General features: G+C 70.8%; 51 protein-coding genes and 1 tRNA gene (2 of these 52 cut by a window edge). 19 read left to right on the forward strand and 33 right to left on the reverse strand.

The window, feature by feature from the left end; translation table 11 throughout:
* Both FCN22_RS02560 and FCN22_RS02565 read left to right on the forward strand, forming a co-directional pair.
* On the forward strand, positions 1-307 hold the 3' portion of the coding sequence (locus FCN22_RS02560; RefSeq protein WP_137119954.1) for a PucR family transcriptional regulator. Its footprint begins 1169 nt before the window's first position; only the last 307 of its 1476 coding nucleotides appear in the window; its start codon lies off the left edge, out of view; its stop codon occupies positions 305-307.
* Between the two features lie 139 nt (positions 308-446).
* Positions 447-1028: a DUF4126 domain-containing protein gene (locus FCN22_RS02565; protein WP_137119955.1), complete on the forward strand. Its 582-nt coding sequence runs from the start codon at positions 447-449 to the stop codon at positions 1026-1028.
* Between the two features lie 39 nt (positions 1029-1067).
* Here FCN22_RS02565 and rsmI read toward each other — a convergent pair whose 3' ends face one another.
* Entirely contained in the window at positions 1068-1922 is an 855-nt protein-coding gene (gene rsmI / locus FCN22_RS02570; RefSeq protein ID WP_137119956.1) for a 16S rRNA (cytidine(1402)-2'-O)-methyltransferase, read from the reverse strand.
* A 167-nt stretch (positions 1923-2089) separates the two neighbouring features.
* Between rsmI and FCN22_RS02575 the strand changes: the two genes are divergently transcribed.
* The 3 genes from FCN22_RS02575 to FCN22_RS02585 all read left to right on the forward strand — a co-directional run bounded on the left by FCN22_RS02575 (position 2090) and on the right by FCN22_RS02585 (position 5685).
* Positions 2090-2773 (forward strand): vitamin K epoxide reductase family protein, encoded by a 684-nt coding sequence (locus FCN22_RS02575; RefSeq protein ID WP_238384463.1) that lies wholly within the window; start codon positions 2090-2092, stop codon positions 2771-2773.
* Between the two features lie 49 nt (positions 2774-2822).
* On the forward strand, positions 2823-3980 hold the full coding sequence (locus tag FCN22_RS02580; RefSeq protein WP_137119957.1) for a DUF2332 family protein: 1158 nt from the start codon (positions 2823-2825) through the stop codon (positions 3978-3980).
* Between the two features lie 94 nt (positions 3981-4074).
* Positions 4075-5685 carry a dolichyl-phosphate-mannose--protein mannosyltransferase gene (locus FCN22_RS02585; RefSeq protein ID WP_137119958.1) on the forward strand — a complete coding sequence of 537 codons (1611 nt, stop codon included), beginning with the start codon at positions 4075-4077 and terminating at the stop codon, positions 5683-5685.
* Positions 5686-5769: 84 nt separating this feature from the next.
* Here FCN22_RS02585 and FCN22_RS02590 read toward each other — a convergent pair whose 3' ends face one another.
* Both FCN22_RS02590 and FCN22_RS02595 read right to left on the reverse strand, forming a co-directional pair.
* Complete coding sequence (locus tag FCN22_RS02590; RefSeq protein ID WP_137119959.1) at positions 5770-7419, reverse strand: PH domain-containing protein; 1650 nt, start codon at positions 7417-7419, stop codon at positions 5770-5772.
* Entirely contained in the window at positions 7416-7931 is a 516-nt protein-coding gene (locus tag FCN22_RS02595; RefSeq protein WP_137119960.1) for a PH domain-containing protein, read from the reverse strand. The genes FCN22_RS02590 and FCN22_RS02595 overlap by 4 nt, the downstream gene beginning before the upstream one ends.
* Before the next feature lie 126 nt (positions 7932-8057).
* On the opposite strand from FCN22_RS02595, the gene FCN22_RS02600 reads away from it, so the two are divergent.
* Positions 8058-9818 (forward strand): SpoIIE family protein phosphatase, encoded by a 1761-nt coding sequence (locus FCN22_RS02600; protein ID WP_137119961.1) that lies wholly within the window; start codon positions 8058-8060, stop codon positions 9816-9818.
* Positions 9819-9844: 26 nt separating this feature from the next.
* On the opposite strand, the gene FCN22_RS02605 is transcribed toward FCN22_RS02600, so the two are convergent.
* Positions 9845-10447, reverse strand: a complete 603-nt coding sequence (locus FCN22_RS02605) for a DNA-3-methyladenine glycosylase I (protein WP_137119962.1) — start codon at positions 10445-10447, stop codon at positions 9845-9847.
* A gap of 158 nt (positions 10448-10605) precedes the next feature.
* On the opposite strand from FCN22_RS02605, the gene FCN22_RS02610 reads away from it, so the two are divergent.
* Positions 10606-11532 (forward strand): PfkB family carbohydrate kinase, encoded by a 927-nt coding sequence (locus tag FCN22_RS02610; protein ID WP_137119963.1) that lies wholly within the window; start codon positions 10606-10608, stop codon positions 11530-11532.
* 95 nt (positions 11533-11627) lie between these two features.
* Here FCN22_RS02610 and FCN22_RS02615 read toward each other — a convergent pair whose 3' ends face one another.
* Genes FCN22_RS02615 through boxC form a run of 9 tightly spaced genes read right to left on the reverse strand, consistent with a single transcriptional unit; the run spans position 11628 to position 20746 of the window.
* On the reverse strand, positions 11628-12653 hold the full coding sequence (locus FCN22_RS02615) for an MBL fold metallo-hydrolase (RefSeq protein WP_137119964.1): 1026 nt from the start codon (positions 12651-12653) through the stop codon (positions 11628-11630).
* The gene (pcaF, locus tag FCN22_RS02620; protein ID WP_137119965.1) at positions 12653-13885 is read right to left on the reverse strand and encodes a 3-oxoadipyl-CoA thiolase; all 1233 of its coding nucleotides are present in this window, start codon (positions 13883-13885) and stop codon (positions 12653-12655) included. Before pcaF ends, FCN22_RS02615 begins: the two co-directional genes overlap by 1 nt.
* Positions 13882-14427: a DUF6158 family protein gene (locus FCN22_RS21790; protein WP_202911357.1), complete on the reverse strand. Its 546-nt coding sequence runs from the start codon at positions 14425-14427 to the stop codon at positions 13882-13884. The genes pcaF and FCN22_RS21790 overlap by 4 nt, the downstream gene beginning before the upstream one ends.
* Positions 14424-14966, reverse strand: a complete 543-nt coding sequence (locus tag FCN22_RS02630; RefSeq protein WP_137119966.1) for a gamma carbonic anhydrase family protein — start codon at positions 14964-14966, stop codon at positions 14424-14426. The genes FCN22_RS21790 and FCN22_RS02630 overlap by 4 nt, the downstream gene beginning before the upstream one ends.
* A 1-nt stretch (position 14967) precedes the next feature.
* Positions 14968-15942, reverse strand: coding sequence for an amidohydrolase family protein (locus FCN22_RS02635; protein ID WP_137119967.1), 975 nt, complete (start codon positions 15940-15942; stop codon positions 14968-14970).
* A 9-nt stretch (positions 15943-15951) separates the two neighbouring features.
* Positions 15952-16281, reverse strand: coding sequence for a ferredoxin (gene fdxA, locus FCN22_RS02640; RefSeq protein ID WP_137119968.1), 330 nt, complete (start codon positions 16279-16281; stop codon positions 15952-15954).
* Between the two features lie 45 nt (positions 16282-16326).
* On the reverse strand, positions 16327-17343 hold the full coding sequence (locus FCN22_RS02645) for an NAD(P)/FAD-dependent oxidoreductase (protein ID WP_137119969.1): 1017 nt from the start codon (positions 17341-17343) through the stop codon (positions 16327-16329).
* Entirely contained in the window at positions 17340-18977 is a 1638-nt protein-coding gene (locus tag FCN22_RS02650) for a benzoate-CoA ligase family protein (protein ID WP_238384465.1), read from the reverse strand. The genes FCN22_RS02645 and FCN22_RS02650 overlap by 4 nt, the downstream gene beginning before the upstream one ends.
* A gap of 5 nt (positions 18978-18982) precedes the next feature.
* Complete coding sequence (gene boxC / locus FCN22_RS02655) at positions 18983-20746, reverse strand: 2,3-epoxybenzoyl-CoA dihydrolase (protein WP_137119971.1); 1764 nt, start codon at positions 20744-20746, stop codon at positions 18983-18985.
* Positions 20747-20934: 188 nt separating this feature from the next.
* On the opposite strand from boxC, the gene FCN22_RS02660 reads away from it, so the two are divergent.
* Complete coding sequence (locus tag FCN22_RS02660; protein WP_137119972.1) at positions 20935-21816, forward strand: PaaX family transcriptional regulator; 882 nt, start codon at positions 20935-20937, stop codon at positions 21814-21816.
* Between the two features lie 10 nt (positions 21817-21826).
* Here the strand turns inward: FCN22_RS02660 and FCN22_RS02665 are convergent, their stop codons facing one another.
* Genes FCN22_RS02665 through FCN22_RS02680 form a run of 4 tightly spaced genes read right to left on the reverse strand, consistent with a single transcriptional unit; the run spans position 21827 to position 26080 of the window.
* The gene (locus FCN22_RS02665) at positions 21827-22672 is read right to left on the reverse strand and encodes an ABC transporter permease (protein ID WP_137119973.1); all 846 of its coding nucleotides are present in this window, start codon (positions 22670-22672) and stop codon (positions 21827-21829) included.
* Positions 22669-23535: an ABC transporter permease gene (locus FCN22_RS02670; RefSeq protein WP_137119974.1), complete on the reverse strand. Its 867-nt coding sequence runs from the start codon at positions 23533-23535 to the stop codon at positions 22669-22671. Before FCN22_RS02670 ends, FCN22_RS02665 begins: the two co-directional genes overlap by 4 nt.
* Positions 23535-24716 (reverse strand): ABC transporter ATP-binding protein, encoded by a 1182-nt coding sequence (locus FCN22_RS02675; protein WP_137119975.1) that lies wholly within the window; start codon positions 24714-24716, stop codon positions 23535-23537. The genes FCN22_RS02670 and FCN22_RS02675 overlap by 1 nt, the downstream gene beginning before the upstream one ends.
* Positions 24717-24733: 17 nt before the next feature.
* Positions 24734-26080, reverse strand: a complete 1347-nt coding sequence (locus FCN22_RS02680) for a polyamine ABC transporter substrate-binding protein (protein WP_137119976.1) — start codon at positions 26078-26080, stop codon at positions 24734-24736.
* 136 nt (positions 26081-26216) lie between these two features.
* Between FCN22_RS02680 and FCN22_RS02685 the strand changes: the two genes are divergently transcribed.
* Positions 26217-26696 carry an Lrp/AsnC family transcriptional regulator gene (locus FCN22_RS02685; RefSeq protein WP_137119977.1) on the forward strand — a complete coding sequence of 160 codons (480 nt, stop codon included), beginning with the start codon at positions 26217-26219 and terminating at the stop codon, positions 26694-26696.
* 63 nt (positions 26697-26759) lie between these two features.
* Here the strand turns inward: FCN22_RS02685 and FCN22_RS02690 are convergent, their stop codons facing one another.
* From FCN22_RS02690 to FCN22_RS02715, 6 genes are all read right to left on the reverse strand, one after another.
* Complete coding sequence (locus FCN22_RS02690) at positions 26760-27305, reverse strand: GNAT family N-acetyltransferase (protein ID WP_137119978.1); 546 nt, start codon at positions 27303-27305, stop codon at positions 26760-26762.
* A 129-nt stretch (positions 27306-27434) separates the two neighbouring features.
* A complete protein-coding gene (boxB, locus tag FCN22_RS02695) occupies positions 27435-28913 on the reverse strand; it encodes a benzoyl-CoA 2,3-epoxidase subunit BoxB (protein WP_137119979.1) in 1479 nt (492 codons plus the stop codon).
* A 79-nt stretch (positions 28914-28992) separates the two neighbouring features.
* Entirely contained in the window at positions 28993-30570 is a 1578-nt protein-coding gene (paaZ, locus tag FCN22_RS02700; RefSeq protein WP_137119980.1) for a phenylacetic acid degradation bifunctional protein PaaZ, read from the reverse strand.
* 34 nt (positions 30571-30604) lie between these two features.
* A complete protein-coding gene (locus FCN22_RS02705; RefSeq protein WP_137119981.1) occupies positions 30605-31330 on the reverse strand; it encodes an SDR family oxidoreductase in 726 nt (241 codons plus the stop codon).
* A gap of 195 nt (positions 31331-31525) precedes the next feature.
* A complete protein-coding gene (locus FCN22_RS02710; protein WP_137119982.1) occupies positions 31526-32746 on the reverse strand; it encodes a Glu/Leu/Phe/Val dehydrogenase dimerization domain-containing protein in 1221 nt (406 codons plus the stop codon).
* Positions 32747-32893: 147 nt separating this feature from the next.
* The gene (locus tag FCN22_RS02715) at positions 32894-33508 is read right to left on the reverse strand and encodes a TetR/AcrR family transcriptional regulator (RefSeq protein WP_137119983.1); all 615 of its coding nucleotides are present in this window, start codon (positions 33506-33508) and stop codon (positions 32894-32896) included.
* A 153-nt stretch (positions 33509-33661) separates the two neighbouring features.
* On the opposite strand from FCN22_RS02715, the gene FCN22_RS02720 reads away from it, so the two are divergent.
* The 6 genes from FCN22_RS02720 to FCN22_RS02745 all read left to right on the forward strand — a co-directional run bounded on the left by FCN22_RS02720 (position 33662) and on the right by FCN22_RS02745 (position 41561).
* Positions 33662-35806 carry an acetate--CoA ligase family protein gene (locus FCN22_RS02720; RefSeq protein WP_137119984.1) on the forward strand — a complete coding sequence of 715 codons (2145 nt, stop codon included), beginning with the start codon at positions 33662-33664 and terminating at the stop codon, positions 35804-35806.
* Positions 35803-36954, forward strand: coding sequence for an acyl-CoA dehydrogenase family protein (locus FCN22_RS02725; protein WP_137119985.1), 1152 nt, complete (start codon positions 35803-35805; stop codon positions 36952-36954). Before FCN22_RS02720 ends, FCN22_RS02725 begins: the two co-directional genes overlap by 4 nt.
* Before the next feature lie 31 nt (positions 36955-36985).
* Entirely contained in the window at positions 36986-38605 is a 1620-nt protein-coding gene (locus FCN22_RS02730; protein ID WP_137119986.1) for a thiamine pyrophosphate-binding protein, read from the forward strand.
* 191 nt (positions 38606-38796) lie between these two features.
* Entirely contained in the window at positions 38797-39684 is an 888-nt protein-coding gene (locus tag FCN22_RS02735; protein ID WP_137119987.1) for an ABC transporter substrate-binding protein, read from the forward strand.
* 136 nt (positions 39685-39820) lie between these two features.
* Complete coding sequence (locus FCN22_RS02740) at positions 39821-40813, forward strand: amino acid ABC transporter permease (RefSeq protein ID WP_162308114.1); 993 nt, start codon at positions 39821-39823, stop codon at positions 40811-40813.
* Between the two features lie 4 nt (positions 40814-40817).
* Positions 40818-41561, forward strand: a complete 744-nt coding sequence (locus tag FCN22_RS02745) for an amino acid ABC transporter ATP-binding protein (RefSeq protein WP_137119989.1) — start codon at positions 40818-40820, stop codon at positions 41559-41561.
* Between the two features lie 71 nt (positions 41562-41632).
* Here FCN22_RS02745 and FCN22_RS02750 read toward each other — a convergent pair whose 3' ends face one another.
* The gene (locus FCN22_RS02750; RefSeq protein WP_162308115.1) at positions 41633-42718 is read right to left on the reverse strand and encodes a right-handed parallel beta-helix repeat-containing protein; all 1086 of its coding nucleotides are present in this window, start codon (positions 42716-42718) and stop codon (positions 41633-41635) included.
* Positions 42719-42922: 204 nt separating this feature from the next.
* On the opposite strand from FCN22_RS02750, the gene FCN22_RS02755 reads away from it, so the two are divergent.
* Positions 42923-44686 carry a sensor histidine kinase gene (locus tag FCN22_RS02755; protein WP_202911358.1) on the forward strand — a complete coding sequence of 588 codons (1764 nt, stop codon included), beginning with the start codon at positions 42923-42925 and terminating at the stop codon, positions 44684-44686.
* On the forward strand, positions 44674-45321 hold the full coding sequence (locus tag FCN22_RS02760) for a response regulator (RefSeq protein ID WP_137119991.1): 648 nt from the start codon (positions 44674-44676) through the stop codon (positions 45319-45321). Before FCN22_RS02755 ends, FCN22_RS02760 begins: the two co-directional genes overlap by 13 nt.
* A 24-nt stretch (positions 45322-45345) precedes the next feature.
* On the opposite strand, the gene FCN22_RS02765 is transcribed toward FCN22_RS02760, so the two are convergent.
* The 8 genes from FCN22_RS02765 to galU all read right to left on the reverse strand — a co-directional run bounded on the left by FCN22_RS02765 (position 45346) and on the right by galU (position 51419).
* A tRNA-Ala gene (locus FCN22_RS02765) sits at positions 45346-45418 on the reverse strand.
* An 85-nt stretch (positions 45419-45503) separates the two neighbouring features.
* Complete coding sequence (locus FCN22_RS02770) at positions 45504-46463, reverse strand: aldo/keto reductase (RefSeq protein ID WP_238384467.1); 960 nt, start codon at positions 46461-46463, stop codon at positions 45504-45506.
* Between the two features lie 30 nt (positions 46464-46493).
* Positions 46494-47579: a SepX/GlpR family protein gene (locus FCN22_RS02775; RefSeq protein WP_137119992.1), complete on the reverse strand. Its 1086-nt coding sequence runs from the start codon at positions 47577-47579 to the stop codon at positions 46494-46496.
* 28 nt (positions 47580-47607) lie between these two features.
* Entirely contained in the window at positions 47608-48255 is a 648-nt protein-coding gene (locus FCN22_RS02780; RefSeq protein ID WP_137119993.1) for a GNAT family N-acetyltransferase, read from the reverse strand.
* Positions 48255-48755: a MogA/MoaB family molybdenum cofactor biosynthesis protein gene (locus FCN22_RS02785; RefSeq protein WP_137119994.1), complete on the reverse strand. Its 501-nt coding sequence runs from the start codon at positions 48753-48755 to the stop codon at positions 48255-48257. The genes FCN22_RS02780 and FCN22_RS02785 overlap by 1 nt, the downstream gene beginning before the upstream one ends.
* Positions 48752-49252: a cyclic pyranopterin monophosphate synthase MoaC gene (gene moaC, locus FCN22_RS02790; protein ID WP_137119995.1), complete on the reverse strand. Its 501-nt coding sequence runs from the start codon at positions 49250-49252 to the stop codon at positions 48752-48754. Before moaC ends, FCN22_RS02785 begins: the two co-directional genes overlap by 4 nt.
* On the reverse strand, positions 49252-50472 hold the full coding sequence (glp, locus tag FCN22_RS02795) for a molybdotransferase-like divisome protein Glp (protein WP_137119996.1): 1221 nt from the start codon (positions 50470-50472) through the stop codon (positions 49252-49254). The genes moaC and glp overlap by 1 nt, the downstream gene beginning before the upstream one ends.
* Positions 50469-51419, reverse strand: a complete 951-nt coding sequence (gene galU / locus FCN22_RS02800) for a UTP--glucose-1-phosphate uridylyltransferase GalU (protein ID WP_137119997.1) — start codon at positions 51417-51419, stop codon at positions 50469-50471. The genes glp and galU overlap by 4 nt, the downstream gene beginning before the upstream one ends.
* 189 nt (positions 51420-51608) lie before the next feature.
* Between galU and FCN22_RS02805 the strand changes: the two genes are divergently transcribed.
* On the forward strand, positions 51609-52331 hold the full coding sequence (locus FCN22_RS02805) for a 5-formyltetrahydrofolate cyclo-ligase (RefSeq protein ID WP_137119998.1): 723 nt from the start codon (positions 51609-51611) through the stop codon (positions 52329-52331).
* A gap of 52 nt (positions 52332-52383) precedes the next feature.
* Here the strand turns inward: FCN22_RS02805 and FCN22_RS02810 are convergent, their stop codons facing one another.
* On the reverse strand, positions 52384-55062 hold the full coding sequence (locus FCN22_RS02810) for a penicillin acylase family protein (protein WP_137119999.1): 2679 nt from the start codon (positions 55060-55062) through the stop codon (positions 52384-52386).
* 88 nt (positions 55063-55150) lie between these two features.
* Between FCN22_RS02810 and FCN22_RS02815 the strand changes: the two genes are divergently transcribed.
* On the forward strand, positions 55151-56058 hold the 5' portion of the coding sequence (locus tag FCN22_RS02815; RefSeq protein WP_137120000.1) for a potassium/proton antiporter. It continues 610 nt past the right edge of the window; 908 of the gene's 1518 nt are visible here — the first part of the coding sequence; its start codon is at positions 55151-55153; its stop codon lies off the right edge, out of view.

The raw sequence follows: 56058 nt of genomic DNA on the forward strand, positions 1-56058 counted from the left end.
GGCCGGTCGGCTCGCACCCGGCACGCTGCGCGGCGCGCGGGCGGTCGCGCGGGATGCCTCGCGGGAGGGGGCTCCCGTCGACCTGCAACCACTGCTCGAGCACCGGCGCAGCGACCTCGTCGGCGCCGTGACGGCATACCTCCGCGCACGGGGGCACTGGGAGGAGGCGGCACGCGACCTGGGCGTGCACCGCAACACCCTGCGGCACCGGATCGGCACCGCCCGCCGGGTCCTCGATCAGGACCTGGACGACCCCGACGTGGCGGCCCGGCTCTGGCTCGCCCTGCGCGACGCCGGCCTGGCCTGACCGCCGCCGGCCTGGCCTGACCGCCGCCGGAATGGCTGGGAAGTGACGTCCGCCAGCAACTCCCGGCGGGTGGGCGGTTGCTGCGACACTGTGCGCACGCGATCACGAAGGGGGCGGGCATGCTGGCAGCACTGACGGGATGGGGTTGTCCGCGGCGGCCGGCCTCAACGCCTACATCCCGTTCCTCATGGTGGCGCTGCTGGGGCGGTTCACCGACGTGATCACGCTGCCGCAGTCCTATGCGTGGATCGAGAGCACCTGGGCGATCGGCGTGGCCGCCGTGTTGCTGCTGACCGAGGTGGTGCTCGACAAGATCGCGATCGTCGACAGCCTCAACGACGCGGTCGCGACCTTCATCCGGCCCACCGTCGGAGGGCTGATCTTCGCGGCGACGAGTGCGGCGGAGAAGGTCGACAGCTCCTCCTGGATGCAGGACCACCCGTGGGTCGGTGTCGTGCTCGGCGTCTCGATCTCCGGCATCGTGCACGCGACCAAGGCGACCACCCGCCCGGCGGTGAACATCTCGACCGTGGGCCTCGGCGCTCCCGTCGTCTCGGCCGCGGAGGACACCACCTCGGTCGGGCTCAGCCTGATCGCGGTCTTCCTGCCGGTCCTGGTGATCGTGGCTCTGGTCCTGCTGGCGTGGGTGATGTGGTGGGCGTGGCGACAGTTCCGCCGGATGAGGCGACGTCGGCCTGGCCGGTCCCCCTCTCCGGCATGACGTCATCGATCTCCTCGACCGTGGTGAGCACGGAACGGCTCAGGACGTCGCGCGGGAGGCGAGGGCCCCGTCATACAGGGCTTTCTTGGACAGGCCGGTGGCGCGGGCGACGTCGGCGCAGACGTCCTTGAGCCGTTCGCCCTGCGCGACGCGTGCCAGGACGGCGGCGATCCCGTCGTCGAGGTCGACGACCTGCGGAGGTGCGCCCCCGACGACGAGGGTGATCTCGCCCCGCACGCCCTCAGAGGACCACGCCGCGAGCTCGCCGAGGCCGCCGCGCCGGACCTCCTCGTAGGTCTTGGTCAGCTCTCGGCAGACGGCGGCGGGACGGTCGGCGCCGAAGGCCGTCGCCATCGCGGCCAGGGTCGCCTCGAGCCGGTGCGGCGCCTCGAAGAAGATCATGGTGCGGGATTCCCCTGCCAGCGCGGTCAGTGCGCGGGCCCGCTCCCCCGGTTTGCGCGGCGGGAAGCCCTCGAAGCAGAACCGGTCGACGGGCAGCCCGGACACCGCGAGGGCCATCAGCACCGCGCTCGGTCCCGGCACGCAGGTGACCGGCACGTCCGCGTCGATCGCGGCCGCGACCAGGCGGTAGCCGGGGTCGGAGACGGACGGCATACCGGCATCCGTGACGACCACGACCCGCTCCCCCGCGAGCAGGCGGCCCAGCAGGTCCGGCGTGCGGGAGGCCTCGTTGTGCTCGTGGTAGCTGAGTACCGATCCCTGCGGCGAAATCTCGAGGGCCTGGCACAGCCGGGAGAGCCTGCGGGTGTCCTCCGCCGCGACCACGTCGGCCTGCGCGAGCTCCTCGGCGAGGCGGGGCGCGGCGTCGCGCGGGTCGCCGATCGGCGTCGCGGCGAGCACGAGCGTGCCGGGATGGTTCGTCGGCGTCGTCATTCGTCGATCCTCTCAGCCCGCACCCCGCGGGAGCCGCACCCGGCTGGAGCGGCAGCAGCCATGCCCGGCAGCAGCCGCACCGGGCAGGAGCCGTCGCCGGCAAATGTGACAATGGAGGCACTCGTCCGCTGCCTTGCTGGGCCGGACCCGACACCAGGGAACGATCGATGTCCTCGACCCGCGCCGCCGCGCCCTTCCAGAGCTCCGCCAAGACCCCCGGCGGGAGCTCCGACGAGTCCGCGGAACCCGCCCCGATGCCCTTCGCGAGAGCCCTGCCGTGGCTCATGGTCCTCGGGGGCGGTGTGGGTTTCCTCGGCGCGTTCGGGCTGATCTACGAGGAGATCCAGACCCTGATCGACCCGAGCCACGTCGCGATCTGCAGCCTCAACCCGATCATCTCCTGCGGTTCGGTGATGGCGAGCGAGCAGGCGTCGGTCTTCGGCTTCCCGAACCCGGTGATCGGCGTCGCGGCCTTCCCGATGGTCGTCGCGGCGGGCGCCGCCCTGCTCGCGGGCGCGCGCTTCAAGCGGTGGTACTGGCTCGGGCTGCAGGTCGGCGTCACCTTCGGGATCTGCTTCGTGGGGTGGCTGATCTTCCAGAGCCTCTACCGGATCAACGCCCTGTGCCCCTACTGCATGGTGGTGTGGACCGTGACCATCCCGCTGTTCCTCTACGTCACGCTGGCCAACCTCGATCGCGGGCACCTGCCGGTGCCCGCCGCGCTGCGCGGAACGGTCGACGCGCTGCGCCGCAACCACGCGCCGCTCCTGGCCATCTCGTATCTCGTCGTCCTCGTGCTCGTGCTGCACCGTTTCTGGTACTACTGGTCCACTGTCCTGGACTTCAGCTGATGCCGGGCTCGCCGCGCCGCGCGCCCGAGCGGGGGAGAAGAACCTGCCTATGACCAACACCCATCCCGAGGCCGAGCACGACCCGACGGCGGCGGAGGTGGCCGCCATCTTCGGTGAGTGGGGCGAGCGACGCTATGCGAGCAGCCCTGTCCACCAACGGATCTGCGAGGCCGTCTCCGCGGACCCGTCGCTGGCCGCCCCGCTGATCGACTGGCACACGCAGGCACACTCCCGCCCGACCCCCGACACGGGCGACCTGGTGCAGCCGGCGCAGCTCTTCACGCCGGTGCAGTACCTGCTGCGCACCACGGCCACCGACCACCCGCTCGCCGAGTTCTACCCCACCCTCGGCGGCATGCGGTCGGCCGGCAGGGCCCTCGTCGACGCCTGGCGCGACTTCGTCATCACCCACCACGACCGGCTGGTCCCGCTGTGCGGCCGGGCCGCCCGGCAGAACGACCCGCAGGTCTGGGCCCAGGTCCGCCCGGGCATCACCTGGGCAGCGGCCACGCACGCCGACGGCCGCCCGCTGGCGCTCATCGAGCTCGGCGCTGCCGCGGGCCTGGGGCTGCTGCCCGACTTCTACCGCTTCGACTACGGCCGCGTCACCATCGGCGACGGCCCGGTGACCCTGGAGTGCCACCTCCGCGGGGGCCTGCCGCCCGGCCTCGCGGACGAGCTCGACATCGCCGAGCGGATCGGACTCGAGCTCGATCCCATCGACGCCGACCAGCCCGACGACGCGGACTGGCTGGTCTCGGCCGTGGACCCGGAGGAGACGACCAAGCTGGTCCGGCTCGGTGGCGGCCTGGCCCGCGTGCGCGACACCGAGATCGACCTGCGGCACGGCGACATGTTCGACCTGCTGCCCCGCGCCCTCGCCGAGGTGCCGGACGGCCACCTGCCGGTCGTCTACGGCGCCTCGGTCATCGCCGAGGCCGACGAGCCGGCCCGGATGCCGCGGCTGCTCACCGACGCCGACCGTGACCTGGTCTGGATCATGGCCGAGGCCACCCAGGTCTCCTACCCCCTCGTGACGACCGACCCGCCACCGGCCTACGACGACCCCACCGTCGGCGGCCTGGTCGCCGTGGTCATCCGGAGCGGGGAGGTCGTCGACGTGGTGGACCTGGCCAGGCTCGACCGGTATGACACCTGGCTGGAGTGGGACCCCCGTCCCCTCACCCCGCGCGCACCATCCGCATGACCGAAACGGCCGGTCCTCGGGTGTCGTGACGACCCTCGTCACGCCCCGGCGACCGGAGGCACCCGAGCCAGGCACGCTGCATACGATGTCGGCCATGACGGCGACCGAGCAGCTGCGGGAGCGGCTCCTCGGACACCGACCCACCTCGCCGACGTTGATCCTGTGGGGCTGGCTCGGGCCGTTGATCGCCATGGTGATCGGCGGGTTCCTGCGGATGTGGCACCTGGGGCGGCCGCACCAGCTGGTCTTCGACGAGACCTACTACGTCAAGGAGGGCTACTCCTACCTGCTGCACGGCGTCGAGCTGGCGAACCGCAGCAACCTCAAGAAGCCCGACGAGCTGTTCACCCAGGGCACCCCGAACGTGTTCGGCACCACCGGCGAGATGGTCGTGCACCCCCCGGTGGGCAAGTGGATCATCGCGGCGGGCGAGCACATCTTCGGCATCGACAACTCGTTCGGATGGCGCTTCGGCGTCGCGGTGTGCGGGACGCTCTCGATCCTCATGGTCGGGCGTGCGGCGTGGAGGCTGTTCCGCTCCCCCGTGCTCGCGACCATCGCCTCGCTGCTGCTCGCCTTCGACGGCCACCACTTCGTCCACTCCCGCACCGGACTGCTCGACCTGTTCGTCATGTTCTGGGCGCTGGCGGGCTTCTGCGCGCTGCTGATCGACCGCGACCACAGCCGCGAGGTCCTGGCTCGCCGGGTCGGGGCCCTCCGCCACGAGGGCGGCGCCCGGCTCGAGCGGGCCATGCTGTTCGGGCCCAGCATGGGCATGCGGCCCTGGCGCTGGGTCGCCGGCATCTGCCTCGGCCTGTCCTGCGGGAGCAAGTGGTCCGGGCTGTTCTTCGTCGCGGCCTTCGGCCTGATGACGATCCTCTGGGACATGGGGGCGCGGCGGGCGGCCGGGGTGCGGCACTGGTGGGTCGGCGCCGTGGTCCTGGACGGGCTGTATGCCGTGGTGTCCATGGTCTTCACGGCCGGCGCCGTCTACCTGGCGTCCTGGGCCGGGTGGTTCCTGACCTCCGACGGCTACGACCGCACCTGGGCCCTCTCCCACCCGGCCACCTCGGGCAAGGCCTTCGGACCCGACTCGAGCAACTTCGCCTGGCTGCCCGACAGCCTGCGCTCGCTGTGGCAGTACCACATCGAGATGTACAACTTCAGCGTCAACCTGGAGTCCAGCCATCCCTACCAGAGCAACCCGTGGTCCTGGATGATCCAGGGGCGGCCCACATCGTTCTTCTACGAGGGGCCCAAAAGAGGCCACGACGGGTGCATGGTCGCCGAGTGCAGCAAGGCGATCACCTCGATCGGGACCCCGACTCTGTGGTGGGGTGCCACCGTCGCCATCTTCATCCTGCTGTTCATGTGGCTGCTGCGCCGCGACTGGCGGGCCGGCGCGATTCTGGCCGGGTTCGTCGGCGGCTACCTGCCCTGGTTCCACTACCAGGCCCGCACGATCTTCACCTTCTACGAGGTGGCCTTCGTGCCGTGGGTGGTGCTCGCGGTCGTGTTCGTCGCGGGCATGGTGCTCGGTCGGTCCTCCGAGTCGGTGCGGCGCCGGCAGGTGGGCGCGGTCTGCGTGGGCGCGTTCCTCGTGCTGACGGTGGCGCTGTTCTTCTTCTTCTACCCGATCTACACCGCCGAGGTGATCCCGCGCAGCTCGTGGCAGCTGCGGATGTGGTTCCCCAGCTGGGTGTGAGGCCCACCCGCCATACCCCGGCTTGTTGCTGGGAGAAGGCGTCATATGCGTCGCCTTCGCCCAGCGACGGATGGGGCGGGTGGGTCAGGTATGCCGGGTGGTGGCGTCGGTGAGGAAGGGCTGCAGCAGGCCGGGGACGGCCTCCTCGGCGAGACGGACGGCCTCGGGCAGGGGCACGTCGAGGACCTCGTAGGCCTCGTCACCGGCCGCCGTCGTCGCCGTGAGCGTGGCGAGGCCGGCGCGGCGCTGGAAGAACGTCTGCTCGAGGTTCCAGCCGATGATGCCGTCGCGCTCGAGGACACTGCGTTCACGGGCGAGCGACCCCGAGCTCGCCACGAGGTAACCGCCGACCACGGCGTGGCCCAGCCCCCGGTAGCGGTCAGCCGCCAGCACCGGCGAGAGCGCCAGGAGCACGACCAGCGCCGCCGGGATCCAGCCCGGCAGGCCCTGGGACCAGCCGACCACCGCGCCCACTGCGAGCACCAGGAGCGGGGCCACGGCACGGACGTAGCGCCGTTGCCGCGCGGCCGGACCGTGCTGGGTGAGGGGGTGGTCGAGCGTGTCCTGTTGTCGCACGACGAGCCCGGCGACGCCGCGGGCGACGGCGACCGGCGCGGGCGGCACGAGCAGGGCGCTCTCGCCCGACTTCAGCCCGGTCGTGATGGCGGACAGCCGCGCGCCGCCGACCGACCGGAGCAGCAGCGGCTCGGCCAGCTCGACCCCACGCAGCCGTCGCTCCTCGATGCTCGTGGCGCGGGTCGTGAGCAGGCCGCGCGAGAGGTGCAGGGTGCCGCCTGGGTGGCGGGTCAGCCGCAGCCCCCAGTAGGCGAGCAGGTAGCCCACCACGGACAGCAGCGTGATGAAGGCGAGCAGCACCGGCGACGCGACGAGCACGGCCACGAGGACCCCCACCGACTCCACCCGCTCGGCGGTCCAGTTGGCCACCCCTGCCTCTCGGTCGTTGCCGAGCAGGTCGTCGCCGAGCCGCCAGGCCACGCCGAGGGCCGCGAGCGCCGCCACCAGCCCGGACAGGGCAAACGGCGCATAACGCACCCAGCCCGGGTCCAGCCGCAGCAGCTCCTGCTCGGGTGGCTCGAGCGCTGGCGCGCCTTGCGGCGGGGGCCAGGCAGCGCCGGCCCGCACCGGGCTCGGCCGGGGCGGCTCGCCCGGCTCGCCCGCACCCTCGAGAGCTCGCTCCGAGGAGGCACGATCGACGGCACCGGCGGCACCCGCGCCGGAGGGGCCCGCGATGCCTGCACTGGTGCGGTGGAGCAGCTCCGAGCGCAGCCGGGAGGCCTGCTCCGTCGGGAGCGAGTCGAGGGTGAGCCGGCTGTCGTCGGCCCCGGTGCCGATCTCGACCTTGGCCAGCCCGAGGACGCGGTGCAGCGGCGAGGCAGTCACGTCGACGGTGCGGACCCGGTCGGCCGGTGTGGTGAAGGACTTGCGCCGCAGGAGTCCGCTGCGCAGCTGTACCTGGTCGGGTGTGAACCGGTAGCGAGTCGTGAACCACCGCAGGATGCCGGCGGTCACGGCGACGACGACACCGGCCGGGCCCCACCACCACTGCCCGCGGTCGCCGCTGCTTCCGACGATGACCAGACCGAACAGGGCGGGTATGGCGCGCACCACCTCTCGCACGGGATGGACCATCAGCATCCGGGCGCTGAGGCGTCTCCAGCCGGCCTCCTCGTCGGTCCGGGGCTGGTCGGTGGTGGCCGGCTCCGGCTCGCTCACGTGGCGTCGCCCTCGCTGTGCTCGGTGATGATGGTGAGGTCGTGCACGAGGCGTTCGGCCACGGCCAGGTCGAGCCCACGGATGCGGAGCGGCCCGGCCGCCGAGGCCGTGGTCACCGTGACGTTGGCCAGCCGGAAGAGCTGCTCGAGCGGTCCGCGCTCGGTGTCCACGGTCTGCACCCGCGAGAGCGGTGCGATCCGCCGTTCCTGGTCAAACCAGCCCGCCTGGGTGTAGACGGCGGTGTCGGTGACCTCCCAGCGGTGCACCCGGTAGCGCCAACGCGGCATGACGACCAGGTGCGCGGCCGCGATGACGACGGTGACCACCAGACCGAGGACGTGCCACGTCACGTGGTCGGCGTCCAGCAACCACCAGGCGACCTGGGCGGCGAGCAGGACGACCCAGCCCCAGAGGGCCCGCACCGTCCAGAACCACACGGCTCGCGGGCTGACCAGGTTGACCGGCGCGCGCAGCTCGGGCGGCCGGGTCGTGTCCGGTGGTGGTGACGACATGGCTCAACCCTGCCACGGCCGGGAGCAGCGCACGCGAGGGCGGAACAGGCGAAGCGTGCCGAGCACGCTGCCCGCGCAGGGGAGCAACCTCTGTGCTCGCGCAGGTGGGTGACCTATGTTGGGCAGATGGTGATCAACCCCGCCCCCGACGCCCTCGGGGCCGAGCCCCCGGGCGACCCGGGCGACCCGGCTTCGAGGGCCGGGGCCGCCGGGCAGGAGCACCAGAGCACGGTCGGGACGTGGCGCTGGGACATCAGCACCGATCACGTGGAATGGGACGACGGCACGGCTGCGATCTTCGGGGTGGCGCCGGGGGACTTCGACGGCAGCTACACGGGATACCGCAGGCTCATCCACCCGGACGACGCAGCTCCCATGGAGGCGAAGCTGTGGGCGGCCCTGGAGTCAGCCTCGGTCAGCTTCACCGACGACCACCGCATCGTGCTTCCCGACGGGTCGACCCGCTGGTGCCAGGTAATCGGACGGATCCAGCGGGACCCGGGCGGCAAGGCCGTCGGACTGGTCGGGATGACCCTCGACGTCACCCGGCAGCGCAGGGTCACGTCCGAGACCGCTGCCGTGCGGGCGGCCGAGCGCCGGGCCACCGCGCAGGCCCAGGCGGCACGGCGGCGGGTGTCGATGCTGGCCCGGGCCGCAGGGCTGCTGGACATCCCGCTCGACCTGGACGCCACGCTGCAGGAGGTCGCCGACCTCGCAATCGGCGTGCTCGCGGAATGGTGCACCGTCGACCTCATCGGCGGCGGCCGGGTCCACCACGCCGCTGTTGCACACCGAGAGCCGGCGATGGTGGCCATGGCACGGAGCGTGATGGAGCGCTTCCCGCAGGACCCCGACGAACCCACCCTGCAGCACCTCCTGCACACGCTCGAGCCGTTGTACGTGCCGGTGTTCGACGATGAGGCACTCGAGGCCAGTGTGTCCGACCCGGAACACGTGCGAATGCTGCGCCAGTTCGAGATCAGCTCCTACCTGGTGGTGCCCCTGGTGGCCGACGGAGAGGGCGTCGGCATCATGACCCTGGTCGCCTGCCAGGGCCGCCGGCTCGAGGCCGACGACGTCGACCTCGCGGTGGAGCTCGGCCGCCGGGCCGGGTCCGCGGTGGAGAAGGCCCGCCTCTACTCCGAGCTGCGGGAGACGACGAGGGTTCTGCAGACCACCTTGTTGCCGCCCTCGCTCCCCGAGGTCCCGGGCGTGACGCTGTCGGCCCACTACCAGTCCGGCACGGCGGGTCTGGACATCGGCGGCGACTTCTACGACGTCTTCCGCACCGGTCGCGATCGCTGGTGGATCGTCCTCGGCGACGTGTGCGGAAAGGGTCCGGCGGCGGCCGCCCTGACCGCCGAGGCCCGCTATTCGCTGCACGTGCTCGCACCGGACACCGACGACCCGGCCCAGGTGCTGGAGCGGCTCAACGACGTCCTCAACGCGGTGGACCGCGAGGGGAAGTTCATCAGCATGGTGCTGCTCACCTTCCTCGCGCCCACGGGTCAGGAGAGCTCTGCCGGCACCGGTCTGCGGCTGCAGCTGGCCTCTGCGGGGCACCCGCCGCCGCTTATTCGCAGGAGCGGCGGCGGGGTCGAGTCGCTGACCAGCCATGGGACCGTCGTCGGCGTGGTCCCGCAGGTGGACCTCGAGTCGATCAGCGTGGACCTAGCCCGGGGCGACACGCTCCTGCTCTACACCGACGGGGCGACGGAGGCGAGGGACGCCGACGGCCACGAGCTGGGCGAGGCGACGCTGCGCGAGATCCTCCGGCAGCACGGCGGCGGAGGCCCGGACCTCGCCGACCGGCTCGCGGCCGCGGTCCTCACCCGTGCCGGCACCGAGCCCCAGGACGACATGGCGCTGCTGACACTGGGCCGCTGACCCGACCCCGCTGCCCGGTCACTTCGTCACGCTGTGGTCCAGACGCCAGAGCTGCCGCGGCGGTGGCTGTCGACCAGGTGCGTGTCGACGATGCCGACCGCCTCCATCAGGGCGAACATCGTCGTCGGCCCGACGAAGACGAAACCCTTCTTGCGCAGCGCCTTGGAGAGCGCGACCGATTCCGGTGACGTGGTGGGGACCTCGGCATACGTGCGCGGCGCCGGGGTGCGCTCGGGCCGGAAGGACCACACGAAGTCGACCAGCCCCTCCTCGTTCCGCAGGTCGACCGTCGCGCGGGCGTTGGTGATGGTGGCCTCGATCTTGCGCCGGTTGCGCACGATGCCGGCGTCGGCCATGAGCCGCTCGGTGTCGGCCTCGGTGAAGGCGGCGACCGCGTCCGGGTCGAAGTCGGCGAAGGCCTCACGGAAGGCCGGTCGCTTGCGCAGGATGGTCGCCCAGGACAGGCCCGACTGGAAGGCCTCGAGGCTGATCCGCTCGAACATCCCCCGTTCGTCACGGACCGGCATGCCCCACTCGGTGTCGTAGTAGTCGCGCAGCATCGGGTCGACCGAGGCCCACACCGGCCGGGCCAGGCCGTCCTCACCCACCACGGTGTCCGTGCCCGCCATACGACCTCCTCCCTCCTCACGCCGTCACCCGTGCTCGTCCCAGACCGCTTTGCTCACCTCAAACCGCTCCTGGACCACGCGGAACCGGCCTGAGGTGAGCAAACCGGCTCGAGGTGAGCATAGGCACCGGTGGCGGGGGGACGGCATACTCGGCGTCCATGGCAGGCAACCCGCGCGTCATCCACACGGCTCAGGCCCTCGTCGACGAAGTGGTGGAGATCGCCGGCCTCCCCCGTCGGGGGCAGAACGCGATGGCCCGCTCCTACACCCGATACGCCGGCGGAGCGGTGAACATCCTGCTCGCGGCGGCGCGGTCGGGAGCGGAGTGTCTCCACGCCGGGGCACACGGCACGGGCCCGAACGGCGACCTCGTGCGGAAGGTGCTGCTGGCCGAGGGTATTCGCCTCTCCAGCCCGATCGTTCCGGACGCCGACACCGGGATCTGCTTCGTCATGATCGAGCCCTCTGCCGAGCGGACCTTCGTCACGACGATGGGGGCCGAGCGCCGGATCACCGTGGAGAGCCTGCAAACCTGCGCGCCGGCACCCGGAGACCTCGTCTGCGTGAGCGGGTACTCGCTGCTCGACCCGACGAGGAAGCCGTTGCAGCAGTGGCTCGACACCGTGCCCGAGGGCGTCGTGGTGGTCCTCGACCCCGGGGTCGCCTTCGCCGACCTCCCCGAGGACGTGCGGGTTCGCGCGCTCGGGCAGACGACGGTGTGGACCTCCAACGCCGAGGAGGCCGAGGCGTTGACGGGGGTCGCGGACTTCCGTGAGTCGGCGGTTGCCGTGGCAGACCACCTGCCGGACGGGGCGACCGTCATCGTGCGGGACGGCCCGAAGGGATGCGTCGTCAGCGAGGGCGGACAGAGCACGTATGTCGAGGGCTTCCCGCAGATTCCGTTGGACACCAACGGGGCGGGAGACACCCACACGGGGGTGCTGTGCGCATGCCGTGCCGCGGGCGGGGCGTGGATCGAGGCGGCGAGGCGGGCCAACGCGGCCGGCGCGATCAAGGTGACCCGGCGCGGCCCGGCGACGGCCCCCGCGGCCCGTGAGATCGACGCCTTCCTCGCCAGCGAATAACCCACCGCGACGACCCTCGTGAAGATGGTCGTGGGTCTGCGACCGCGCCGGGCCGTCGCAAACCCCGCGAACCATGTGCCACGGGAGCGAGGGAGTCAGGCCGGGGCGTAGTGCCGCACGCCGTCGAGGTCCTCACAGCGCACCCGGCCGCGCTCGGCCAGCACGGCCAGGTGGGCAGCGGTCTCGAGCACCGCGAGCATCTGGTTGAACACGTCCATGTCCGCCAGCGCGCGCTTGCGCCGGGTCCAGCCGAGCCGGGCGGCCACCTCGTATGCCGTGTCCGCGCCGGACTGCATCGCCGCCAGGCTCGCGTCGAGCCGTTCCTCGTGGTGGAGGAGAAGCTCATCGACCCGCTCGTGCACGCTGGCCGTGACCGGGCCGTGTGCGGGGAGCAGCCGTGCGTCCGGCATCGCACGCACCAGCCGCAGCGAGGTGAGGTAGTCAGCCAGGGGCGAGGTCACCACGGCCTGTTCGAACCCGATCGACGGCGTGATGTGCGGGAGCACGTGGTCTCCCGCGAAGAGCACCTCCTGCGCGGCGTCGTGGTAGACGAGGTGGCCGCGCGTGTGTCCGGGGGTGTGCACGGCCTCGAGGGTCCGCTCCCCCAGCGGCACGCGCGCCCCGTCCGGGAGCCAGTGGTCGGGCGGCTCCCAGTCGGTGCGATCGGGGTTCGGGTCGAGGCCGGCACGGACCTGCTGAGCCAGGTGCCCGGCACCGGCCGACTCGAGCAACCGCACCTGGGCGATCTCCCGCCGCGGCGCGGTGGGCGCGAGCAGCTCCAGCGACGGCCGCTCCCCCTCGCCCAGGCTCACCCTCGCCCCGAACTGGCGGCGCACGGCCACGGCCTGGGTGTAGTGGTCGCGGTGCGCGTGGGTCACCAGGAACGCCGAGATGTCCGCGAGGCCGTAGCCGATCTTGTCGAGCGACTGGGCCAACAGCTCCTCGCTCTCGGCCAGCGCCCACCCGCCGTCGACGAGGACGACCCGGTCACCGTCCCGGATGGCGTAGACGTTGACCGCCCGCAGCCCGTCCTGCGGCAACGGCAACGGAATCCGGTGCACGCCCGGTGCCACCTCGTGGGCTCCGGGCTCGGTCCACTGGTCGCGGTCCTGCGTCGCCATCAGGGGCGGCCGAGCAGCATCGCCATGCCCTGACCCACGCCGACGCACATCGTTGCCAGGGCATAGTCCTGCTTCTCGTCCGCCATCGTCATTGCCGCGCTGAGGGCCAGCCGGGCGCCGCTCATGCCGAGCGGGTGCCCCAGGGCGATCGCGCCGCCGTGCGGGTTGACGTGCTCGGCGTCGTCGGCCAGGCCGAGGTCGCGCAGCACCGCGAGAGACTGCGAGGCGAAGGCCTCGTTGAGCTCGATCGTGCCGATCGCGTCGAGCTCGACACCGCTGCGCGCCAAGACCTTTCGCACCGCCGGCACCGGTCCGACACCCATGACGCGCGGCGGCACCCCGGCGGCTGCGGTCGACACGACGCGGGCCAGCGGGGTCAGCACGTAGCGCTCCACCGCCTCGCCCGAGGCAACCAGCAGGGCGGCTGCGCCGTCGTTCACCCCCGAGGAGTTGCCAGCGGTCACCGAGCCGCCCTCGAACAGCGGCCGCAGTCGGCCCAGCGCCTCGGCCGACGTGTCCCGCGGGTGCTCGTCCTGCGCCACCTCGACCGGGTCGGCCCTGCGGCGCGGCACCGAGACCGGCACGATCTCGCGCGCCAGCCGCCCGTTGCCCATCGCCTTGGCCGCCCGCTCCTGCGAGCGCAGCGCGAAGGCGTCCTGGTCCTCGCGGGTCACGCCGTAGTCGTCGGCGACGTTCTGCGCGGTCCTGGGCATCCCGTCGACGCCGTACTCCCGCTCCAGTGCAGGGTTGACGAAGCGCCAGCCGATCGTCGTGTCGTAGATCTCGGCGCTGCGAGACCAGGCGGTGGCCGCCTTGGGCTGGACGAACGGTGCCCGGCTCATGCTCTCGACCCCGCCGGCGACGAAGAGGTCGCCGTCGCCCGCGGCGATCGCGCGCGCCGCGTAGCCGACGGCGTCGAGTCCGGAGGCGCACAGCCGGTTGATCGTCGTGCCGGACACCTCGACCGGCAGACCGGCGAGCAGCAGCGCCATCCGGGCCACGTTGCGGTTGTCCTCACCGGCCTGGTTGGCGCACCCCATCACGACGTCGTCGAGCGATGCCCAGTCCACCGACTCGTGCCGCGCGACGAGCTCCTTGATGACGTGCGCCGCCATGTCGTCCGGGCGCACAGGGGCGAGCGCCCCGCCGAACCGGCCGATCGGCGTCCGCACGCCGGAGACGACGTATGCCGTGCGCCCAGTCTGTGTGCCGCGCCCCTCGTCGCCGCTCATGCTGTCGACCCGCCGCTCAGGTGCGCCCGGCCGGCCTGCGTGATCACGCGGTCCTGCAGCTCGGTGTCGATGAGCGGCGGGTCGGCGGTGTAGAGCTTGGCGACGGCGGCACGGTCGAGCCCGACCTCGCGGGCCGCCTGGTGCGCCTCGAGCTTGTGCAGCCGTCCCCCAGGCGCGTCGGCAATTCGGCGCAGGAACGCCGTCTCGGGGTCGTCGCCGACGCCGTTCCGCGACGGCGGGTCCGGCAGCTCCACGAGCGCTTCGAGCTGCTGGATCACGCCCCGGACGGTCTCGCGCCACGCCTCGGCGGTCTCCCGGACGTCGTGTGGCGCGCCGCCCGACCCCTGCCAGGTGCGCTTGGGGTAGCGCCGGAGGTACTCCCGCTCGAGCTCGAGCATCCGCGCCGTGTGGTGCGCGAACTGCTCGGCGGTGCCGTGCAGGAATGCCCAGTTGCGGGTGTCGTGGGCGTGCTTGCCCTGTTGCTCGAGCTCCTCGTCGGACAGCTCGCTGGCCGGTCGGCCCTGGACCTCGTGCTCGCTCATCGGGGGTGTCCTTCCTGGTCGATCCTGCGCAGTTGGTCGCGGTAGTGCTTGGCGGCGTCGGTGTATTCGCGCACCGCCTCGTCGATCCACGTCGTCTGGTCGGCGTCGCGCATCGGCTTGGGACGGGCGGGGATGCCGAGGGCCATGTGTCCGGCGGGCACCTCGAGACCCTCGGGGACGAGGGCCTGTGCGCCGACCACCGAGCCGGTGCGCACGACAGCGCGGTTGAGCACCACCGACCCCGACCCGATGAGGCAGCGGTCCTCGACCGTGCAGCCCTCGAGATGCGCGTTGTGGCCGACCACGCAGTCATCCCCGATCATCGTCGGCCAGTGCTCGGTGGTGTGCACCACGGTGCCGTCCTGGACCGAGGTACGCGCACCGACGGCGATCTCGCCGAAATCGGCACGCAGGACCGCTCCGGGCCAGACCGATGCCTCGGGGCCGATGCGGACCCGCCCGATCAGCACGGCGTCAGGGTGCACGTAGGCGTCGGGGTCGATCAGGGGCTCGTGCTCACCCAGCGCGTAGATGGGCATGTCAGCGGTCCCCCCGGTCATCAGAGGGTTGACGGGGCGCACCGTCAGGCGCGGGCTCGGAAGGACCAACGGAACCGGCGGGATCGGCGGGATCGGCGGGATCGGCGGGATCGGCCCCTGGCCGGGGCAACCCGGCATACACCCGCATCGCGTTGCCTCCGAGCACGCTCGCGGCCACCTCGGGTGACAGTCCCAGTCCGGCGACTGCCCTCGCGTTCTGCGCGGTGCCGGGCACCCCCGGCCAGTCGGTGCCGAAGATCCACCGGCGGGCGAGCCGGCCCAGGTCGTACTTCGCGTAGTACTCGGGCAGCCGCTTGGGCGGCAGGCCGGACAGCTCGAGCCACACCGTGTCGAAGGTGAGGGCCATGAAGGCGGCCGCGTCGTACCACCAGCCGCGCCCACCGTGGGCGAGCACCACGTTGAGCTTTGGGAAGTCACGGATCACCGGCAGCAGGATCTCGGGGTGGGCCAGCTCGTTGGACGAGCCGGGGAAGGTGCTGGTGCCGCAGTGCACCACGAGCGGCACCGCCCGCTCGGCGAGCACCTGGTATGCCGGGTAGAGCGCCCTGTCGTCGCAACGGAAACCGCCGTGCACGGGGTGCAGCTTGAGGGCGGCCGCGCCGTGGTCGAGCTGTCGCTCCAGCTCGGCCGCGATCGGGAAGTGCAGGTGTGGGTTGACGTTGGCCACCGGTCGGAAGCGGCTCGGGTTGTGCTCGACGATCGGCAGCAGGTCGTCGAAGAGCTGCATGCCGGTGGCCTTCGGGCTGTATTCGCAGAACAGCAGGGCCACGTCGACGCCCTGGTCGACGAACAGCTCGTCCAACCGGGCGGGGCGCGGCCGGCCCTGCTCGTCCCAGACCTCCTCGAGGATTCCCTCGGGTCCGAAGTCGCGCGCCCACTGCAGCCACGACGGGCGCAGCGAGCCCAGCACGGGGACGTGCACGTGGGCGTCGACCAACCGCATACCGTCGAGCACGGGCGGCTCCTAGCGCTCGGCGACCATCGGGGTGTCGACCCCGATCGGCCCGGTCTTGTGCGAGCCGCCCGGCGCGCCCAGTGGCTCGTCCCGCCCCGGCAGCGTCTCGGTGAAGAACCGCTTGTTGTCCTCGGTGAACTCGGCGTCGGCCTCCGGCACCCGCCGATCCTGGGTGATCGCCTCGACCGGGCAGACCGGCTCGCAGGCGCCGCAGTCGATGCACTCCTTGGGGTTGATGTAGAGCTTGCGGTCACCCTCGTAGATGCAGTCGACGGGACATTCCTCTGTGCACGACTTGTCCGTGATGTCGATGCAAGGACTGGCGATGACGTAGGGCATGAGGCTCTCCTGCCTTCGTGGTCGGGGATGGTCCGGAGGGTCGGCTCAGGCCGGGACCGGGACAGCCGCCTGGTTGTCGGTCGAGTGGCCCGGGAAGAGCTGGGCGTCCGGATCCAGATGGACTGCAGCGTTGTTCACTGCAGTCGCCACCTCGCCGAAGCCCACGGCAATGAGACGCACCTTGCCATCGTATTGCGTGATATCACCGGCCGAGAAGACGCCGGTGACCGAGGTGCGCATCGCCGAGTCGACGACCAGGTGCCGGTTGTCATGCAGCTCCATGCCCCAGTCGCGCAAGGGACCGAGGTTGGCGGTGAACCCGAGGGCGGCCACGAGCTTCTGGCAGGGCAGGGTGCGCGACTCTTCCTCGCCCTTTACCGTGATGTCGATGGTCTCGAGCGCAGCGGCGCCGGTCGTCGTGGTGACCTGCGCGTTGACGATGACCTCGACGTCGGAACCGTGCAGCTGGTCGACGGAGGCCTGGTGCGCCCGGAACGCCTCGCGGCGGTGCACGAGCGTCACCCGGTCGGCGATCGGCTGGAGCATGAGCGCCCAGTCCACGGCGCTGTCACCGCCACCGACCACGACGACCTGCTTCCCGGCATACTCCGCCGAAGAGGGCACGAAGTAGTCGAGACCGCGGCCGAGGAAGTCCTCGCCGGCCGGCAGCGGCCGGGGTGTGAAGGTGCCGATCCCGCCGGTGATGATCACCGCGCCGGCGGTCACCTCGGTGCCGTCGCTCGTGCGCACGACCAGCAGGTCGGGCCGGCCGTCGCGGGTGATCCGCTCCAGCTGCTGCGCCTCCTGTCCGAGCAGGTAGGTGGGCTCGTAGGGGGCGGCCTGCTCGACCAGGTTGCTCACCAGCTGGCGCCCGGAGATGGCGGGAAATCCGGCGATGTCGAAGATCTGCTTCTCCGGGTACATCGCCGTGACCTGTCCACCGACCTGGCTGAGCGAGTCGACCACGGCCACGCGCAGGCCGCGGACGCCGGCGTAGTAGGCGCCGAACAGCCCCACGGGGCCGGCTCCGACGATCAACAGGTCGACCTCGACGGCGCTCATGCGGTCACTCCGGGCGACTCGGGGACGGACGTGGAGGCGGTCGGGAGGGGCGAGGTCGGCGCAGCGGCGGCGGCACCCGACTCCACCACCAGGTCCCGGATCTTGAAGCGCTGCACCTTGCCCGTCGCGGTCTTGGGCAGCTCGTCGACGAACACGACGGCACGCGGCCGTTTGAAGGACGCCAGTCCCTCACGGCACCAGGCCACCAGCTCCTCCTTGGTCACGGCGTCGCGGTCGACGGGGACGACGGCGGCGACCGGCTTGATCAGTCCCTCGGCGTCGGGTGCGCCGACCACGGCCACCTCCGACACCTGGGGGTGCTCGAGGAGCCTGGCCTCCACCTCGGCCGGCGACACCCAGATGCCCCCGGCCTTGAGCAGGTCGTTGCTGCGCCCGAGACACGTGTAGTAGCCCTGCTCGTCCTGGACATAGCTGTCACCGGTGGACAGCCACTCGCCCTGGAAGACCTGTCGACTCGCGTCCGTGCGGCGCCAGTAGCCGACGGCGCTCGACTGGCCGCGCACGAACAGGCCACCGGGCTCCCCCACCGGGACCAGGTTGCCGTCCGCGTCGCGCAGCTCGATGTCGTAGCCGGGCACGGCCCGCCCGGTGGTGCCCGGCCGGATGTCGTCGGGACGGTTGGACACGAAGATGTGCAGCACCTCGGTGGAACCGATGCCGTCCAGGATCTCGAAGCCGAAGCGGTCGGTGAAGCGCTTCTGCAGCGGCGCCGGGAGGGATTCGCCCGCGGACGTGCCCAACCGCACCGACGCGAAGGTGTCGTCGGGGATGTCGCTGGCCAGCAGCGAGGCGAAGAACGTCGGGACGCCGAAGAACAGGGTGGGCCGCTCGGCGCGGACCCGCTCGGCGACGACCGCCGGCACCGGACGGCGCGGCTCCAGGATCGTGCTGGCGCCGGCCGACAGCGGGAAGAACAGCGAGTTGCCGATGCCGTAGGCGAAGAAGAGCTTGGCGATGGAGAAGCACGCGTCGTCGGGGCGGATGCCGAGCACCTGCTGACCATAGGTCTCGCAAACGTGCCGGATGTTGGCGTGGCGGTGCATCGCGCCCTTGGGGCTGCCGGTGGTGCCCGAGGTGTAGAGCCACAGCGCCCAGGCGTCCTCGACCGTGGGAGCCAGCTCGCGTCGCGCGGCCTCGCCCCGTCCTCCGGTGACGAACTCGTCCCACGTGAGCAGCCGGGTGCCGGCCGGCACCGGCAGGTCGGCCGCACCGTGCAAGACGACGTGCTCCACGTCGGGCGCGGCCTGCAGCGCCTGCGACACCGCCGCGGCGTACTCGTGCGTCGTGAGGACGACCCGGGCGCCGGAGTCGGCGAGGATGGTGCCGAGCTCGGCACCGTTGTACATCGTCGACACCGGGACCGCGACGACCCCTGCCCGGAAGGCGCCGAGGATGCCGGTGACCATCTCCGCGTCGTCGGACATCACCAGGACCACGCGGTCGTCGCGTCGCAGGCCCAGGCCTCGCAAGGCTCCGGCGACGTCCGCGCAGGCGGCGGCCAGCTCGGCATACGTCAGCGTGTTGCGGCTGCCGCGCACGGCGACGCGTTCACCGTCACCGGCCTCGACGTGGCGGTCGACCAGGTAGTGGGCTGCGTTGAACTGCTCTGCCATCGCCATCACACCCGGTTGAAGTCGTAGGAGCCCTTCAGGCCGCTGCCGAAGCGGCGTAGCGCACCATCGGGGCCGGAAGCGTTGGGCCTGATGAAGATCCAGTTCTGCCACGCGGTGAGGCGGCCGAACACCTTGGTCTCCACCGTCTCCGGTCCGACGAACCGGTGGTTGGCCTCCATGCCGGTGAGGGCATCGGGCGACAAGGAGGCGCGCTCCTCGAGCACGATCCGCAGCTCCTCCTCGAAGTCGATGTCGTCGAGGGCCATGGTCACCAGACCGAGGTCGTCTGCGGCGCTGGAATCCAGCCGCTCACCGAGCCGGCCTCGGACCGCCTCGAGCTCGTCGTCGTGGCCAAAGTAGCGCGACTGCAGGCGGGACAGGCCGTTGCCCATCGGGTAGCTGCCGTCGTTGGACGCGGTGAGGACGATCGCCGCGGGGTCCGCGTCGGGGTCGACGTCCTCGTAGACCCCCTCCAGCATGTACTGCCGGTCGGCGGCGAGCGCCAGCTCGAGCAGGAGGCCGGCGAAGCAGCTGCCGGGCTCGATGACGGCGAAGAGACTGCGGCTGGTGACGTCGAGGCGCTTGAGCGTGCGCTTGTAGTAGTGGCGCACCTCGTTCACGAACCAGTCGTCCGCCAGGTCGGCGAGCTGGGCGTCGTAGGCGAGGACCTGGTCGGTGTCTCCCTCGGCCCGAAGGACCCAGGTGCCGAGCTCCTGCTCGTTGGTGCGCAGGTGCAGGATCAGGTCGTCGAGCGCGCGGGTGAGGGCCATCGGCCAGTAGTCCACGCCCTGCGCGAGGACCGCGGCGGCGTCGGCCGGGGGCGCCTCGGTGGGACCCTGCACGGTGATGTCGACGCGGCGTCCGGCGCGGTCGAGCGTGGCCGTGACGAAGGGGTAGGTGATCGTGTCACCGTCGTCCTGACGCGCCAGGGGCGCCAGGGTCACGCCGGTCGCGTCGGCCGGCCGGGTCGAGCTCTGCGCGACCTCCGCGGCCCGCCGCGCGACCTCGTCGGCGAAGTCCTTGCGGGGGACGGTGGCGTCCACGAGGCCCCACTGCACCGCAGTGTCGCCGCGGTAACCCTCGGACTTGGTGGCGAACAGGTCGGCCCTGTCCTTGCGGACGTGCCGCTTGTCCACGACGCGCGTCAGGCCGCCGGTGCCGGGCAGGACGCCGAGCAGCGGGACCTCCGGCAGCGAGACGGTGGAGGAGCCGTCGTCGATGAGGACGATCTGGTCACAGGCCAGCGCGAGCTCGTAGCCGCCGCCCGCCGCCGTGCCGTTGAGCGCGGCGATCCAGGTCTGCCCGGAGTTGTCGGTGGCGTCCTCGATGCCGTTGCGGGTCTCGTTGGTGAACTTGCAGAAGTTCACCTTCCAGCCGTGACTGGACTGCGCCAGCATCCGGATGTTGGCGCCCGCGCAGAACATCCGCTCCAGGCCCCCGGTCATGACGACGGCCTTGACCTCCGGGTGCTCGAAGCGGACCCGTTGCACGAGATCGTAGAGCTCGATGTCCACCCCGAGGTCATAGGAGTTCATCTTCAGGTCGTAGCCGCCGACCAGCCCGCCGTTCTCGTCGACCAGGAGGGTGGCCGTGGCGACCTGCCCGTCCACCCCGAGCTTCCAGTGCCGGTACTGGTCGGGCGCCGTGGCGAAGCTGACAGTGGGAGGGCTCGCCGGCGCGGTGGCGTCCACGGCCTGTCCCTCGGCGGTCTCCGCGTCCTGGGCGCTTGAGGCTTCCCTGGGGTTTTCGGTGCGGTCGGTCACGGTCATGGCTAGCTCCACTCTCGGCGCTCGGTCGGGGTCCACCAACAAGACTCTACGTTTAACACGTAGTTCGTCAAGAGTTTGTAGAATTAAATCTGGATTCGGACTAGGGTTGAGCACGAGTCGCTCGCAGATCCAGCCCTGGGTCGCTGGCACCATGGCGAACGACACCCGCACACGACAGGAGAGCACCCGTGCCCGAGTCCCGGCAACGCGCCGCCGCTCGATCCGCTGAGGCGCCGGCCGGTCGTCAGCGCGAGTCCAGCTCGAGCAGCGCCCGCTCGCTGCTGCTCACCACGCTCGGCGAGTTCGTCCATCCGCGCGACGGCGTCGCCTGGACCGGCACCCTGGTGGAGGCCCTCGGGGCCCTCGGGGTCGAGGAGAAGTCCGCCCGGCAGGCGGTGGCGAGGACGGCCGCCGAGGGTCTGCTGCAGTCCTCCCGGCACGGTCGCAAGGTGCGCTGGTCGTTGACGCCCACGGGCGCCTCGCTCCTCCAGGAGGGAACCGAGCGGATCTACGGGTTCATGCGCCAGAACCGGGCCTGGGACGGTCGATGGCTGGTGCTCACAGTCGGAGTCCCCGAGAGCCAGCGCCAGCTGCGGCACCGCCTGCGCACCCGACTGACCTGGCTCGGGCTCGGTTCGCCCTCGCCCGGGCTGTGGGTCGTGCCCGACGCCTCCAAGAGCGACGCGGTCCGCGCGGCCGTGCAGGAGCTCGGTCTGCTCGAGCGGTCGTTCGCGTGGGCCGGGCCGGCCCTGGCGGCCGGCGACCCGGCGGCCCTGCTCAGCTCCGTCTGGGACCTCGCCAGCGTGGAGAAGCGCTACCTCGGCTTCATCGACCGGTTCGACGCGGAGGAGGTCACGAGCGACCGCGAGGCCTTCGTCGCGCAGGTCCAGCTGATCCAGGAGTGGCGCCGATTCCCCTTCCTGGACCCCGACCTGCCCGTCGAGCTGCTCGACCACGACTGGCCCGGTCCGCGGGCGGCAACGATCTTCCACGACCGCCGCGACCGGTGGCACCGCCGAGCCCAGGTCGAGTGGGACCGGATGGACCGGGCCGCCGGCGACCGCAACTGACCCGCAGGGGTCAGGGGCGGCGGCGCAGGGCCAGCGAACCGACCACAGCCAGCAGCACGCCGACCAGGAAGATGATCGTGCCCATCACGTCCGCCTGGGGCGGCACGCCGAGCCTGCTCGCACCCCACACCCACAGCGGGAAGGTGAGGGTCTGCCCAGCGGTGAACTGGGTGATGATGAAGTCGTCGATGGACAGCGCGAAGGCGAGCAGCCCACCGGCCGCCACACCCGGCACGATCTGCGGCAGCGTCACCAGGCGGAAGGTGGTGAACGCACCGGCCCCCAGGTCACGGGCGGCCTCCTCCGTCGCTCCGTCCATGCCCGCCATCCGGGCACGCACGGTGATCGCCACGAACGGGATGGTGAACATCACGTGCGCGATGACGATGGTCCAGTAGCCGCGAGGCAGCCCGACGGTGATGTAGAGCGACAGCAGCGCGGCGCCCAGGCCGATCTCCGGCGCCGCGATGTTGGCGAAGAGCACCAGGTCGGTCAGGCCGTGCCCCCGGTAGCGGTAGCGCGCGAGGGCCACGCCCATCGGGGTGCCCAGGAGCACCGCGCAGATGGTCACGACGATGGCGATCGTGAACGAGTTGACCAGTGCCTCGGTGAGGTTCGGGATGGCGAAGACGTTCTGCCACCACTTGAAGGTGAACCCCTGCCAGCGGAAGTTGAACCGGCTCTGGGTGTCGTTGAACCCGAACGCCGCCATCACGACGATCGGCAGGAACATCCACGCCAGGATCAGCCAGGTGTAGACGCGTAGGAGGCGGCCCTTGCCCCGGGGCCTGCGACTCGGACGCGGCTCGGCGGCCGGGTCCTCGCCGCGCGTGCGCTCGGCCGTCGCGGCGGTCATCCGGCGCTCACCTCCATGACGTCCTCGGTGCCGAGCGCCTTGGCGTAGGCGAAGATGCCGATCAGCAGGGCCGCCATGAGCACGAACGAGAGCGCAGCAGCCTGGGGATACTGGCTGTTGGAGATGTAGAGAGTCTGGATGATGTTGCCGATCATCACCTGGCCGGTGCCGCCGAGGATGGAGGCGCTGATGTAGTCGGAGGTCACCGGCACGAAGGTCAGCAGCACGCCGGCGAAGACCCCCGGGATCGACAGCGGCAGCACCACCCGCAGGAACGTCTGCGTCTTGCTGGCGAACAGGTCGCTCGACGCTTCCAGCACCTCGCGGTTGATCCGCTCCAGCCCGACGTAGATCGGCAGCACCATGAAGGGCACCGAGTAGTAGGTCAGGCTCGCGATCACCGCGAAACTTGTTGCGAGCACGTGGAAGTCGCCTGGCAACAGGCCCAGGTCGCGCAACGGCCCGAGCAGGAGGCCGTCGTCGGACAGGAGGAACTTCCACGCGAGCGTGCGCAGCACGAAGGTCACGAAGAACGGCAGGAGCAGCAGGAAGAGGTAGACCGCCTTGCGGTTGCCGCCGTGGAACGAGATCCAGTAGGCCATCGGATAGCTGATGATGATCGTGGCGACCGTCGTGATGACACCGTAGACAACCGACCTGAAGAACTGCGAGTGGTAGGCGGACAGCATGTCGGCGTAGTTGCCCACGTCGAAAGTCTGCGAGAAGCCGCTGATCAGGTTCCCGCTCATGGTCGAGATGCTCAACATCGCCACGATGGGGACGACGAAGAAGATCGCGATCCAGAGGCCACCGGGCAGGATCAACGCGTATGGCGTGAGCGTCGCCCTCAGCCGGCGCCCCATCAGGGCCTCGACACCGGTGCCGCGTGGTGCGGTTCGCCGGTCAACGCGTAGGAGTGCTCGACCCGCCAGGTCAGCCAGACGGCCTGCCCCTGCGCCGCGGCGCTCTCGGAGCTCGCGGCGTTCTGCAGGAAGACCACCACGTCGGCTCCGGTGGCGGTGGTCACGGTGTAGCTGGTGGACGTCCCTTGGTAGACGACCGCCTTGATCGTCCCCCTCAACGAGCAGCCCTGGTCCGGTGCCCGGGCCGCCAGCTCGATCTTCTCGGGCCGCACGGTGAGCTCGAGCGCATCTCCCGGTGACGCGTCCGGCGCCGCGACCAGGACGCGTCCGTCCGCGCCGAAGTCGAGCAACGCCATACCATCCACCATCCTGGCGACCCGGCCGGTGAGGATGTTGGAGGTGCCGATGAAGCCGGCCGTGAAGCGGGTCGCCGGCTGTTCATAGATCTCGCGTGGCGTCCCGAGCTGCTCGATCCGGCCGGCGTTCATCACGGCGACCCGGTCTGACATGGTCAGGGCCTCGCCCTGGTCATGGGTCACGTAGACGAAGGTGATGCCCACCTCCTGCTGGATCCGCTTGAGCTCGATCTGCATCGACTGGCGCAGCTTGAGGTCGAGGGCGCCCAGGGGTTCGTCGAGCAGCAGCGCCCGGGGGCGGTTGACCAGCGCTCGGGCCAGCGCCACGCGCTGCCGCTGGCCACCGGACATCTGCGAGGGTCGGCGCTGTTCCATGCCGGTGAGCTCCACCAGCTCCAGGGTCTCCCGGACCCGTTCGGCGATCTCGGGCTTCGGGACCTTGTGCCGGCGCAGGCCGAACGCGACGTTGGCGAAGATGTCCATGTGGGGAAACAGCGCGTAGCTCTGGAACACCATGTTGACGTCCCGCTTGTTCGGCGGGGTGTCCGTGACGTCGCGGCCGTAGAGCAGGACGGCGCCCTCGGTCGGCTCCTCGAACCCGGCGATCATCCGAAGCGTCGTCGTCTTGCCGCAGCCGGACGGCCCCAACAGTGAGAAGAACTCTCCCGACTCGATGGTCAGGTCGAGTCGCTCGACCGCGCGGAAGCCTTCACCTCGTCGCGCGGCGTAGGTTTTGCCCACCCCGGCCAGCTCGATCGCCGCGGACGGTCTCGAGGCGGAGGGCCTCGCCGCTCCCGGGGCGTGTTGGGTGGCCGGTGTCTCCATCAGGCGCCCTCCACAGGTCAGGACTGGAAGATCGGATCGAAGACCGCGTTGAACGCGTCGATCTCGTCCAGCTTCAGCGTGCGCCCGGTGGACACCTGGCCATAGGTCTTGTCGCTGGGGAAGACCGCGTAGCTCTTGGCGAGGTCGCGCAGGTATGTCGCGTCATCGCCCTTCGACTTCTTCGCGTCGGCGAGCACGATGTCCTTGGCCGAGGGCACAGGGGTGATGTAGTTGACCCACTCGGCCACCATGGCGGCGACCTTGGGCTCGTAGTAGAAGTCCATCAGCATCAGGGCGTCGACCGGGTTCTCGGCATACTTGAGGATCAGGAAGTTGTCGGTCCACAGCAGGGCGCCCTCCTTCGGGATCACGAACTCCAGCTTGGTCCCGGACAGGTTGCTCTGGAAGATGTCGCCCGACCATGCCTGGCACACCCAGATGTCCCCGTTGGCCAGCGCCTCGACGTAGTCCTGCTCATAGAACTTGCGGACGTTGGGCTTGACCTTCTCCAGCCACTCGGCGGCCTTCTTCCAGTCGTCCTCGGTCGAGGTCTTCGCGTCGATGCCGAGCGCGAACATGGCGGCGTTGCCGAGCTCCTCAGCGTCACCGAACATGCCGATCTTGCCCTTGAAGGCGGGATCCAGCAGATCGTCGAAACTGGTGATCTTGCGCCTCGTCTTGGCGGGGTTGTAGGCGAGTCCGCTGAAACCCGCCTGGTAGGGAATGGTGTAGGTGTTGCCCGGGTCGTAGGTCGGGTCCTTGTACTTCGCGCCCGCGTACTTGGCGAAGTTGGGCAGCCGGTCGTGGTCGAGAGGCACCAGGTAGCCGAGCTGGATCATCCGGCTGAGGACCTGCCCGTCGGAGATCACCGCGATGTCGTAGCCGGTGCTCTGCCCCGCGGCGAGGGTCGGACGGATCTTGGCGAAGAAGGAGGGGTTGTCCTGGATGTCCTCGCGATAGGCCACCTTGATGCCGGTCCGCTTCTCGAACAGCTCGAGCGAGGGGTGCTTGCCCTTGTTGCCTTCGGCGGTGTCGAGGTAGAGCGGCCAGTTGGCCCAGGTGAGCTTTCCGGTCTTCTTCTTGCCGGACCAGTACTTCGTGACCGCGTCCTCACCGGCCGTCGCGCCACCCGTGCCGCCCGTGCCACCGGTGGCCCCCGTGCCTCCCGTGCCTCCGGTCTCGTCGCTCGCCGGCGCCTGACCGCTCACGCCGCACGCCGACAGCACTGCCCCGGCGCCAAGTGCGGCGGCCCCCGCGGCCGTCATCCGAAAGACGGCTCGGCGGCTGACTCTCTGCTGGGTGAGCCCACGCCACAGCGCGGGATCGGTTCCCCGGGACGGTTCGTTTTCATTGCTCGGCAGCATGGTCGTGCACCTCTCCGCAGGATTACGCCGTCAACGTACCCATCCGCAACGGATTCCGCTAGGGTTCTGCCGATCTTGTGATGAATTTAGTTGTCAAGCGACTCCACCGGCGCGACCGCCCGAGGCGGCCCGCGCGATGACCCGCGCCGACGGAGAGGCACCCCCCGGCTCACTCCTCGACGACGTCTCGAAGGCGATCATCGCCGAGCTGCAGCAGGACGGACGCCGGTCCTACTCGGCCATCGGCCGTGCCGTGGGACTGTCGGAAGCCGCGGTGCGGCAACGAGTCCAGCGGCTGCTGGACAGCGGGGCGATCCAGATCGTGGCGGTCACCGACCCGATGCAGCTCGGCTTCGCACGGCAGGCGATGATCGGCATCCGTGCCGACGGTGACCTGGGGCCGGTCGCCGACGCTCTCGCGGAGATCCCCGAGGTCGACTACGTGACGATCACCGCTGGATCGTTCGACGTCCTGGTCGAGGTCGTCTGCGAGAGCGACGACCAGCTGCTCGAGCTGATCTCCCATCGGATCCGCTCGATCGAGGGCGTCCGCACCACCGAGTCGTTCGTCTACCTCAAGCTGTGCAAGCAGACCTACTCCTGGGGCGTCCGCTGATCCCTCGCGGGCCGCGTCAGCCGCGATTCGCGCTGTCGTCGCCGCTCAGTTTCCGGCCGCGGCTCAGTACTGGTGGTCCTCGATGTTGACGTAGCCGCCGCTCTCCTCGTGACCGGGCGGGCGACCCTCAGGGGCCTCGCCCGAAGCGGACGACGTCGCGGCAGGCGCCGGGGTGGCGGGAGCCTCGTCGGCACCGGTCACCCGCTTGCGGAGCGAGGCGTCGTTCTCGTTGCCCTCGTAGCCGCGCACGAGCAGCCAGTCGTGGACCGCGTCGCGGTCAGGGTGGGTGTCGCGCACCGTGTTGTAGACGTAGTTGGTGCCGCGCCTCGCCGCCTCCCGCTCGATGTTCGCCAGCACGAAGCTGCCCACCCCAGCCTGCTGCCGCTCTGGATCGACGGCCAGCAGGATCTCGGTGTCACCGCCCCACGTCGAGTCGAGCCAGCCGTAGCCGACTGGCTTGCCCTCCTCGGACGCGACGAACCAGTCGCCGGGCAGGTCCTGTCCCGGGCGGAAGTCCACGTTGAGGGCGCCCCGCGGCGCGCCGCCGATGATTCGCTGCTTCGCGTCGTCCCAGGTGGGGCTGTCCTCACGGGACCAGGTCAAGCTCATGGTGTGCTCCTTGGAGGACCGTATGGCGTGGAGGGCCCCCGCGACGTACCGCGTGAGGCACGAGCGAGGACCGGCGTGACATTTCGGCGACGATCGCAGTCTGTCACTGTCACGCCCTACGGGACAGGGTCAGGAAAGGCCCTCTTCGGCCAGGTGGACGTAGTCGAACTCGACCGGCTGGTCGTTGATCCCGGTCTGCGGCGGGGCGATCCAACCGGCGAACTTGCCGTACTCGTACTCCGGCACCATCAGGGCCGCGACCTTGCGCCGGTCCTCCGAGCTGGGCACCCACTGGTCCTTCTGGGCCTCCCAGGCCTCGTCGTCGAGCACCTCGCCGGTGGGGCTGACGTGGTGACCCGCGTAGTTGCCGACCGCCCGGTTGAAGCCCTCGTGCGGCAGCAGGAGCCGCTCCTCGAGGCCGGCGTCCTCGAGTGCCTGGTTCCACCGGCGCACGCCGTTGGCGCAGTCGGCGACGTATTCGTCGCGCAGGTCGAGGTTGAGCGCGCTGAGCATCGGCACCGTCTTGGACCGGATCTCGCCGTCCTCGACGTAGTTCATCTCGCGCGTGTCATCGAGCAGCACGTGGTCGTCCTTGCGGCGCTTCTCCATCCACCGGCCCTTGAGGCCCGAGGTGTAGTAGTTGCCCGCGTTGGTCGACTGCTCGGAGCCGAACAGGTCCATGGACACCGAGAACTGGAAGTTGAGGTACTTCTGGATCACCGAGAGCGGGATGCCACCGTGCTCCCAGATGTCGTCGGTGCCGTACTCCTTCATCAGCTCGGCCGTGCGCTCGACCGTGCGCTGCACCCCGGTGGTGCCCACGAACATGTGGTGGGCCTCCTCCTTGAGCATGAACTCACAGGTGCGCGCCAGCGGGTCGAACGCCGACTCCTTGAGCGTGCCGAGCTGGTACTTGCCGTCCCGGTCGGTGAAGTAGGTGAACATGAAGAACTGCAGCCAGTCGGTGGTCTCCTCGTTGAACGCGCCGAGGATCCGTGGGCTGTCCAGGTCACCCGAGTTGCGCTTGAGCAGCTGCTCGGCCTCCTGCCGGCCCTCGCGGCCGAAGTAGGCGTGCAGCAGGTAGACCATCGCCCACAGGTGCCGACCCTCCTCGACGTTGACCTGGAACAGGTTGCGCAGGTCGTAGATGCTCGGGGCGGTGTTGCCCAGGATGCGCTGCTGCTCGACCGACGCCGGCTCGGTGTCGCCCTGGATCACGATGAGGCGCATCAGGTCGGCCCGGTGCTCACCGGGCACCTCCTGCCACGCGGGCTCGCCCTTGTGCTTGCCGAAGGCGACCTGGCGCTCGGGGTCCTGCTCGGCCAGGAAGATACCCCAACGGTATTCCTCCATCGGCACGTGGTCGAAGTGCGCCCAACCGTCACGGCCGACGGCGATCGCGGTGCGCAGGTAGACGTCCTGGGTGGGCAGCGCGGGCCCCAGCGTCTTCCACCAGTCGAGGAACTTCGGCTGCCAGCCCTCGAGGGCGCGCTGCAACCGGCGGTCGCCGGCCAGGTTGACATTGTTGGGGATGCGCTCGGTGTAGTCGATCTTGCTCAGCGGGCCGCTGGGGGCAGGTGCGGCACCAGTGCGGGAATCGGTGGACATGAGGGCTCTCCTGGGGTCGGGTGTGGGCCACTGCTATACGTTCTACACTTCTTTGGCGTTATTGCCAAGACTTTGTCGACTATTTTTCAGCTTGAGGGTCCTCCGCCGCGAACAACGCGGCGAGCTGCCGGGGACCGGCCTGCACGGCGGTCCGCTGCAGGTGGGCGTGGACGGCACGCAGGCCGCCCTCCTCCTCGCCACCACCGGCGCGTCCCGGCCCGCCGTGCATCAGCTGGGGCATGGGTATGCCGTGTCCGGTGCTCTCGCCCGCGTCGTCCCGGTCCAGGACCAGCAGCCGGCCGTGGAAGGGCGCGGCGCCGAGGACGACGTCCCTCACGAAACCGGCGTCGTGGGAGACCACCGATCCGACCAGCGAGCCCTCGCCACGGGCGATCAGGTCGAGCAGCTGGGGCGTGTCGCGGTAGGGCAGCAGGGTGCTCACCGGTCCGAAAGCCTCGACCTCGTGCGGCTCGGGCCGGTCGGCGTCGGTGACCTCCACGAGCAGCGGCGCGAGGAAGGCACCGGCCTCGGCGTCCGCCCCCACCACGTCGACGCGATGGGGATCGCCGTGGACGAGACGACCCGCCGACGCGAGGACCCCGGCAGCGGCTCGGACGTCATCGCGCTGCTCGAGGCCGACCAGCGCGCCCATGGTGACGCCCTCGGCGCCCGGTGCACCGACGACGACCTTCGAGAGCCGCTCGGACGCGGCCTCGGCAACAGCCGTAAGCTGCTCGGCGGGCACGAGGGCACGCCGGATCGCAGTGCACTTCTGGCCTGCCTTGACGGTCATCTCGCGCACGAGTTCCTTGACGAACAGGTCGAACTCGGGTGTGCCAGGTGTGGCGTCAGGGCCCAGCACCGAGCAGTTGAGCGAGTCGGCCTCGGCGTTGAACCGGGCCGACCGGCTCGTCACCGCGGCATGGCTGCGCAACAGGGCGGCGGTGTGCGCCGAGCCGGTGAACCCGACGTGGTCCTGGCCTCCGAGCAGGTCGAAGAAGTCGCCGAGCGACCCGCACACGAGCTGCAGAGCGCCTTCGGGCAGCACCCCCGCCTCGTCGAGGATCCGGACGGCTCGGGCCGCGACGTAGGCGGTCGGGGTGGCCGGCTTGACGACGGTCGGGACACCGGCGAGCAACGCCGGCGCCAGCTTCTCGAGCATCCCCCAGACCGGGAAGTTGAACGCGTTGATCTGCAACGCCAGCCCGTGCGGGGAGGTCAGGACGTGCTGACCGGCGAAGGTGCCGTTCTTGCCCAGCGGCTCGGGCGGCCCCTCGACGATGACGTGGCCCGCGGGCAGTCCCTTGCGGCCCAGGCTGGAGTAGACGAAGGTCGTGCCGATCCCCCCGTCGACGTCGACAGCGGAGTCACGGCGGGTGGAACCGGCCCGCGCGGACAGCTCGTAGAGCTCCTCCTTGCGCTCGTCCAACATTGCCGCCACCTGCTTGAGCACAGCGGCCCGCTGGCCGAAGTCGAGGGCGCGCAACGCCGGGCCGCCGACCTCCCGCGCATATCGGGCCACCTCGGCCAGGTCGAGTCCGTCGCTGGTCACGCGGACGACCTCGTCGCCGGTGACCGCGTCGCGCACCACCGTGCCGTCGCCCGAGCCGCCCTGCCAGCGCCCCGCGACCCAGCTCTCGAGCACCTCGGTCGTCATCAGCTGATCCCTTCGTCGAGCACGTCTGTCCCGGTCATGTCAGTCCTCCGTTGGCGTCGACGACCGCGCCGGTGATCCATCCGGAGTCCTCGGCGCACAGCGTCATCACCGCGGCGGCGATGTCCTCTGGCGTCCCCAGTCTGCGCATGGCGTTCGAGCCCGCCAGGACCTCGATGGCCCTCGGCGACGTGCCCTCGCGGAGGGTGTCGGTGTCCGTTGCCCCGGGTCGTATGACGTTGACGGTCACCCCTCGCCCCCCGACCTCCTTGGCCGCGACGCGGGCCGCGGCCTCGACGCCGGCTTTCGCCGCGGCATACGTGCTCTGCCGTTTGGGCGCCATGGAGGCGGCGGCGCTCGAGAGCATGACCACCCGGCCACCGTCGACGACCCGCCGGGCCGACTCGCGCAACGCGAGCAGGGCGGAGCGGAGGTTGAGGGCGAGCGCCTCGTCGATCAGCTGCTCGGTGAGATCGGTGATCCGCGGGTAGCCCCATCCGCCGACGCAGTGGACGACCACGCGCAGCTCGCCGAGCTCTTCCGCCGCGTCGAAGGCGGCGACGACGCCTGCCTCGGTGGTGGCGTCGGACTGCACGAGCTGAGCCGTGCCACCGGCACCGGTCAGCTCCTCGACCAGGGCCTTGGCGCGATCGGCCTTCTCGTGGAAACCGACCGTCACCGCGTGGTCGACGACCAGGCGCCGGCTCACCGCCGCGCCGATGCCGCCTCCTCCGCCGAGCACCAGTGCACTGGGCACGCTCATGAGCAACTCACTTCCATCGTCGACGACGCCGTGAGTCCAATACTCTACAGTCTTCCAGCGAGACGTCAATGAGTTGTCGAATGATGACTCACGCAGGTCCGCCTCCAGCACCCCCGCCTCTCCCGTAGTTGCAGGGGAATCGCGTCACGGGTGACGCGATTCCCCAGCAGCTACGGGTGTGGGCGAGAGGGGGCTTCAGTGGCCGACCGACGGGAAGCGCTCCTCGATCGCCGCGAGGTTGCGGTCCACGACGACCTGCGCCGCCACCCGCGGCGTGGTCCCGTGCGTGTCCGCCTGGTCGAGCATCTCGTCCACCAGGCGCCGCATCGAGGTGCGCACCTTGGCGTCGGACTCGGACGCGTCGGCCGCGATGTCACCGAAGAGCGTCCACCACCACCAGGCGTTGGTCGCCGAGTTGGCCACGAAGTCGGGGATCACTTCCACGCCCCGGCCGCGGAGGGCCGCCTCCGCCTCGGGCAGGGTGGGCATGTTCGCCGCCTCGACGACGGAGCGAGCGCGGACGCGAGCCTGGTTGTCCGGCGTGATGCAGTAGGACACGGCCGCCGGGACGAGCACGTCGCAGTCGAGGCCCAGCCATTCGTCCGCGGACACGACTCGGTCACGCGACGACAGCTGCCCGCGGTCGATCCCGCCGAGGGGATCACGACTGAGGAGAAGGCGCTCGACGTCCAGGCCGTCGGGGTTGACCACGGTGCCGCGCACGTCCGCGAGGCCGACGACGGTGACTCCCGCCTGCGCCAGGTAACGAGCGGTCGCGCCGCCCATGGAGCCGAAGCCCTGGACCACGGCTCGAGACCGCGCCGGGTCCGCACCGCGGTACTCCAGTGCCGTGAGGGCCGACTCGGCGACCCCGAGCCCGCCGACCAGCTCGGGCAGGCTGACACCGTCGACCACGATGCCGAAGGCCGCGGCCAGCCGCTGGCGCGCCTCGTCGGGGTCGTCCAGCAAGGGGTAGATGGCCTGGATCGAGCTGGTCAGGCCGGCCTCCACGACCGCCTTGTCGATGTCGTCCTGCCGCAGACCGAGGTCCTCCCCCGTGGTCCAGTGATGGTCGATGATCGCCCGCATCGCATCGAGGAACCGCACCAGCATGGCGTGGGCGCCGGGGTCCTCGGGGTCACAGTCGATCCCACCCTTGGCGCCGCCGAGGGGCACGTACTTGTTGCTCGGGAGGTAGTGCAGCGACTCCTTGCGCGTCATCCCGGCCGCGAGCCCCTGCACCTCCGCCAGCGTGCAGCCGGCTCGCATGCGCAGCCCCCCACTGGCGACACCGCGGACCAGCCGGTCGATGACCACGTGGCCCTGCCGACCGGTCAACGGGTCGGTCCAGGTGACCTGCAGGTGGGGCGCGCGATGCACGTCGGCGGCGATGCTGGTTGGTGGCGTGCCGGTCATGACGGGCCTCCTGAGCGCAGAGTCAGATTCTCATTACTGAATGACGATGCAGTAAAAGGCCGGCTGGTGTCAAGCGAGGATGCCCGCCGCAGCGGTTCCGCGGCAGCCCGGAGCAGTCCGGGGGCAGTCCGGGGAAGCTCGGCGGCCTCAGGGAGTGGCGAGCACGGAGGGGTCCAGGTCCAGCTCGGTCGCGACGGCCCGCATCGTCCACTCGGTGAGCTCCTCCGGGCTGACCAGGCCCCGGTGCACGATCGCCTGCACGGCGAGCCCGTCGAGCAGCGCGGTGATCCGCCATGCAGCGCCCCGGGGGTCGGCGGTGACGAACTCCCCCGCCCCCACGCCCTCCTGGATCGTCGCCGTCAAGGACTCCTTCCACACCAGGTCGATCTCCCGGCCCACCTGACGCAGCGCCGGATCCCGCAGCCCCGCCGCCCAGTTCTCGATCCACAGCCGCCAACCCTTGGCACTCCCCGTCGGGGCGTACCACTTCAGGGCGGCGACCAACCGGTCGCGCGCGGACGTCATACCGTCGGTCATGCTCGCGAGCCGCGCCAGGTCCTGCTGCGCCGCCCACCGCAGGGACTCGGCGATGAGGGCGTCCTTGGTCTGGAAGTGGTAGACGACGAGCGCCGGGCTGACCCCCAGCGCCGCCGCCACGTCCGCGACCCGCAGCAGGGCTGTCCCCCGCTGCTCGATCACGTTCGCCGTGGCCCGCAGGATCTCCTCCCGCCGGACTCCCGCGTCCTTGCGCCGTCTCGCCACGGCATGAGCGTAGGTCACACCCACACCGGCCGCGCACCGCAACGACCCCCGGCCCTGCCGGATGTCTTGACAGCGCCACTCGAGGGCCTCACCATGGATCGATACTGACTGGCCAGTCAGTTACTGGATCGATGCGCCGCCGGGAGTGCCCCCGTGACTTCCCCCCGAGACCTCCCGCAGGACCTGCACGCCTTCACCGACCCGACCTCCGTCGCCGTCGTGGGCGCGTCGGACAACCCCGCGAAGTGGGGGTACTGGCTGGCCACCGGAGCCCTGGAGGGCGCCGGGCGGCGCACCGTGCACCTGGTCAACCGGTCCGCAGCGACCGTGCTGGGCACCTCCTGCGCCCCCGACCTGGCCTCTCTCCCCGAAGCGCCCGAGCTGGTCGCGCTCTGCGTGCCCGCCGCCCAGGTCGGGTGCGTCGTGGAGGACGGAATGGCCCTGGGGGTCCGGGGATTCCTCGGCATCACCGCCGGCATCCCCGACGAGTCGGGCCTCGCAGCGCGCATCCGGGGGGCCGGCGCGCGGCTGCTCGGCGGCAACAGCCTCGGCCTGTATGACGCGGACAGCCACCTGCGGCTCGCCTGGGGCCACTTCTCACCCGGCCCCCTCGCGATCGTGACGCAGAGCGGGCAGCTCGGCTCCGAGTTGGTGATCCGCTGCGCCCGGGGCGGGATCGGCATCTCGAGGTTCGTCTCGATCGGCAACCAGAGCGACATCGGCGCCACCGAGTTGCTCGCCGACCTGGCCACCCACCGGTCGACACGGCTCGTCGCGCTCTACCTCGAGAGCTTCTCCGACGGCGAGGCGCTCTTCGGGGCGCTCCGACGGCTTCGTGCGGCCGGCAAGCCGACCCTCCTGCTCACCATCGGTGGCAGCAGGGCGAGCGCCCGGGTGGCGCGCTCGCACACCGGGTCGCTCACCTCGACCACCGACGTGGTCGAGGCGGCCTGCCGCGCCGCCGGCGTGCTGCGCGTGCGGACCCCCAGCGAGCTGGTGGACGTGGCACGGGGGTACCTCGCCGTCGGCACGCGGTCGGGGCGCCGCGTGGCGATCGTCGGCGACAGCGGTGGCCAGTGCGGGGTCGCGGCCGACGTCGCGAGCGCTGGTGGCCTGTCGGTGCCCGACCTGGGCGCGGCCGCCATCGCGAGGCTCGGGTCCAGGCTCCCGGCGGGAGCTGCGCGCGACAACCCGGTCGACCTTGCCGGTCGCGGGGAGGCGGACCTCACCACCTACGCAACGGTCCTGGACGACGTCCTCGCCGATCCCGGGATCGACACTGCTGTCCTCACCGGCTACTTCGGCCGCTACGGCACGGACAACCCGGCGCTGACCAGCCACGAGCTCGGGGTCGCGGACCGCATCGCGGCCACGGCGCGCAGCCGCGACAAGACGGTCGTCGTCCACACCATGGCTCCGGACGGGGCGGTCGCCGAGGCGCTGTGGCGTCAGGGTGTGCCCGCGACCGGCCGCATCGAGGACGCGGTGCGGATGGTCTCGGGCCTGGCGGCACTGAGCTGCGAGCTGCCCGGGACGACGGATCTCCCTCTGCCGGCTGATGAGCCACCGATCCGCCCCGGTTACTGGGCGGCCCGCGAGCTCCTGCGGTCGGTCGGGGTCGCCATGCCGCCGGCCCGGCTCGCGCGCACACCCGACCAGGTGCGCGAGGCCGCCTCCCGACTCACCCCGCCGTTCGTCCTCAAGGCCGGGTGGATCGAGCACAAGAGCGAGGCGGACGCGGTGCTGCTCGGCCTCCGCGACGAGGAGGCGCTGCTCGCGGCGTTCGCGTCGATGCGGGCCCGGCTCGGCGAGGGCGACTACGTGGTGGAGCGGCAGGACACCCGGCCCGGCTGCGTGGAGATGCTCGTCGGCGCCCGCAGGGACCGGGCTCTCGGTCCGGTCGTCGTGGTCGGCCTGGGCGGCACCGAGACCGAGGTCTGGCAGGACACCGCGATCGAGTGCGCTCCGGTGCCCAGCGGCACCGCGGAAGCCATGGTCGCCCGCCTGCGCTGCGCGCCCCTGCTGGCCGGCTGGCGAGGCCGCCCGCCGGTCGACACCGTCCATCTGGCCCGGCTCGTCGTCGCCTTGTCGCAGCTGATCGCGGCTCGGCCGGACCTCGCCGAGATCGAGCTGAACCCGGTCCGTGTCGGGCCCCACGGCGCGCTCCCGGTCGACGCGCTCGTCATACCAACCCACGACAGCCAGCTTCGCCGTGACAGCCGGCTTCACCCTGACAGCCAAGACAGCCGATTCAGCCAAGACAGCTACGCCCCAGACAGTGAGGACGTCACAGCATGAGCACCACCGCATGGCCCCTGACCGACGAGCAGACCCAGATCGTCGCGCTCTGCAAGGAGTTCGCCGAGAGGGAGATCCGGCCCCGCGGCCGGGAGGTCGACGAGGCCGACGTCGTCACTCCGGTCGACATCTTCGCCAAGGCCGCGAAGGTCGGGATCACCGACTTCATGATCCCGGAGGCCTACGGCGGTGGCGGGTTCACCGACGTCTTCACCCAGTGCCTCGTCCAGGAGGAGCTGTGCTGGGGCGACCCGGGGATCGGCAACCTGGTCTGCTCGGGCGGGTTCTTCGCCGACCCGATCCTGGCCCTCGGCACCGAGGACCAGAAGCGGCGCTGGCTCACCCCCCTCACGGGGCCGGACGCCCCGTTGACCGCGCTCGCGACCACCGAGCCGGGTGCGGGTTCGGACGCCGCGTCGATCGTCACGACCGCGACCCGGGTGGACGACGGCTACCTCCTCACCGGCCAGAAGGCATGGATCTCCAACGCGGGCGCGGCCGAGCTCTACGTCATCTTCGCCAAAACGGATGCGGGCCTGCGGTCGGGCGGGGTCTCGGCGTTCCTGGTGCGGAAGGACGCCGCCGGTATGACGTTCGGCCAACCGATGCGCAAAATGGGCCAGCGTGCGATCGTCTGCCGGGAGGTCTTCCTGGACGAGGTCTTCGTGCCCGAGTCCGACCGGCTCGGCGAGGAGGGCCAGGGCTTCTACGGGCTGATGAGCACCTTCGACATCTCCCGTGTCGTCCTGGGCGCCGCCGCGGTGGGGGCTGCCCGCGCGGCCTACGAGTACGCCCTCGACTACGCCCGCACCCGGAAGCAGTTCGGGCGCCTCATCATCGAGCACCAGGCCGTCGCGTTCCGGCTCGCCGACATGGCAACCCGGATCGAGGCGGCGCGGCTGCTGGTGCACCATGCCGCCCGGGTGATCGACGAGGGCGGGTCGGCGACCGGCCTCGCCGCGATGGCCAAGCTCACGGCCTCGGAGACGGCGATGTTCGTGACCCATGCAGCCGTGCAGACCCTCGGCGGCTGGGGCTACTCGCGTGAGTACCCCGTCGAGCAGTGGATGCGTGACGTCAAGCTCGAGGAGATCGAGGAGGGGACCTCCGACATCATGCGTCTGGTCATCTCGCGCAACCTGTCCTGAACCACTAGACACCATTCGACGAAGGAGCATGATGACCCAGCTCAACGGAGGGGCAGCGCTCGTCGCCGCACTCGAGATCCACGGCGTGGACACGGTGTTCGGCATCCCCGGCACCCACAACCTGTCGGCGTTCGCCGCGCTCGCGAGCTCGCGGATCCAGTGTGTCCTCACCCGCCACGAGCAAGGAGCCGGCTACGCCGCCGACGGATACGCCCGGGTCTCCGGCAAACCGGGGGTGTGCCTCACCACGACGGGGCCTGCGATCCTCAACGCGGCAGCGGCAGCCGCGCAGGCGTGGTCCGACTCGGTGCCCGTGCTGTTCGTCTCCCCCGGTATGCCGACCGGTCACCCGGGTCGCGGCAACGGGGAGCTGCACGAGGTCAAGGACCAGCAGGCCGCGCTCGAGGCGCTGGTCGCCTACAGCCACCGCGTCCGGAGCGTCGAGGAGATCCCGGGCGCCGTCGCCCAGGCCTTCGCCGCCATGCGGACGGGACGGCCACGGCCCGTGCACCTGGAGATCCCGCTCGACCTGCTCGAGGCCAGCGCCGAGGTGCGGCTGGTGGACCCGATCGAGCCGGCCGTGGCCTCGGCGCGCCCGGAAGCGGTGGGCGCCGCGGCCCGGCGGTTGCGTGGCGCACAGCGCCCGACGCTCGTCGTCGGTGGCGGTGCCCGAAGCGCCGCGGGGCAGGTGCGTCGGGTCGCGGAGCGCCTGGACGCGCCTGTGGTGACGACCGCGAACGGCAAGGGCGTACTGGACGAGACGCACCCGCTCTCCGTCGGAGCAGGTCTGCACCACCCGTCGGTCCGGTCGCTGCTGGAGCACTCCGACGTGGTGCTGGCAGTCGGCACCGAGCTGGCTCCCTCCGACCTGTGGAACGGCCCGATGGTGCTGGACGACAAGCTGGTTCGCGTGGACATCGATGCCGTCTCGATCACCACGAACGGCAATCCCTCGATGCGGGTGGTGGGCGATGCCGCGGTCGTGCTCGACCAGCTGCTCACGGCGCTCGGCGGCGAGGACTCCGACACCGCGTCCGGTGACGATGCGGGACGGGCTGCCGCGGCGCGCGCCGGTCTGAGGGCGGATGCCGCGGTCGAGGGAGAGCCGTGGCGCGACATCGTCGAGGGGCTCTCCTCGGTCGTGGGCGACGACACCGTGATCGCGGGCGACAGCACCATGTCCTGCTACTACGGGGTACTGAGCGGCGTGCGGGTGCGCCGGCCCGCCGGCTTCCTCTACCCGACGGGGGGCGGCACCCTCGGCTTCGGCCTCCCCGCCGCCATCGGGGCGGCGCTGGCGCCGGGTCGTCCCCGCGTCCTGGCGCTGCTCGGGGACGGCGGCGCGATGTTCACCCTGCCCGAGCTGGCCACGGCCGCCGCACTCGGGCTGTCCCTGCCGATCGTGGTCGTCGACAACGGCGGCTACGGCGAGATCCGCAACGAGATGGCCGATCGCGGCGACCCGATCGAGGCGGTGCGGCTCGGCGGCGTCGATTTTGCTGCGGCCGCGCGGGCACTCGGGTGCCATGGTCTCGCCATCCGCTCCGCGGCCGAGCTCGCACCGGCCGTCGAAAAGGCGTTCGCGGCGGATCGACCGACCCTCTTGCACATCACGGAAAACAGTCGCGCGACGCAGGACGGAGTCGTGTGAAAGTCACATGATGGGTCGGGCCAGGCCCAGCGCCTCCCTTCAGAGGATGAGCTGCGCGCCCCCCCCCCCGCAAATCACGCGGAAGCAACGATATTTCCCACTTGCCGCCCATATCCTTGACTCCGAACGCGAAGCAGGCGACTGTTTCTTCAACTGCTCGGTCCGTTGACCCTGGGAAGGAACCCCACGACATGACCTTCAAGCGCACTCTCGGACTCGTGAGCGCGGTGGCCATGGCCACGGCGCTCGCCGCCTGCGGCTCCGGCGACAACTCCGGATCCGGCTCCGGTTCTTCTGGCGGTTCGAGCGGCGACTACGGCAACTGCAAGGTCACCAGCAAGGCCAACAGCATCAAGATCACGCCCGCCGTGGCCGACACGCTGACGGTGGAGACGACCCTGCCGGCCCAGGGGTGGTGGAACGGCACCACGGCCGACTCGATCAAGGACGGCTACGAGTACTGCATGGCCGCCAACCTGGCCAACATGGCGGGCCTGTCCAAACTGGACATCAAGAACGTGTCGTTCGACCAGTTGGTCGCCGGTCACACCAACAAGTTCGACCTCGCGCTCGCGGAGATCTCGATCACCCCGGAGCGCGCCAAGGTGGTGGACTTCTCCACTCCGTACTACGACTCCAACATCGGCGTGCTGACCAAGAAGGGCGCTGGCATCACCGCGGACAACATCAAGAGCAAGCGGTGCGCTGCCTACTCCGGAACCACCTCGGTGCCCTTCTTGAAGGACAAACTGAAGTGCAAGACGCAGAACATCTACCCCGACTCGCAGACGCTGTACCAGAGCGTCCTGTCCGGTCAGTCAGATGTCGCGCTGTTGGACACAGCCATTGTGCTGGCCGAGGCGAAGCAGACTGGGGACAAGCTCGAGGTGGCCGGACAGTACAAGACCGGTGAGCACTACGGCGCGATCTACCCCAAGGGCTCCAAGAACGAGAAGGAGTTCGACAAGGGCATCCAGACCATGGTCAAGGACGGCACCCTGAAGGAGCTGTCCAAGACCTACCTCGGCCCGGCATTCGGTGGCGACCCCACGTCGGTGCCGGTGTGGCAGGTCAAGTGAGTCCTCACGAACCGACGCAGGTCTGGTGTGCTCGATGAGCACACCAGACCTCGTCGAGGTAGAGACGCTCCCGGCGCCGCCGCCGAGCCAGCCCCAACGCGTCACGGGTGTGGCCGTCACTGCCCTGGTCGTCGACGTGGTCGGCATCGCCCTGATGGTGTTTGCCGGCTTGCTGCTACGCGATTACAACCACGGCGGCATCTTCTCGACCATCGTGGCCATCATCTTGGTGCTGGGCTCGCTCTATCCGCTCTGGCCGACGATCCAGGGGTTCCGGGGCGGGGCCAAGCGCAACCGGTTGCTCCACAACGACGAGCTGGTGGCGGCGCGCCGAGCCTCCGCTCGTGGCCGCGAGGACGCCACGATCGGCCTTGGCTACGGCGCTGCCGCCATCATCGTCGCCGGTCTACTCCTGTTGGGATTGACCAACTCCGGCGCAGTCGCAGAGACCTTCTTCCGCACGGACGCGTGGCATCAGTCCTTCGGTGAAGCGATCCAGGCCTTCTGGATCAACATCTGGGTGGCTGTCGTCTCCTTCGTGCTGGTGCTGATCTTCGGACTGATCCTGGCCATCATGCGCATGTTGCCCGGCCGCGCCGGCGCACCCCTGCGGCTCATCGCCACGGTGTATTGCGACGTCTTCCGAGCGGTTCCGGCGATCGTCACGGTCTTGCTCGTGGTCTTTGGCCTTCCCTTGGCCTTCACCTTCACTCAGAGGTGGAACCCCGCCTTCATGGGTGTCGTGGCGCTGACCTTGACCTATTCCGCCTACGTGGCCGAGGTCTACCGTGCAGGTCTGGCCTCCATCCACCCCAGCCAGAGCGCCGCTGCCCGGTCTCTCGGTCTCAGCTACGCGCAGACGTTGCGAGCGGTGCTGGTGCCACAAGCCGTGCGGCGGATGGTCCCGCCGTTGATGAATGACTTCATCAGTTTGCAAAAGGACACGGCGCTGCTGTCGATCGCAGCCATTCCGGAAGTCCTGTTGGTCACCAAACTCTGGGAGAGCAAGCTGTTCAACCTCTCACCTGTCACCTTGGCGGCAGTGTTCTTCATCGTCATCACGATCCCGCAGGCACGCTTCGTCGACCACCTGATCAACCGTGACGCCGCCAAGCGGGCAGGGGGCTGAGGCCATGTCATTCCTGGAGATCGAGGACGTCCGCAAGTCGTTCGGCCACAACGAGGTCCTCAAGGGCGTCACGCTCAATGTCGAGCGGCACGAAGTGGTCTGCCTGATCGGGGCCTCCGGCTCGGGCAAGTCCACCCTGCTGCGCTGCGTCAACCAGCTCGAGCAGGTCAACGGCGGTGAGATCCACATCGACGGTGACACCGTCACCGGAGCCGGGGTCGACCTCAACAAGCTGCGACGCGACGTCGGCATCGTGTTCCAGAGCTACAACCTGTTCCCCCACATGTCCGTGCTCGAGAATGTCATGCTCGCCCCCACCCGGGTGGTCGGCATCTCGAAGGAGGAGGCCAAGGAGAAGGCGATGACCCTCCTGACCTCGGTCGGGATGCAGGACAAGTCGAGCGCCTATCCGGACATGCTCTCCGGCGGGCAGCAGCAGCGCGTCGCCATCGTGCGCGCGCTGGCGATGGAACCGCGGGTGATGCTGCTCGACGAGATCACCGCAGCGCTCGACCCGGAGCTCGTCGGTGACGTGCTCGAGATCGTCCGGGAGCTCGCCCACGGCGGACTCACCATGCTCTTGGCCACGCACGAAATGGGATTCGCCAGGGAAGTCGCCAGCCAGGTGTGCTTCCTCGACAGCGGTTCGATCTGCGAGAACGGTCCGCCCGAGCAGATCTTCGACAACCCGACGGAACCGCGCACCCAGCAGTTCCTCAGCCGGGTGGTGAAGTCCGGCCGCCTGTAGTCACGACAACGGAAAACGCCTTGGGGCACGCGCTGAGCGCGTGCCCCAAGGCGTTTCCTGACGCGGCCCGGTCAGCCGTGGAAGATCGGGTCACCACCCGACGTGACCCGGATGTAGTTGCCGAAGGCGATGGGGGGGAAGTCGCCCACGGAGTAGATCCCGTAGAACTGCTCGGTGATCCGGTTGCCCGCCACCACCGTGTGGACGTTCTTGGGCGCGTCGGCCCCCGGCGGGACCTCGGCCCCCGGGTTGGCGAACACGATGACGCCCGCGGTGTCGGGGGCCTCCTGGGCACCCCAGTTGTTGGCCCTGAGAGTGTTGCCGAGCACCGCCACGTTCCTGGTGGAGGAGTTGAACGCCTCGGCGTTGACGATGACTCCTCCCTCGAAGGAGTTGGTCACCTTGTTGCCCACGACGCTGACGTCACTGACCCATGAGTTCGGCAGATCGGCCGCCACGACGATACCGGCCACGTCCGGCCCCGACTCGGACATCGTTCCCGTCCCGATGATCCGGTTCCCGGCCAGGAACAGGTGGGACAGGTGACCGCCGAAGTTCTGGGTGGCGGCGACGAGGCCACAGCCCCCGTAGTTGGCCGACATCGTGTTGCCGACGACCCGGTCGTGGGTAGAGGCCCTCAGCGGGGCCGACGGGTTCTGGTTGATCGTGCCGGGGTTGTTCGCTCCGGTGTCCATGACGCCGATCCCGCCGCGTCCGTTGTCGGTCACCCGGTTGTTCTCGACGGTGGACCAGGAGACGCCGAACAGGCTGATGCCGAACGACTGCCCGACATACGAGTGGAGGCCGCTGCCCGGTAGCGCAGGCGCGGAGCTGTCGAGAGTGTGGAACCCGTTGTCGTGGATCCGGGAGTTCTTGATGGTCAGGTATGACGTGTCGTAGGCCAGGATCCCCTGGAAGTTCGCCCCGGTGACCACCACGTCGTTGACGGTGACGTGCTGCACGCCCGGCCCGACGAAGATCCCGATGTCACAGCCCGTGGCGTCGACTCGCCGATTCGCCAGGTACTGGTGGGAGTGTGCCACGACAGCGGCGCTCAACCCCGAGTTGTCCACATTGGGCGTACAGTTCGGCGCTGCCTGCGCGGCGCCCGCCCCGACGACACCGATCGCTCCCAGCAGCGCGGTCGAGACCGCCACCGCTCCCACTAGTACAGGCTTCCACTGACGGGTCATGCGACACGCTTCTCTCCAGATCAGGCGGCGGCCACCGCACGCTGACAGGCATCGTCCGGTGGCCGATGACCTGTTCAGTGTTGCCACCGGCAGAGGCCGCGACAATAGACCCAGGTCCTGTCTTCCAAAGCGGTGAAACGGATGCCGCACGAGTGGGACGCTGGGGACATGGCGTCCGGCTCTGCGGTGACGCGCCCGGCGATCATGGACTCGCGAGGCGCGGGGATCGCGCTGTTGGGGGCGGCGTTGCTGTCGATGGCCTGGATCGAGATCTCGCTCGACGTCTTCGGCCACCCGACGCCGTTGTGGACCAGCGTGCTGGTGCCAATCACCGGGCTCGCCTACGCTGCCGCCGGCGCGGCCGCCTGGTGGCGCAGGCCGTCCAACCGGCTGGGCCCGATCATGGTCGCCGGCGCCTTGGTGTTGTTGCTCGGCGGACTCGGAGACACCGACGTGCCCGCACTGTCGGTGGTCGGCGTGGTGCTCGCCACCGCTCCACTTGCGGTCGTGGTGCACCTGCTGCACGCCTTTCCCTCCGGCCGGGTCCGGTCGATGCCGTCCCGGTACACGGTGGCCGCGGCCTACGCCGTGTGCCTGTTGCTCCAGATCCCGCTCTACCTGTTCGCGCCGTCCGCGAGCCCGCACGGGATGCTTGCTGCAGCCAACCGCCCGACCCTGGCGGCGGCGGGCTCCTGGCTGCAGATTGGCGCGGGAGCCGCCGTGATGGTGGCAACCGCCCTGATCCTGGCGGGTCGGCTCCGCGCGACTCCCGCGCCACGCAGGCGGGTCCTCGCGCCCCTGTACGGTTACGGCATCGTGGCGGTGTTGCTCGTGCCGCTCGTGCCGGACGTGCTGCGGCCCCTGGCCGGACTCACTCCGGCGCTCTCCGGGGCGATCCAGGTGGTGGTGCTGGCCGTCGTGCCGGTCGCCTTCGTCGGTGCGATGCTCCTGGGCGGCTTCGCCCGCACCGGCGAGATCCAGGAGCTGAGCGCGTGGCTGGGCGCCACCGCCGGTCGGCGCCCCTCGCTGGCCACCGCGCTGGCGGCCGCCCTGGGCGACGACTCGGTCCAGCTTGCGTTCTGGGTGCCCCGCCGCGACGGCTACGTCGATGCCGAGGGCCACGTGTTGCCCCTCCCGACGCCCGACACCGGACGCGCGGTGGTCGAGGTCGAGATGACCGGGCGTCGGGTCGGTGCGATCGTCTACGACGCCACGATGATCGGCGACCCTGGACTCGTGCGTGCCGCGGGCCGGGTCATCGCGATCGCGCTCGACCAGCAGCGGTTGGCCGCCGAGCTCAGGGCCAGCGAGCGGAAGCTGCGGGTCTCCCGTGCCCGGATCGTCGAGGCCAGTGACCGGGAACGGCGCCGGATCGCGCAGGACCTGCACGACGGCGTGCAGGCTCAGTTGGTGCTGCTCGCGGTCGAGGCGCAACGCCTGGCGGCCATACCGGGCACGCCCGGAAGCGCTTCCGAAGCCGCCACCCGGCTCAGGCTCCGCATCGACGACGCGGCAGCCGGCCTGCGCGAGCTGGTCTATGGGGTCATGCCGGCGCCGTTGATAGAGCGCGGCCTGGGTGCCGCCATCGAGGACCTGGTGGACCGGATGTCGTTGCCGGCCAAGCTCGATCTGGGCCCCGAGGAGTGGCTGCCCGGGCAGGTGCAGGCCACCGCGTACTTCCTGGTCGCCGAGGCGATGAGCAACACTGCCAAGCACGCGCACGCCACGAAGATCGGGGTGCGGCTGACCCACCTCGAACGCGTCCTCATCGTCGAGGTCGACGACGACGGTGTCGGCGGCGCCGACGTGGGCACCGGGCTCGGGCTACCCGGCCTCGCTGACCGGATCGACGTGCTCGGCGGCCGGCTCCGGGTCGAGAGCCCGGCCGGTGGCGGCACCCACATCGTCGCGGAGCTGCCGTGCGGGTCCTGATCGGTGAGGACGAGGCGCTGTTGCGCGAGGGCCTCTCCCTCGTCCTCGTGCACGGCGGTTTCGACGTCGTCGGCACCGCACGCAGCGGCGCCGCACTGGTCGCGGCCTCCGACGAGCTGCGTCCCGACCTGGTGATCACCGACATCCGGATGCCACCCGGCCGCACCGACGACGGGTTGCGGGCTGCGCTCAAGATCCGGGCCACCTGGCCGGACCTCGCCATCGTCGTGCTGTCCCAGCACCTCCAGCGCCGTTACGCCCGCGAGCTGCTCGACGCCCCGACGGCAGGCACCGGCTACCTGCTCAAGCAACGCATCTCCGACATCGACACCTTCTGCGCGGACCTGCGGCGCGTCTGTGCCGGCGAGACCGTGCTCGACCCCGAGGTGGTGGCACTCATGCTCTCCCAGGCCAGGAGCGAGCACGATGCGCTCCACCGGCTCACCCCGAGACAGCACGAGGTCCTCACGCTGATGGCCGAGGGCCGCAGCAACGCCTTCATCGCCCACGCCTTGAGTGTCACCGAGAAGGCGGTGGTCCAGCACGTCTCGCACATCTACAGCGAGCTGGACCTGCCACCCAGCGAGGACGACCACCGCCGGGTGCTGGCCGTGACCCGATATCTCGGCCGCTGAAGGGTGATGGCCCAGTCAGATCGGTGGAGCTGAGGGGACTCGAACCCCTGACCCCCTCGTTGCGAACGAGGTGCGCTACCAGCTGCGCCACAGCCCCGTGGTGCGGGAGCAAAGATAACACCGCCGGTGCGGCGAACTGAAACCGGCAGGCTCGTGCCGACGAAGCTGCGACCCGTCCCGGCTCAGTCGGCGCTGGTCACCTGGTCCAGCAGCGCCAGGTCCTCCAGGGTGGGCTCCCAGAGCCCGGCCTCGACGTTGGCCCGGACCTGCTCGGGCCGGGTCACGCCCGCGATGACCGAGGCCACGGCGGGTTGGGCCGCCAGACCGCCGATCGCGACCTGCAGCATGCTCAGATCGCGCTCCTTGGCGAACGAGGCGATGGCCTCGATCCGGTCCCAGTTGGCGCCCTCGAGCCGGGCTCGCTGGGAGTCGTCCGCCAGCCTCGTGCCCTCCGGTGCGGCCGCGCCCCGCCGGTACTTGCCGGTGAGCAGGCCGTACTCCAGCGGGAAGAACGGCAGGATGCCGACACCGACCTGTTCGCAGGCCGGGACGAGCTCGTCCTCGGCTCGGCGGTCGAGCAGGGAGTACTTGTTCTGGGCGCTGACAAACCGTTCGAGACCGGCGGTGTGCGCGGTCCAGTCGGCGTCGACCACCTGCCACCCCGCGAGGTTGGAGCTGCCGAGGTAGCGGACTTTGCCCTCGCGCACCAGCTCGGTGAGCGCCGCCAGGGTCTCCTCGATCGGTGTGACCGGGTCGGGCGCGTGCAGTTGGTAGAGGTCGATGTGGTCGGTGCCCAGCCGGGTGAGGCTGGCCTCGACGGCCCGGCGGATGTAGCGGCGCGACCCACGGACGCCGTGGTCGGGACCGTTGGCACCCTTCATGTCCATGCCGAACTTGGTGGCGACGACAACGTCGTCCCGGCGGCTCCCGAGCGCCTTGCCCAGCAGCGTCTCGCTCTGGCCCAGGCCGTAGGTGTCCGAGGTGTCGAACAAGGTCACCCCGGCATCGAGCGCGGCGTGCACCACATCAGCGGTGCCCTTCTCGTCGACGCGGACGCCGAAGGCGTTGCAGCCGATCCCCACTGTGCTGACCATCAGGCCGGAGTCGCCCAGCGGTCGATAGGTCATCCGTGTTTCCGTCATGCTCAGACCCTACGCACGCCGGCGGGAGGGTCAGCCGGCGGCGTAGACGGCGGGAAGCTCCTCCAGCTCCTCGTCCAGTGCGAGCCCGTCGAACGGCAGGTCCCGCCCGTATGGCGCCTCGCCGCCCTGGTGAGGAGCGTCACCGTCCGCGCCGGTCGGCATACCGGTTGTGCCGGTGCCGCCATCCGCGTCCGACGGCTCGTCGGCGGCGGCGCGGTCGAAGGGCTCCGGCGTCGGTGTCACCTCGGCAGGAGCGGAGGCGGGACGCTCGGCCCTCGCCTTGAGGGTGTAGGTGGGCGGAGGCACGGGCACCGGCTGCCAGTCGCCGGAGCGGCCCTGCGGCTCGTCGGCGGTTCCGGCCGCGGCGGCAGCGGGCTGCTCGATCTCGACTGCCGGTGCATCCGGGTCGTAGACCGTGTCGAGGTGCCGGTCCGCCCGTGCCGCAGTGGCATTCGCCGCAGACAGGGTTGTCGCCGGACGGCGCGGCTGTGCGCTCGCCGGGGACGGCTGGTGTGCGCGGCGGCCCGACGCCTCGGCGACGCGGCGCTCCCGCACGCGGTGTGCGGTGCGGGCGGCGTGTTCCTGACGACTCCGCCGGCGCCGGACGGCGGCCGCGTGCCGCAGCCAGACCAGGTCGAGCACGAGCAGCACGCCGGAACCGCCGGCCGCCCACCACGTCAGTCCGATCACGGGGACCAGGACGGCGCTCCCGACGACGGCCAGCAGGCAGAGGACGAAGGAGGCGCCGTGCAGCCGCCGGCGAGTCAGCCCGGAGAGCAGCCTCGCCATGCGTCCCCGGACCCGCACCTTCGGTGCCTCGGTGGCCCGAGCGGTCCGAGTGGCGGCCGGCGCCGCGGGCCGCTGGGCAACGGCACGCTTGACGGTCACGGTGGCCCTCGAGGGACGGGCCGGGCTCACGGCGTAGGAACGTGGCTCCGGAGCCGCCAGCGGCGACTCCGGAAGGGGCTTGCGACGCTCGAGGACCCGCATGGCCTCGGAGAAGCGGTCGACCGATCGGGCGGTCGACAGGTGGTCGCGGCGGCGAATCCAGTGCTGCAGCAGGTAGGCAGCCCAGATTGCCACGACGAGAACGAAGATCAGGCTGCTGGAAGGCACGGGACCGACGGTAGGCGGTATCAGCGACCTAACGTGGACCCTGCTCGGTGTGTCGCCAAAGTGGCTGGCCCGACGAGCGATTCAGCCGGTCCATCAGGCGCTCGCCATGCAGGTCCTCGACGGTCAGCGCGAACGTGCGGTGGTCGTGCCAGGCCCCGTTGATGTGCAGGTAGCCCTGCCGGAGCCCTTCGTCCCGGAAGGCCAGCTTCTCGACGACCCGCAGGCTCGGGGCGTTGTCCGGCCGGATGTTGACCTCGATCCGGTGCAAGCCCATGTCGCGCATCGCGAAGTCGCCCAGCAACGCCAACGCAAACGGGGTGAGACCCTGCCCCGCCACCGAGCGATCGATCCAGTAGCCGATCGCTCCGGAGCGCAGCGATCCCCATGCGACGCCGAAGAGATGCATCTGGCCCACCAGCCTGCCGTCGGCCTCGATCACCAGCGGCAGCATCCGACCCGCTGTGGCCTCGACGTGGTAGAGCCGGACCAGGCCGCGGAAGGACAGTTGCCGGTCGGACGGTTCGGGCAGCGTCGACTCCCACTCACGCAACCAATCGAGATTGGTCGCACGCAACGCCGTCCACTCGCGGCGGTCCCGCCGCCGCAGGGGCCGCAGCGTCACCTCCGTGCCGTTCGGGTGGGTGGCGTGCAGGGTCACCGGCCACCACGAGGACATCAGTGGTCACCACCGGCAATCTGGTCGAGAGCATGCGGGACGACGGCCTCGAGCACCGCCAGACCGTCGCGCACTCCCCCGACGGAGCCCGGCAGGTTGACGACGAGCGTGCGCCCCGCGACGCCGGCGATGCCGCGGGAGAGCATCGCGGTCGGCACCCCGGCCGCGACCCCGGCCGCCCGGATGGCCTCGGCGATGCCGCGAATCTGTCGATCGATCAGCCGCATCGTCTGGTCGGGGGTGCGGTCGGTCGGCGAGATGCCGGTCCCGCCCGTGGTCACCAGCAGGTGGACTCCCGCGTCGATGGCTCGCCGCATCGCCGTGTCGACCTCAGGGCCGTCGGGGACGACCACTGGCTCGGCGACCCGCAGGCCCCACGAGCGGGCGGCAGCCACGATCAACGGACCCGCGCGGTCGGCATACACGCCTCTCGCCGCGCGCGTCGAGCAGGTGATGACCACCGCGTGCCGCTCGACCGCCTCCTCGTCACTGGTGCTCATCGGTCGCGCTCCTCGGCGCTCGGGTCCTCCGCCCAATCCCCCGAGCGGCCACCTGCCTTGGCCGTCACCCGCACGTCGGTGATCCGCGCGTGCCGGTCGACGGCCTTGACCATGTCGATGAGGGCGAGCGAGGCCACCGTCACGGCGGTGAGCGCCTCCATCTCGATGCCGGTGCGGTCGGCCGTGCGCACCTGCGCCCGCACGTCCACCCCGTCGTCGGCCACCTCGAGATCGACCTCGATCCCGTGGATCCCGATCGGGTGGGCGAGCGGAATCAGCTCCGGAGTCCGCTTCGCGCCCTGGATCCCGGCCAGGCGCGCCACCGCCAACGCGTCGCCCTTGGGCACGTTGCCGGAACGCAGCGCGGAGACCGCCTCGGCAGAGAGGAGCACTCGTCCCGCCGCCGACGCCGTCCGCGGCGTCACGGCCTTCGCACTGACGTCGACCATGTGGGCGGTCCCGTCGGCGCGCACGTGGGTCAACGACGGTTCACTCATCAGCGCTCCTCGAGGTCGCCCAGGACGCGGCACTGCACCCTGTCACCAGCATGCACCCGGGTGACCTCCGCTGGTATGACGGCGAGCGCGTCAGCTGCCGCAAGTCCCCCGAGCACGTAGGAACCCTGTCCGCCCGCGAGCGCCGCCGACCACCCGGTGCCGCTTCGGCGCAGCGAGACCCGGGCGAACTGCACCTTGCCCTCGGGCGCGGTCCAGTCGTGCTCGGCGACCGCCTCGACCGTCGGCACCTCGCTGGACCGCCCGGCCATCTGCCGCAGGGCCGGCGCCACGAACACCTCGAACGACACCAGGGTGCTGACCGGGTTGCCTGGGAGGGTGAAGACCGGGCACCGCCGTGGTCCGAGGAGCCCGAAACCCTGCGGCTTGCCCGGCTGCATCGCCACCCGGTCGAAGGTCACTTCGCCACCGGCCGCCAGCACCTCCTTGACCGTGTCGTAGGCGCCCATGCTCACCCCGCCGGTCGTGATGATCGCGTCGCACTCCGCGGCCTCCCGGGCCAGGGTGGCCGCGAAGGAGCCGGTGTCGTCGCGCACCCGAGCCTGGTGGGCGTCGGCGCCGAGCTCCCCCAGCGCAGCCGCGACCATGAGGCTGTTGCTGTCGACCACCTGCCCGAAGCCCGGGACGGTGCCGGGCTCGACCAACTCGTCGCCGGTGGAGATCACCGCCACCCGGGGTCGCGGCACGGCCTCCACCCGACCGCGGCCCACCGCCGCCAGCACGGCCAGCTGTCGCGGTCCGAGCACCGTGCCGGCGGGCAGGACGGTGTCGCCGACCTGGAGGTCGTCACCGGCCGGCCGCACGTGCTGGCCCGCCCCCGCCGCCTCCCGGATCTCGACCCGGTCCACGCCGCCGTCGGTCTGTTCCACCGGCACGACGGCGTCGGCCCCCTCCGGCATCGGCGCGCCGGTCATGATCCGCAGGCACCCGTCGTCGGGCAGCGTGAGGTGCTCGGTGTTGCCGGCGGCGATGTCGCCGGCCACGCGAAGGACGACGGGCGACGCCTCGCTGGCGGCGGCGACGTCACCGGAGCGGACGGCATACCCGTCCATCGCCGAGTTGGTGAAGCCGGGCAACGGCACCGGGCTGGTGACCTCCTCCGCGAGGACGCACCCGCGCGCCTCCAGCAGCTCCAGCTCACGCGGCGCGAGCCGGGCCACAGCCGCGAGGATGCGGGCCAAGTGGTCCTCGACGGAGATCATCGCGAGGTGGCGCTGGGGGTCCGGTCGGCGTCGCGCAGCTCGGCGACGTAGTCCTCCAACCAGGCGCTGAAGTCGTCGCCGAGCTCCTTGTGCTCTCGTGCCAGCCGCACGACGGCCTTGAGGTAGTCGAGCCGGTCGCCGGTGTCGTAGCGGCGTCCGCGGAAGACCACACCGTGCACCCCGGCCCCCTCGCCGCTGGCCGCCGCCCGCTCCTGGAGCGCGTCGGTCAGCTGGATCTCGTTGCCACGGCCCGGGGGCGTCTGCTCGAGCACCCCGAAGATCGACGGATCGAGGACGTAGCGGCCGATGATCGCCAGGTTGCTCGGCGCGTCGGCCGGGTCGGGCTTCTCGACCAGACCCGTGATCCGCACGACGTCGGGCTCGTCGGTCTCCTCGACCGCGGCGCAGCCATAGAGATGGGTCTGCTCCGGCGGCACCTCCATCAGCGCCACGACACTGCCGCCCTTGGCCTGCTGCACCGCGATCATCTGCTCCAGCAGCAGGTCGCGCGCGTCGATGAGGTCGTCGCCGAGCAGCACCGCGAAGGGCTGGTCGCCGACGTGCGCCTGCGCACACAGCACCGCGTGGCCGAGGCCGAGCGGCTCGCCCTGCCGGACGAAGTGGATGTTGCCGAGCGTCGCCGACTTGCGGATCCGTTGCAGGCGCCGGTCGTCACCCTTGGCCTCGAGGGCCTGCTCGAGCTCCCAGTGCCGGTCGAAGTGGTCCTCGAGCGCGACCTTGTTGCGCCCGGTGATCATCAGCACGTCCTGCAGCCCGGCCCGGGCCGCCTCCTCCACGACGTACTGGATCGCGGGCTTGTCCACCACCGGCAGCATCTCCTTCGGAGTCGCCTTGGTGGCCGGAAGGAAACGGGTGCCCAGCCCGGCGGCCGGGATCACGGCCTTGACGAGCGGCGACGGTGCGGAATCGGTGCGCGATGGGGTCATGGCCAGAGGTTATCTGTCTCCCGCACGTGACCGGACACCTCTTCGGCGAGCGCACCCGGATGGACGGTCCGAGCGCGCTCACGCCAGGGTGTCCGAGGGCCCTCACGCAAGCCGTGTCCGGGTGCGCTCGCGCCGGCGGTGTCCGAGGGCGCTCGCCCCAGCGGTGTCCGGTGCGGAACCATGGCCGGTATGCCGTCCGCCCACCTCCCCGATCCACGCAAGACCGAGTTGCGCCGCACCCTCCGGGCGGCGAGGCGAGAGCACGCGCCGGCTGCCGACCGGGCCACAGAGGGGGCTGCGATCGCGCGGGCCGTCCTGGCCCTGCTCGAGGTCGCCCCGCCCCCGGTGACCACCCCGGCCTCCGGCGTAGTTGCTGGGGATCGGCGTCGTCGACGACGCCGATCCCCAGCAACTACGGAGGGAGGCGCGGGCGGCGCGTGGTGCGTGGCGGCCTACGAGTCCCTGCCCACCGAACCGCCGACGGAGGGGCTCATCGCGGCCCTGCTCGACCACGGCGTCCGGGTCCTCGTGCCGGTCCTGGAGGCCGACCTCGACCTCGACTGGCGCCCTGCGGAGCACCCGGAGCATCGGACCGGGGCGAGCGCCCCGCCGCGAGCTGGTGCTGCGCAGCTCAGGACCGGCAGCGAGCTCGGGCACGACGCGATCGGCACGGCGCAGGTCGTGGTCGTCCCGGCGCTGGCGGTGGACCGCGGCGGGGTGCGGCTCGGGCAGGGCGGCGGCAGCTACGACCGGGCGCTCGCCCGACGCTCGCCGGGCGCCCTCGTGGTGGCGGTCGTGCACGACGAGGAGCTGGTCGACGGTCCGCTGCCGCACGAGCCGCACGACCAGCCAGTCGACGCCGTGGTCACATCCGGGCTCGGCCTCGTCCGCCTCCCCACCATCCCCCGCTAGTTGCTGGGTGAGGGGGTCATCGGTGACGCCCTCTCCCAGCAACAAGGGGGAGTCAGGGGCGGAGGGTGAGCTCCTCGTCGCTGGCCGCCCGCACGGCCTCCGGCGTCGACGGCCAGGGGTAGGTGTCGCCGCTGATCCACGCGTCGACCTGGTCGTCGTAGTGGTCGGCATACGGGTGCCCCGAGTTGCCGCTCTGATTGACCCACCGCGACGCGTCGAGGTCGCCGAGGTCGACGACCATCCGCATCGACGGCGCCCACGACACGTCAAAGCCCTCGGACGCGTCCCACCCGTTGGCGTCGACGATCGACGACCCGCCAGGCATCTGCCACGACCCGCGGTTGAACAGGGCCCGCACGATGCCGGGCACACCGTCGCCCCCGAGCACCTGGTGCTTGAGCTCGAGCTGGTGCAGCCGTCCCCAGCTCCAGGTCGAGGGGTCCCGTCCGATCGAACGGGTCAGCTCGAGCCGGGCCTCGACCATCGCCTGGCGCAACACCTCGCTGCGGCCCTCCACCACGCCCGGGGTGAGCTTGTTGTCCCACCACGCGTTCCGCGGCTGGGTCAACAGCTTCACCATCGCCGCGCGGTCTCGGTCGCCCCCGTCGGCCCACAGGTCGCGCGGCAGCTCGTCGTCGAAGGTCAGGTTGAGCAGGCGCGCCCACACCACGTTGTAGTAGGCCGCCGCCGAGGACTGCGGGCCGGACGCCGGCGTGGTGTAGTCCCAGCCCTCGAGCAGCCGCTGCCCGTCCTCGGTGAACCGGTCGCCGCCGAGGTCGACCGCCAGCAACTGCTTGACCAGGACCGGGGCGAAGTCGTTGCGTGTATCCATCTGGATCTGCCCCATCCGTTCGGGGCTGACCTTCGGGCTCTCCTGCAGGAGGTTGCGGATCCGCTGGCTGCGGTAGCCGGCGTCCCACTCGGTCGTGAGGAACGGCGAGCTGCTGGCCGTGACCTCCTGGTTGGCGGTAACCAGGAACCCCTCCTTCGGATCCAGCACGTGCGGCAGCTGCTCGAAGGGCACCTGGCCCTTCCAGTCGTAGGCCGGGTCCCACCCCGGCGCCGGCCAGTAGCCCGGCGGAGACCCCGGTGTCGCGGACCTGCGGATCGGCACCGCCCCCGGCGCCTGGTAGCCGATGTGTCCCGAGGTGTCGGCGTAGACCAGGTTCTGGGCGGGCACCGCGAAGTCGCGGGCGGCAGCACGGAAGTCCGGCCAGTTGCGCGCCGCGTTGAGCTCGAAGATCGCGTCTGCCGTGCGGTTCGGTTGCAGTGCCGTCCAGGCCAGCGACACCTCGTAGCGCTGGCGGTCCCTCTTGCCCCGCACCGGTGCAGCCGACCCGGCCTGGTTGACCGAGGTGACCACGTCGGACATCACCGGTCCGTGGACGGTGCCGCGCACGATGAGGTGCTCGTCCTTCTGCCCGGCGACCTTGATCGTCTCGGTGCGCTGTCTCAGCGGCACGTAGCGTCCGTCTCGCAGGTAGGAGTCGCCGCGCACCTTCTCGAGGTAGAAGTCGGTGACGTCGGGCGCCAGGTTGGTGAATCCCCAGGCGACCGTGTCGTTGTGGCCGATCACGATGCCCGGCAGCCCGGCGAAGGAGAAGCCGCTCACGTCGAACGGGCACTGCTTCGACAGGGTGCGGCAGTGCAGCCCGGTCTGGTACCAGATGCCCGGCATGCTGACCCCGAGGTGTGGGTCGTTGGCCAGCAGCGGCTTGCCGGTCGTGGAGTGCTCGCCGTCCACCACCCACGAGTTGGAACCGATGCCGTCGCCCTGCCCGAGGGTGGCCGGAACGGCGCGCACCGCACTCGTCGCCTGCGCGTATGCCGTCCGCACACTCGCGTCCCGGGTCACCGCCGGGCCTGCGTCGCCAGTGAGGGCCGCCGGCTGAGCGGACTCCTTCTGGGCGGACCCCCCGTCCTTCGCCTTCTCCTTCGTCCCCGGAGACTGGCGGTCCGGTCCTGCCGTCGAGGTGGCCGTGGCCTTCTTGACAGCCGTGCGCTCGGACGCCGTGGGTGACCAGTCCGCCGAGGACAGGATCGGACGGTGGGCCTTCGCGTCATACGGCGGGAACAGGTCCGCGATGTGGCCCGCGGACATGCGGTCGGCCAGGCGGGCCCGCGCGAGCTCGTCGGCGTAGTCGCTGCGCAGGTCCCACGCCATCGCCTTGAGCCAGGCCAGCGAGTCCACCGGCGTCCACGGCTCGATCCGGTAGTCGGGAACCTGCTGTCCGAGGATGACGTACTCCAGCGCGATCTTGGACTGCGAGTCCCGCTCGTCCAGGTAGGCGTTGACCCCGTCGGCGTAGGCGCGCAGATAGCGCTGGGTCGAGGGGTCGAGCCGCGGCAGCTCCTGCTCCGCGACCCGGCGCCAGCCCATGGTGCGGATCACCCGGTCGGTCTCCAGCCCGTCGGGGCCGACCAGCTCCGAGAGCCGGCCGGCCGTGACGTGGCGCCGCAGGTCCATCTCGAAGAACCGGTCCTGGGCCGCGACGTAACCCTGCGCGCGGAAGAGGTCGTCCGCGTTGTCCGCGTAGATCTGCGGCACCCCCCGGTCGTCCCGCAGCACCGACACCGAGCTGGTCAGGCCGGAGACGGTGATCTCGCCCGACGTCTGCGGAAAGGAGCGGCGCACCAGGCCGATCGCGAGGACGGCAGCGACCACCGCCACGACCAGGAGGAGAGCGAGAGCCGAGATTCCGATGCGGCGCAGGAGCCTGGGACGAGACACCCTGCGAGACTAGGCCACCGAAAGCCCCGCTCAGCGCACGCAGGGCACGCTCAGGTCGGCCCGGGGACGTCCTGGAGAGGAGGGTCTGGTGCTCGCGACGCCAGTGCCCCCTGCGTTCACTCTGGACGACCTGACACCGGTGCTCCTGCTCGGCACCCTCGTGCTGCTCGTCTCGGTCGCGGCCGTGCGTTTCGCGGTCCGGGCCGGCCTGCCGACGCTGCTGCTCTACCTCGCGATCGGGCTGGCCATCGGCAACGAGGGTCTCGGCATCCGGTTCGACTCGGCGGAGCTGACCCAGGTGCTCGGCTACAGCGCGCTCATCCTCATCCTGGCCGAGGGCGGACTGACCACGTCCTGGGCAGGCATCCGCTCCGCGGTCGCCCCCGCCGCCGTGTTGTCGACCATCGGCGTCGTCGTCTCCGTCGTGGTCGTCGGGTTCGCGGCGCACTGGATCCTCGACGTGTCCCTCGAGATCGGCTTCCTCGTGGGCGCCGTGGTCTCCTCCACGGACGCGGCCGCGGTCTTCTCGGTGCTACGGCGGGTCCCGTTGCCCGCTCGGCTGTCCGGTGTGCTCGAGGCGGAGTCCGGCTTCAACGACGCGCCGGTCGTGCTGCTGGTCGTCGTCCTCGCCCACCAGGCGGTGCCGGGCGCCGTGCACGACCCGGCGTGGCAGCTGGTCCTCATCGCCGCCGGAGAGCTGGCGGGGGGCGCAGCGGTGGGGCTGGCGGTCGGCTTCCTCGGCGGCTTCGTCATGCGCCGCGCAGCGTCGACCTCCTCCGGCCTGTTCTCCATCGGGATCCTCTCGCTCACCGTCCTCGCCTACGCCGTGGCGGTCGAGATCCACGCCAGCGGCTTCCTCGCCACCTACGTCGCCGCGCTGGTGCTGGGCAACATCGCCCTGCCGCACCGGCCGGCGATCCGTGCGTTCGCCCAGGCGATGGGCTGGCTGGCCCAGATCGGGCTGTTCGTGCTGCTGGGGCTCGAGGCGTCGCCGTC

It is taken from the genome of Segeticoccus rhizosphaerae, from assembly GCF_005222685.1.
GTDB lineage: Bacteria > Actinomycetota > Actinomycetes > Actinomycetales > Dermatophilaceae > Segeticoccus > Segeticoccus rhizosphaerae.

What these genes read in the sequence shown, in the direction of transcription:
- FCN22_RS02650 (WP_238384465.1), bottom strand. Translation starts at nt 18,977, where the DNA reads ATGGCAGAGCAGTTCAACGCAGCCCACTACCTGGTCGACCGCCACGTC.
- moaC (WP_137119995.1), bottom strand. Translation starts at nt 49,252, where the DNA reads ATGAGTGAACCGTCGTTGACCCACGTGCGCGCCGACGGGACCGCCCAC.
- FCN22_RS02585 (WP_137119958.1), top strand. Translation starts at nt 4,075, where the DNA reads ATGACGGCGACCGAGCAGCTGCGGGAGCGGCTCCTCGGACACCGACCC.
- FCN22_RS02735 (WP_137119987.1), top strand. Translation starts at nt 38,797, where the DNA reads ATGACCTTCAAGCGCACTCTCGGACTCGTGAGCGCGGTGGCCATGGCC.
- FCN22_RS02575 (WP_238384463.1), top strand. Translation starts at nt 2,090, where the DNA reads ATGTCCTCGACCCGCGCCGCCGCGCCCTTCCAGAGCTCCGCCAAGACC.
- FCN22_RS02610 (WP_137119963.1), top strand. Translation starts at nt 10,606, where the DNA reads ATGGCAGGCAACCCGCGCGTCATCCACACGGCTCAGGCCCTCGTCGAC.
- FCN22_RS02745 (WP_137119989.1), top strand. Translation starts at nt 40,818, where the DNA reads ATGTCATTCCTGGAGATCGAGGACGTCCGCAAGTCGTTCGGCCACAAC.
- FCN22_RS02710 (WP_137119982.1), bottom strand. Translation starts at nt 32,746, where the DNA reads ATGACCGGCACGCCACCAACCAGCATCGCCGCCGACGTGCATCGCGCG.
- FCN22_RS02600 (WP_137119961.1), top strand. Translation starts at nt 8,058, where the DNA reads ATGGTGATCAACCCCGCCCCCGACGCCCTCGGGGCCGAGCCCCCGGGC.
- FCN22_RS02680 (WP_137119976.1), bottom strand. Translation starts at nt 26,080, where the DNA reads ATGCTGCCGAGCAATGAAAACGAACCGTCCCGGGGAACCGATCCCGCG.
- FCN22_RS02580 (WP_137119957.1), top strand. Translation starts at nt 2,823, where the DNA reads ATGACCAACACCCATCCCGAGGCCGAGCACGACCCGACGGCGGCGGAG.
- rsmI (WP_137119956.1), bottom strand. Translation starts at nt 1,922, where the DNA reads ATGACGACGCCGACGAACCATCCCGGCACGCTCGTGCTCGCCGCGACG.
- FCN22_RS02770 (WP_238384467.1), bottom strand. Translation starts at nt 46,463, where the DNA reads ATGACGGAAACACGGATGACCTATCGACCGCTGGGCGACTCCGGCCTG.
- FCN22_RS02630 (WP_137119966.1), bottom strand. Translation starts at nt 14,966, where the DNA reads ATGCCCATCTACGCGCTGGGTGAGCACGAGCCCCTGATCGACCCCGAC.
- FCN22_RS02605 (WP_137119962.1), bottom strand. Translation starts at nt 10,447, where the DNA reads ATGGCGGGCACGGACACCGTGGTGGGTGAGGACGGCCTGGCCCGGCCG.
- FCN22_RS02725 (WP_137119985.1), top strand. Translation starts at nt 35,803, where the DNA reads ATGAGCACCACCGCATGGCCCCTGACCGACGAGCAGACCCAGATCGTC.
- galU (WP_137119997.1), bottom strand. Translation starts at nt 51,419, where the DNA reads ATGACCCCATCGCGCACCGATTCCGCACCGTCGCCGCTCGTCAAGGCC.
- FCN22_RS21790 (WP_202911357.1), bottom strand. Translation starts at nt 14,427, where the DNA reads ATGAGCGAGCACGAGGTCCAGGGCCGACCGGCCAGCGAGCTGTCCGAC.
- boxC (WP_137119971.1), bottom strand. Translation starts at nt 20,746, where the DNA reads ATGACCGTGACCGACCGCACCGAAAACCCCAGGGAAGCCTCAAGCGCC.
- FCN22_RS02645 (WP_137119969.1), bottom strand. Translation starts at nt 17,343, where the DNA reads ATGAGCGCCGTCGAGGTCGACCTGTTGATCGTCGGAGCCGGCCCCGTG.
- FCN22_RS02675 (WP_137119975.1), bottom strand. Translation starts at nt 24,716, where the DNA reads ATGGAGACACCGGCCACCCAACACGCCCCGGGAGCGGCGAGGCCCTCC.
- FCN22_RS02685 (WP_137119977.1), top strand. Translation starts at nt 26,217, where the DNA reads ATGACCCGCGCCGACGGAGAGGCACCCCCCGGCTCACTCCTCGACGAC.
- FCN22_RS02780 (WP_137119993.1), bottom strand. Translation starts at nt 48,255, where the DNA reads ATGTCCTCGTGGTGGCCGGTGACCCTGCACGCCACCCACCCGAACGGC.
- FCN22_RS02805 (WP_137119998.1), top strand. Translation starts at nt 51,609, where the DNA reads ATGCCGTCCGCCCACCTCCCCGATCCACGCAAGACCGAGTTGCGCCGC.
- FCN22_RS02595 (WP_137119960.1), bottom strand. Translation starts at nt 7,931, where the DNA reads ATGTCGTCACCACCACCGGACACGACCCGGCCGCCCGAGCTGCGCGCG.
- FCN22_RS02755 (WP_202911358.1), top strand. Translation starts at nt 42,923, where the DNA reads ATGGCGTCCGGCTCTGCGGTGACGCGCCCGGCGATCATGGACTCGCGA.
- FCN22_RS02730 (WP_137119986.1), top strand. Translation starts at nt 36,986, where the DNA reads ATGACCCAGCTCAACGGAGGGGCAGCGCTCGTCGCCGCACTCGAGATC.
- glp (WP_137119996.1), bottom strand. Translation starts at nt 50,472, where the DNA reads ATGATCTCCGTCGAGGACCACTTGGCCCGCATCCTCGCGGCTGTGGCC.
- FCN22_RS02615 (WP_137119964.1), bottom strand. Translation starts at nt 12,653, where the DNA reads ATGGCGACGCAGGACCGCGACCAGTGGACCGAGCCCGGAGCCCACGAG.
- FCN22_RS02665 (WP_137119973.1), bottom strand. Translation starts at nt 22,672, where the DNA reads ATGACCGCCGCGACGGCCGAGCGCACGCGCGGCGAGGACCCGGCCGCC.
- FCN22_RS02670 (WP_137119974.1), bottom strand. Translation starts at nt 23,535, where the DNA reads ATGGGGCGCCGGCTGAGGGCGACGCTCACGCCATACGCGTTGATCCTG.
- FCN22_RS02785 (WP_137119994.1), bottom strand. Translation starts at nt 48,755, where the DNA reads ATGAGCACCAGTGACGAGGAGGCGGTCGAGCGGCACGCGGTGGTCATC.
- FCN22_RS02565 (WP_137119955.1), top strand. Translation starts at nt 447, where the DNA reads ATGGGGTTGTCCGCGGCGGCCGGCCTCAACGCCTACATCCCGTTCCTC.
- FCN22_RS02690 (WP_137119978.1), bottom strand. Translation starts at nt 27,305, where the DNA reads ATGAGCTTGACCTGGTCCCGTGAGGACAGCCCCACCTGGGACGACGCG.
- pcaF (WP_137119965.1), bottom strand. Translation starts at nt 13,885, where the DNA reads ATGAGCGGCGACGAGGGGCGCGGCACACAGACTGGGCGCACGGCATAC.
- paaZ (WP_137119980.1), bottom strand. Translation starts at nt 30,570, where the DNA reads ATGACGACCGAGGTGCTCGAGAGCTGGGTCGCGGGGCGCTGGCAGGGC.
- FCN22_RS02705 (WP_137119981.1), bottom strand. Translation starts at nt 31,330, where the DNA reads ATGAGCGTGCCCAGTGCACTGGTGCTCGGCGGAGGAGGCGGCATCGGC.
- boxB (WP_137119979.1), bottom strand. Translation starts at nt 28,913, where the DNA reads ATGTCCACCGATTCCCGCACTGGTGCCGCACCTGCCCCCAGCGGCCCG.
- fdxA (WP_137119968.1), bottom strand. Translation starts at nt 16,281, where the DNA reads ATGCCCTACGTCATCGCCAGTCCTTGCATCGACATCACGGACAAGTCG.